60 protein-coding genes and 1 pseudogene (1 of these 61 only partly in view) are annotated in these 51,448 nt (G+C 72.1%); 21 read left to right on the plus strand and 40 right to left on the minus strand.

What is annotated here, in order from left to right; all coding sequences use genetic code 11:
• A protein-coding gene (locus E1212_RS08365) for a TetR/AcrR family transcriptional regulator (protein WP_131981225.1) crosses the window boundary here: on the minus strand, positions 1 to 379 show its 5' portion. The gene continues 239 nt to the left of window position 1, outside the view; only the first 379 of its 618 coding nucleotides appear in the window; its start codon is at positions 377 to 379; its stop codon lies off the left edge, out of view.
• Positions 380 to 443: 64 nt separating this feature from the next.
• Between E1212_RS08365 and E1212_RS08370 the strand changes: the two genes are divergently transcribed.
• The 4 genes from E1212_RS08370 to E1212_RS08385 all read left to right on the plus strand — a co-directional run bounded on the left by E1212_RS08370 (position 444) and on the right by E1212_RS08385 (position 4,543).
• Positions 444 to 791 (plus strand): VOC family protein, encoded by a 348-nt coding sequence (locus E1212_RS08370; protein WP_131981227.1) that lies wholly within the window; start codon positions 444 to 446, stop codon positions 789 to 791.
• 9 nt (positions 792 to 800) lie between these two features.
• The gene (locus E1212_RS08375) at positions 801 to 2,210 is read left to right on the plus strand and encodes an HAD-IG family 5'-nucleotidase (protein WP_131981229.1); all 1,410 of its coding nucleotides are present in this window, start codon (positions 801 to 803) and stop codon (positions 2,208 to 2,210) included.
• Positions 2,211 to 2,824: 614 nt separating this feature from the next.
• Positions 2,825 to 3,052 carry a cation:proton antiporter regulatory subunit gene (locus E1212_RS08380; protein WP_131981231.1) on the plus strand — a complete coding sequence of 76 codons (228 nt, stop codon included), beginning with the start codon at positions 2,825 to 2,827 and terminating at the stop codon, positions 3,050 to 3,052.
• Between the two features lie 6 nt (positions 3,053 to 3,058).
• Positions 3,059 to 4,543: a cation:proton antiporter domain-containing protein gene (locus tag E1212_RS08385; protein ID WP_131981233.1), complete on the plus strand. Its 1,485-nt coding sequence runs from the start codon at positions 3,059 to 3,061 to the stop codon at positions 4,541 to 4,543.
• A 1-nt stretch (position 4,544) separates the two neighbouring features.
• Here the strand turns inward: E1212_RS08385 and E1212_RS08390 are convergent, their stop codons facing one another.
• Both E1212_RS08390 and E1212_RS08395 read right to left on the minus strand, forming a co-directional pair.
• Entirely contained in the window at positions 4,545 to 5,069 is a 525-nt protein-coding gene (locus tag E1212_RS08390; RefSeq protein WP_131981235.1) for a GNAT family N-acetyltransferase, read from the minus strand.
• A gap of 10 nt (positions 5,070 to 5,079) precedes the next feature.
• Positions 5,080 to 5,724, minus strand: a complete 645-nt coding sequence (locus tag E1212_RS08395) for a LysE family transporter (protein WP_131981237.1) — start codon at positions 5,722 to 5,724, stop codon at positions 5,080 to 5,082.
• A gap of 107 nt (positions 5,725 to 5,831) precedes the next feature.
• On the opposite strand from E1212_RS08395, the gene E1212_RS08400 reads away from it, so the two are divergent.
• The gene (locus E1212_RS08400) at positions 5,832 to 6,461 is read left to right on the plus strand and encodes a pyridoxamine 5'-phosphate oxidase family protein (RefSeq protein WP_131981239.1); all 630 of its coding nucleotides are present in this window, start codon (positions 5,832 to 5,834) and stop codon (positions 6,459 to 6,461) included.
• Here E1212_RS08400 and E1212_RS08405 read toward each other — a convergent pair.
• The 4 genes from E1212_RS08405 to E1212_RS08420 are packed head-to-tail and all read right to left on the minus strand — an operon-like array spanning position 6,446 to position 8,169.
• Entirely contained in the window at positions 6,446 to 6,877 is a 432-nt protein-coding gene (locus E1212_RS08405) for a type II toxin-antitoxin system VapC family toxin (RefSeq protein WP_203416618.1), read from the minus strand. The genes E1212_RS08400 and E1212_RS08405 overlap by 16 nt on opposite strands.
• Entirely contained in the window at positions 6,874 to 7,116 is a 243-nt protein-coding gene (locus E1212_RS08410) for a FitA-like ribbon-helix-helix domain-containing protein (protein WP_131981241.1), read from the minus strand. Before E1212_RS08410 ends, E1212_RS08405 begins: the two co-directional genes overlap by 4 nt.
• Positions 7,117 to 7,144: 28 nt before the next feature.
• A complete protein-coding gene (locus E1212_RS08415) occupies positions 7,145 to 7,465 on the minus strand; it encodes an AzlD domain-containing protein (RefSeq protein WP_131981343.1) in 321 nt (106 codons plus the stop codon).
• A gap of 2 nt (positions 7,466 to 7,467) precedes the next feature.
• A complete protein-coding gene (locus tag E1212_RS08420; protein ID WP_131981243.1) occupies positions 7,468 to 8,169 on the minus strand; it encodes an AzlC family ABC transporter permease in 702 nt (233 codons plus the stop codon).
• A gap of 69 nt (positions 8,170 to 8,238) precedes the next feature.
• On the opposite strand from E1212_RS08420, the gene E1212_RS08425 reads away from it, so the two are divergent.
• The 3 genes from E1212_RS08425 (at position 8,239) to E1212_RS08435 (ending at position 10,505) form a co-directional block, all read left to right on the plus strand.
• Positions 8,239 to 8,796: a helix-turn-helix domain-containing protein gene (locus tag E1212_RS08425; protein ID WP_131981245.1), complete on the plus strand. Its 558-nt coding sequence runs from the start codon at positions 8,239 to 8,241 to the stop codon at positions 8,794 to 8,796.
• Positions 8,797 to 8,886: 90 nt separating this feature from the next.
• The gene (locus tag E1212_RS08430) at positions 8,887 to 9,243 is read left to right on the plus strand and encodes a YciI family protein (RefSeq protein WP_131981247.1); all 357 of its coding nucleotides are present in this window, start codon (positions 8,887 to 8,889) and stop codon (positions 9,241 to 9,243) included.
• Between the two features lie 47 nt (positions 9,244 to 9,290).
• Positions 9,291 to 10,505, plus strand: coding sequence for an RNA polymerase sigma factor (locus E1212_RS08435; RefSeq protein WP_131981249.1), 1,215 nt, complete (start codon positions 9,291 to 9,293; stop codon positions 10,503 to 10,505).
• Positions 10,506 to 10,625: 120 nt separating this feature from the next.
• Here E1212_RS08435 and E1212_RS08440 read toward each other — a convergent pair whose 3' ends face one another.
• From E1212_RS08440 to ku, 3 genes are all read right to left on the minus strand, one after another.
• Positions 10,626 to 11,408 (minus strand): pentapeptide repeat-containing protein, encoded by a 783-nt coding sequence (locus E1212_RS08440; RefSeq protein WP_238992279.1) that lies wholly within the window; start codon positions 11,406 to 11,408, stop codon positions 10,626 to 10,628.
• A gap of 84 nt (positions 11,409 to 11,492) precedes the next feature.
• On the minus strand, positions 11,493 to 12,143 hold the full coding sequence (locus E1212_RS08445) for a dihydrofolate reductase family protein (RefSeq protein ID WP_131981253.1): 651 nt from the start codon (positions 12,141 to 12,143) through the stop codon (positions 11,493 to 11,495).
• A 35-nt stretch (positions 12,144 to 12,178) separates the two neighbouring features.
• Positions 12,179 to 13,084, minus strand: a complete 906-nt coding sequence (gene ku, locus E1212_RS08450) for a non-homologous end joining protein Ku (protein WP_131981255.1) — start codon at positions 13,082 to 13,084, stop codon at positions 12,179 to 12,181.
• Between the two features lie 72 nt (positions 13,085 to 13,156).
• Between ku and E1212_RS08455 the strand changes: the two genes are divergently transcribed.
• Positions 13,157 to 13,759: a flavodoxin family protein gene (locus tag E1212_RS08455; RefSeq protein WP_131981257.1), complete on the plus strand. Its 603-nt coding sequence runs from the start codon at positions 13,157 to 13,159 to the stop codon at positions 13,757 to 13,759.
• 29 nt (positions 13,760 to 13,788) lie between these two features.
• Here E1212_RS08455 and E1212_RS08460 read toward each other — a convergent pair whose 3' ends face one another.
• The 15 genes and pseudogenes from E1212_RS08460 to E1212_RS08525 all read right to left on the minus strand — a co-directional run bounded on the left by E1212_RS08460 (position 13,789) and on the right by E1212_RS08525 (position 22,779).
• Entirely contained in the window at positions 13,789 to 14,082 is a 294-nt protein-coding gene (locus E1212_RS08460; RefSeq protein WP_131981345.1) for a gas vesicle protein K, read from the minus strand.
• A 17-nt stretch (positions 14,083 to 14,099) separates the two neighbouring features.
• Entirely contained in the window at positions 14,100 to 14,297 is a 198-nt protein-coding gene (locus tag E1212_RS08465) for a gas vesicle protein (protein WP_203416620.1), read from the minus strand.
• Positions 14,294 to 15,079, minus strand: a complete 786-nt coding sequence (locus tag E1212_RS08470; RefSeq protein ID WP_131981261.1) for a GvpL/GvpF family gas vesicle protein — start codon at positions 15,077 to 15,079, stop codon at positions 14,294 to 14,296. Before E1212_RS08470 ends, E1212_RS08465 begins: the two co-directional genes overlap by 4 nt.
• Complete coding sequence (locus E1212_RS30910) at positions 15,072 to 15,389, minus strand: gas vesicle protein (RefSeq protein ID WP_238992281.1); 318 nt, start codon at positions 15,387 to 15,389, stop codon at positions 15,072 to 15,074. The genes E1212_RS08470 and E1212_RS30910 overlap by 8 nt, the downstream gene beginning before the upstream one ends.
• 6 nt (positions 15,390 to 15,395) lie before the next feature.
• A complete protein-coding gene (locus E1212_RS08480) occupies positions 15,396 to 15,653 on the minus strand; it encodes a gas vesicle protein GvpO (RefSeq protein ID WP_131981263.1) in 258 nt (85 codons plus the stop codon).
• Positions 15,650 to 15,868, minus strand: a complete 219-nt coding sequence (locus E1212_RS08485; protein WP_131981265.1) for a gas vesicle protein GvpG — start codon at positions 15,866 to 15,868, stop codon at positions 15,650 to 15,652. Before E1212_RS08485 ends, E1212_RS08480 begins: the two co-directional genes overlap by 4 nt.
• Positions 15,856 to 16,659: a GvpL/GvpF family gas vesicle protein gene (locus E1212_RS08490; RefSeq protein WP_131981267.1), complete on the minus strand. Its 804-nt coding sequence runs from the start codon at positions 16,657 to 16,659 to the stop codon at positions 15,856 to 15,858. Before E1212_RS08490 ends, E1212_RS08485 begins: the two co-directional genes overlap by 13 nt.
• Entirely contained in the window at positions 16,656 to 17,084 is a 429-nt protein-coding gene (gene gvpJ, locus E1212_RS08495) for a gas vesicle protein GvpJ (RefSeq protein WP_131981269.1), read from the minus strand. Before gvpJ ends, E1212_RS08490 begins: the two co-directional genes overlap by 4 nt.
• A 39-nt stretch (positions 17,085 to 17,123) precedes the next feature.
• Positions 17,124 to 18,416 (minus strand): SRPBCC family protein, encoded by a 1,293-nt coding sequence (locus E1212_RS08500; protein WP_203416622.1) that lies wholly within the window; start codon positions 18,414 to 18,416, stop codon positions 17,124 to 17,126.
• A gap of 5 nt (positions 18,417 to 18,421) precedes the next feature.
• Positions 18,422 to 19,102, minus strand: coding sequence for a hypothetical protein (locus E1212_RS29935; protein WP_203416624.1), 681 nt, complete (start codon positions 19,100 to 19,102; stop codon positions 18,422 to 18,424).
• Between the two features lie 101 nt (positions 19,103 to 19,203).
• Positions 19,204 to 19,431: a hypothetical protein gene (locus E1212_RS08505; protein ID WP_131981271.1), complete on the minus strand. Its 228-nt coding sequence runs from the start codon at positions 19,429 to 19,431 to the stop codon at positions 19,204 to 19,206.
• Positions 19,432 to 19,535: 104 nt separating this feature from the next.
• Positions 19,536 to 20,414 (minus strand): annotated as a pseudogene (locus E1212_RS31050) (alpha/beta fold hydrolase).
• A gap of 74 nt (positions 20,415 to 20,488) precedes the next feature.
• Entirely contained in the window at positions 20,489 to 21,664 is a 1,176-nt protein-coding gene (locus tag E1212_RS08515) for an epoxide hydrolase family protein (RefSeq protein WP_131981273.1), read from the minus strand.
• 84 nt (positions 21,665 to 21,748) lie between these two features.
• Positions 21,749 to 22,189, minus strand: coding sequence for a VOC family protein (locus E1212_RS08520; protein ID WP_131981275.1), 441 nt, complete (start codon positions 22,187 to 22,189; stop codon positions 21,749 to 21,751).
• Positions 22,190 to 22,290: 101 nt separating this feature from the next.
• A complete protein-coding gene (locus E1212_RS08525) occupies positions 22,291 to 22,779 on the minus strand; it encodes a hypothetical protein (protein ID WP_131981277.1) in 489 nt (162 codons plus the stop codon).
• A gap of 252 nt (positions 22,780 to 23,031) precedes the next feature.
• On the opposite strand from E1212_RS08525, the gene E1212_RS08530 reads away from it, so the two are divergent.
• Positions 23,032 to 24,705: a purple acid phosphatase family protein gene (locus tag E1212_RS08530; RefSeq protein WP_131981279.1), complete on the plus strand. Its 1,674-nt coding sequence runs from the start codon at positions 23,032 to 23,034 to the stop codon at positions 24,703 to 24,705.
• A gap of 133 nt (positions 24,706 to 24,838) precedes the next feature.
• Here the strand turns inward: E1212_RS08530 and E1212_RS08535 are convergent, their stop codons facing one another.
• From E1212_RS08535 to E1212_RS08555, 5 genes are all read right to left on the minus strand, one after another.
• Positions 24,839 to 27,007 carry a Xaa-Pro dipeptidyl-peptidase gene (locus E1212_RS08535; protein ID WP_131981281.1) on the minus strand — a complete coding sequence of 723 codons (2,169 nt, stop codon included), beginning with the start codon at positions 27,005 to 27,007 and terminating at the stop codon, positions 24,839 to 24,841.
• Between the two features lie 128 nt (positions 27,008 to 27,135).
• A complete protein-coding gene (locus E1212_RS08540) occupies positions 27,136 to 28,755 on the minus strand; it encodes an alpha-amylase family protein (protein WP_131981283.1) in 1,620 nt (539 codons plus the stop codon).
• Positions 28,752 to 29,723 carry a TIGR03885 family FMN-dependent LLM class oxidoreductase gene (locus E1212_RS08545; RefSeq protein WP_131981285.1) on the minus strand — a complete coding sequence of 324 codons (972 nt, stop codon included), beginning with the start codon at positions 29,721 to 29,723 and terminating at the stop codon, positions 28,752 to 28,754. The genes E1212_RS08540 and E1212_RS08545 overlap by 4 nt, the downstream gene beginning before the upstream one ends.
• 62 nt (positions 29,724 to 29,785) lie before the next feature.
• Complete coding sequence (locus E1212_RS08550; RefSeq protein ID WP_203416628.1) at positions 29,786 to 31,243, minus strand: RNB domain-containing ribonuclease; 1,458 nt, start codon at positions 31,241 to 31,243, stop codon at positions 29,786 to 29,788.
• A gap of 219 nt (positions 31,244 to 31,462) precedes the next feature.
• Positions 31,463 to 32,437, minus strand: a complete 975-nt coding sequence (locus E1212_RS08555; RefSeq protein WP_131981287.1) for a helix-turn-helix transcriptional regulator — start codon at positions 32,435 to 32,437, stop codon at positions 31,463 to 31,465.
• Positions 32,438 to 32,501: 64 nt separating this feature from the next.
• Between E1212_RS08555 and E1212_RS08560 the strand changes: the two genes are divergently transcribed.
• A complete protein-coding gene (locus E1212_RS08560) occupies positions 32,502 to 33,641 on the plus strand; it encodes an epoxide hydrolase family protein (protein WP_131981289.1) in 1,140 nt (379 codons plus the stop codon).
• 4 nt (positions 33,642 to 33,645) lie between these two features.
• On the opposite strand, the gene E1212_RS08565 is transcribed toward E1212_RS08560, so the two are convergent.
• Complete coding sequence (locus E1212_RS08565) at positions 33,646 to 34,602, minus strand: LysR family transcriptional regulator (protein ID WP_131981291.1); 957 nt, start codon at positions 34,600 to 34,602, stop codon at positions 33,646 to 33,648.
• Positions 34,603 to 34,685: 83 nt separating this feature from the next.
• On the opposite strand from E1212_RS08565, the gene E1212_RS08570 reads away from it, so the two are divergent.
• From E1212_RS08570 to E1212_RS08575, 3 genes are read left to right on the plus strand one after another with little or no spacing between them, the layout of a single operon-like run.
• Entirely contained in the window at positions 34,686 to 35,615 is a 930-nt protein-coding gene (locus E1212_RS08570) for a DMT family transporter (protein ID WP_203416630.1), read from the plus strand.
• A gap of 13 nt (positions 35,616 to 35,628) precedes the next feature.
• Positions 35,629 to 35,802, plus strand: coding sequence for a hypothetical protein (locus E1212_RS29350; RefSeq protein WP_162605391.1), 174 nt, complete (start codon positions 35,629 to 35,631; stop codon positions 35,800 to 35,802).
• Positions 35,803 to 35,814: 12 nt separating this feature from the next.
• Positions 35,815 to 36,609, plus strand: coding sequence for an SDR family NAD(P)-dependent oxidoreductase (locus E1212_RS08575; protein WP_131981295.1), 795 nt, complete (start codon positions 35,815 to 35,817; stop codon positions 36,607 to 36,609).
• On the opposite strand, the gene E1212_RS08580 is transcribed toward E1212_RS08575, so the two are convergent.
• The 7 genes from E1212_RS08580 to E1212_RS08610 form a co-directional block, all read right to left on the minus strand.
• Positions 36,606 to 37,250 carry an erythromycin esterase family protein gene (locus E1212_RS08580; protein ID WP_162605392.1) on the minus strand — a complete coding sequence of 215 codons (645 nt, stop codon included), beginning with the start codon at positions 37,248 to 37,250 and terminating at the stop codon, positions 36,606 to 36,608. The two genes, E1212_RS08575 and E1212_RS08580, sit on opposite strands and share 4 nt — an antisense overlap.
• 100 nt (positions 37,251 to 37,350) lie before the next feature.
• Positions 37,351 to 38,316, minus strand: coding sequence for a hypothetical protein (locus E1212_RS08585; protein WP_131981299.1), 966 nt, complete (start codon positions 38,314 to 38,316; stop codon positions 37,351 to 37,353).
• Entirely contained in the window at positions 38,313 to 39,257 is a 945-nt protein-coding gene (locus E1212_RS08590) for a hypothetical protein (protein ID WP_131981301.1), read from the minus strand. Before E1212_RS08590 ends, E1212_RS08585 begins: the two co-directional genes overlap by 4 nt.
• Positions 39,254 to 40,183 (minus strand): hypothetical protein, encoded by a 930-nt coding sequence (locus E1212_RS08595; protein ID WP_131981303.1) that lies wholly within the window; start codon positions 40,181 to 40,183, stop codon positions 39,254 to 39,256. The genes E1212_RS08590 and E1212_RS08595 overlap by 4 nt, the downstream gene beginning before the upstream one ends.
• A 30-nt stretch (positions 40,184 to 40,213) precedes the next feature.
• Entirely contained in the window at positions 40,214 to 40,675 is a 462-nt protein-coding gene (locus E1212_RS08600; RefSeq protein ID WP_131981305.1) for an SRPBCC family protein, read from the minus strand.
• Entirely contained in the window at positions 40,675 to 41,172 is a 498-nt protein-coding gene (locus E1212_RS08605) for an SRPBCC domain-containing protein (RefSeq protein WP_131981307.1), read from the minus strand. The genes E1212_RS08600 and E1212_RS08605 overlap by 1 nt, the downstream gene beginning before the upstream one ends.
• Complete coding sequence (locus E1212_RS08610) at positions 41,159 to 41,500, minus strand: ArsR/SmtB family transcription factor (RefSeq protein ID WP_131981309.1); 342 nt, start codon at positions 41,498 to 41,500, stop codon at positions 41,159 to 41,161. Before E1212_RS08610 ends, E1212_RS08605 begins: the two co-directional genes overlap by 14 nt.
• 92 nt (positions 41,501 to 41,592) lie before the next feature.
• On the opposite strand from E1212_RS08610, the gene E1212_RS08615 reads away from it, so the two are divergent.
• Positions 41,593 to 42,483: a diacylglycerol/lipid kinase family protein gene (locus E1212_RS08615; protein ID WP_203416632.1), complete on the plus strand. Its 891-nt coding sequence runs from the start codon at positions 41,593 to 41,595 to the stop codon at positions 42,481 to 42,483.
• A 78-nt stretch (positions 42,484 to 42,561) separates the two neighbouring features.
• On the opposite strand, the gene E1212_RS08620 is transcribed toward E1212_RS08615, so the two are convergent.
• Positions 42,562 to 44,196: an alkaline phosphatase D family protein gene (locus E1212_RS08620; RefSeq protein WP_203416634.1), complete on the minus strand. Its 1,635-nt coding sequence runs from the start codon at positions 44,194 to 44,196 to the stop codon at positions 42,562 to 42,564.
• Between the two features lie 45 nt (positions 44,197 to 44,241).
• Here E1212_RS08620 and E1212_RS08625 point away from each other — a divergent pair, with 45 nt between their 5' ends.
• From E1212_RS08625 to E1212_RS08645, 5 genes are all read left to right on the plus strand, one after another.
• The gene (locus tag E1212_RS08625; protein WP_203416636.1) at positions 44,242 to 45,393 is read left to right on the plus strand and encodes a DUF4232 domain-containing protein; all 1,152 of its coding nucleotides are present in this window, start codon (positions 44,242 to 44,244) and stop codon (positions 45,391 to 45,393) included.
• 156 nt (positions 45,394 to 45,549) lie between these two features.
• Entirely contained in the window at positions 45,550 to 46,410 is an 861-nt protein-coding gene (locus tag E1212_RS08630; protein ID WP_131981317.1) for a helix-turn-helix domain-containing GNAT family N-acetyltransferase, read from the plus strand.
• A 93-nt stretch (positions 46,411 to 46,503) separates the two neighbouring features.
• Positions 46,504 to 47,133: a 5-oxoprolinase subunit B family protein gene (locus E1212_RS08635; protein ID WP_131981319.1), complete on the plus strand. Its 630-nt coding sequence runs from the start codon at positions 46,504 to 46,506 to the stop codon at positions 47,131 to 47,133.
• A gap of 50 nt (positions 47,134 to 47,183) precedes the next feature.
• A complete protein-coding gene (locus E1212_RS08640) occupies positions 47,184 to 47,888 on the plus strand; it encodes a LamB/YcsF family protein (RefSeq protein ID WP_420814361.1) in 705 nt (234 codons plus the stop codon).
• A complete protein-coding gene (locus E1212_RS08645) occupies positions 47,885 to 48,847 on the plus strand; it encodes a 5-oxoprolinase subunit C family protein (protein WP_131981323.1) in 963 nt (320 codons plus the stop codon). The genes E1212_RS08640 and E1212_RS08645 overlap by 4 nt, the downstream gene beginning before the upstream one ends.
• Here E1212_RS08645 and clpX read toward each other — a convergent pair.
• Entirely contained in the window at positions 48,753 to 50,015 is a 1,263-nt protein-coding gene (gene clpX, locus E1212_RS08650; protein WP_131981325.1) for an ATP-dependent Clp protease ATP-binding subunit ClpX, read from the minus strand. The genes E1212_RS08645 and clpX overlap by 95 nt on opposite strands.
• Positions 50,016 to 50,095: 80 nt before the next feature.
• On the opposite strand from clpX, the gene E1212_RS08655 reads away from it, so the two are divergent.
• Positions 50,096 to 51,100: a TetR/AcrR family transcriptional regulator gene (locus E1212_RS08655; RefSeq protein ID WP_131981327.1), complete on the plus strand. Its 1,005-nt coding sequence runs from the start codon at positions 50,096 to 50,098 to the stop codon at positions 51,098 to 51,100.
• Positions 51,101 to 51,448 lie beyond the last annotated feature (348 nt).

Genomic DNA, 51,448 nt, shown 5'->3' on the forward strand with positions numbered 1-51,448 from the left:
GCTCCGCCAGCCGGTCCGGCTCCAGCGGCCGCGACGGCGGCGGTGCGGCCAAGAGCTGCGCGAACCCCTCCCGGACCGCGAAGTCGAAGCCGGCCAGCAGCGCCGCCGTCACCGCGGCCGTCCGGTCCCCCACCGGCAGGGACGCCGCGACGGCGCCCTCCATGCGATCCAGCAGCCGACGTTCGACGTCCTCGCGCACGAACGCGTAGACCCCGAGTTTGCTGCCGAAGTGGTGGTAGAGCGCGCCGGTGGTGACCCGCGCCGCCGCGGCCAGCTCGCCGACCGTGACCTCCTCGAACGGCCGCGCCCCGAACGCCTCCACGGCGGCGCGCGCGAGCCGTCCCCTCGCCGAACTCGACACCGGAACCCACTCGCGCACGACACCATAATGCCGTTACGCTATGCTCAAATCCAATTACGGCACCGTCCCGAGGAGAACCGTCATGAAGCTCGAGTTCCTGTTCGTCCCGACCTCCGACCTCAAGGCGTCACTGGCCCTCTACCGCGACGGCCTCGGCTTCGACGAGGCCTGGCGCGAGGGCGATGCCACCGTCGCGCTGACCCTCCCGGGCACCGACGTCCAGCTGATGCTCGACTCCCACGATGCCGACGCGCCCGTCGGGCCGCTCTTCGTCGTCGAGAGCGTCAAGGCCTTCCACGCCGCGAAGCCCGACTCGCTCGGCGTCATCGAGGAGCCCAACGAGATCCCCGGCGGCTTCATGGCGACCTACCAGGACCCGGGCGGCGCGATCATCTACGTCATGGACCAGGCGAGCGACCCGAGCCTCTAGTCTCGGTCCATGACGTCTCCGGGCCCACTGGAACGCGGTGTCTACGCCAACCGCACGCTGAACCTGCGCTCCGTCCAGGCCATCGGCTACGACATGGACTACACGCTCATCCACTACCGGACCGAGGCGTGGGAACGCACGGCGTTCGAGCACGCCACGCGGGTGCTGGCGGCCGGCGACTACCCCGTCGCCGGTCTCGTGTTCGAGCCCGACCGCTACCTGCAGGGCCTGGTCATCGACCTCGACCTCGGCAACCTGGTGAAGGCGACCCGCTTCGGCTACGTCATCCAGGCCCAGCACGGCACCCGGCAGCTCTCGTTCGACGAGCTGCGCACCACGTACGCCGGTGTCACCGTCGACCTCAGCAACCCGCGCTTCCGGTTCATGAACACCCTGTTCACCATCTCGGAGTCCGCCCTCTACGCGCAGTTCGTCGACCGCCTCGACGACGGCACCATTCCCGGCCCGCTGGGCTACGACGAGCTGTACCGCATCGTGTCGGGGGCGCTCGACGAGTCGCACATGACCGGCGCGCTGAAGGCCGAGATCGTCGCCGACCCGGACCGGTTCTGCGACATCGACCCCGACACCGCGCCGACCCTCATCGACCAGCGACTGGCCGGCAAGCGGCTGCTGCTCATCACCAACAGCGAGTGGGCCTACACGAAGGCGATGATGAGCTACGCCTTCGACCGCCACGTCCCGTCGGGCTCCTGGCGCGACCTGTTCGACATCGTCGTCGTGGCCGCCGCCAAGCCCCGGTTCTTCGCCGAGGTCGAGCCGGCGTTCCGGGTGGTCGACCCCGAACGCGGGCTGTTGCAGCCGCACTGGGGCCCGTTCAAGACCGGCGAGGTGTACCACGGCGGCAATGCGCGCCGGGTCGAGCAGAGCCTGCAGCTCACCGGCGACGAGATCCTCTACGTCGGCGACCACCTGTTCGGCGACGTCCACGTCACGAAGTCGGCGCTGCGCTGGCGCACGGCGCTCATCATGCGCGAGCTCGAGGCCGAGATCGCCGCTGCCATCGCCTTCGCCGACGACGAGCGCGAGCTGCGCCGGCTCATGGGCGAGAAGGCCGACCTCGAGGACCGCCTCGCCCACGCCCGCATCGCCCAGCTGCGCCCCGGCGACGACGCGCCGCGCGAGACGGTCGAGGCGCTGCGCGAGGCCCTGCGCGCCCTCGACGAGCGGATCGTGCCGCTCGCCCGCGCCGCCGGCGAGCTCGGCAACGCCACCTGGGGCCCGATGATGCGGGCCGGCAACGACAAGAGCCTGTTCGCCCGCCAGGTCGAGAAGTACGCCGACATCTACACCTCGCGTGTGGCCAACCTCGGCCGCCGCACGCCGTTCGCGTTTCTCCGCGCCGCGCGCACCTCGCTGCCACACGACATCATGCCGCGCGAGATCGCCCCCGAATAGGGCGCCCCACCCAGGCCGGACAACCGGCGTCAATCACGACATTCGCCGCCGCCGAATTCGGGGCGACACAAGACCGTCCGCGCATGTCCGGGGAATCCCAGGACATACGCGGACGGGTGGTGGGGAGCCGCCAAGCGCCCACCGGATGGAGAAGGGCTTACCTGCCGGCGCCTCAGCCGAGGAGGCCGGTGACCGTCCCCAGCAGCTGGTTGACCAGCGCGACGATGGTGTCCAGGAGACCCGAAAGTGCGTCCATGATCTTTGACTCCTTCGTGGGAAAAGAACCTCTGTTGGCGAACCAGCAGGGTCAAGCTTTCGGTCCGGACGACCCCGTGTGTTCTTGACCGTGAGTCTAAACAGTCAAAGAAGTTGCGCAAGGAGAAACGCAGAAATCTTTCCCGCGTGTCGTCGCATTAACATTCCCCTCGTGCTGAATGTGCGGCGAAAACGGACATAGCTTCCTTGACTGACCCCTTCACAGGCTTGTCACAGCTTGTCGCGGCGGCGCCGCCTCGGCCGCGTACGAACGTGGAGACCCACCCTGGGGCGGGCCGACCCTAGACTCGGGTTCTGACCGCGCCGGAGACGATCCATCCAGATGAAGGGGCACCGACATGGGCCAGGGCGTGCACATGCAGGAGTTGCCGGGCATCGGCAAGCGGTACGACATCGACCTGGGCAGCGCGACGCAGCGGGTCTCGGTCGTCGTGCGCCGCGGCGACATCCGCGACCTCTACGTCTTCACCAGCAAGGGCGACGAGCCGACCGCCGTCCTCGAGCTGAGCCGCGAGCAGGCGCTGAAGCTGGGCGCGGTCCTCACTGGCACGTTCTTCGAGGGATAGGCGCACGTGCACGCTGATCTCATCGGGCTGGGCGCCATCGTCCTGCTCGCCGGTCTGGTCGCCCGCCTGGGCCGTCGGTACGGCTTTCCCACCGTCCCCTGCTACATGCTCATCGGCATCGTGTTCGGCCCCGGCACGCCCGGTCCCGTGCTGGTCGAGCATCCCGAGGACCTCACGCTGCTCGCGTCGCTGGGACTGGTCCTGCTGCTGTTCCATCTCGGCGTGGAGTTCCCGGCCGAGCAGGTGCTGGGCAGCGGCAAACGGCTGTTCATCGCGGCCGGCGTCTACATCGGTCTCAACGTCAGCGCGGGGCTCGGGCTCGGCTTCGCGCTGGGATGGGGGACGTCCGAGGCGCTGGTCATCGCGGGAGCGCTGGGCATCTCCTCGTCCGCCATCGCGACGAAGCTGCTCATCGAGCTGCGACGGCTGACCAACGCCGAGACGCCGATCATCCTCGGCGTCATCGTCATCGAGGACATCTTCCTCGCGTTCTACCTCGCGCTGCTGGCGCCCGTGCTCAACAACTCCGGCTCGACGCTGGACTTCATCGTCGACCTGCTGATCAGCTTCGGCTTCTTGGTGGCGCTGTTCGCGCTGGCCCGCTGGGGTGCGCGGGCCGTCGCGATGCTCCTCGACTCCCGCGAGGACGAGCTGCTGGCCATCCTCATGGTCGGGCTGGTGGTGCTGGTGGCCGGCGTGGCGCTCGAGGTCGGCGTCTCCGAGGCCATCGGCGCGCTGATGATCGGCCTGGTGGTGTCGCGGACGGCGTTGAAGGAGCGGGTCGAGCAGCTGGTACTGCCGCTGCGCGACGTGTTCGCGGCGGTGTTCTTCATCTCGTTCGGGCTCACCATCGACATCGGCGACCTGGGTGGTGTGGCGCTGCCGGTGGCCATCGCCGTCTGCGCGACGCTGGTGACGAACCTGACCGCCGGCGTGTTCACGGCCCGGCTGTTCGGGTTCAACCAGCGCGCGGCCACGAACATCGGCCTGACGGTGCTGGGCCGCGGCGAGTTCTCGCTGATCCTGGCGACGCTGGCCATCGCGGCCGGCCTGGACCAGCGCATGGGCCCGTTCGTCGCGCTGTACGTGCTGGTGCTGGCCATCGCGGCGCCGCTGCTGGCGTCGCAGTCGCGGCACTTCGCCCGGTTCGTGCCCGACCGGTTGCTGCGCTCGCGCTGGAAGTACGTGCAGTCCGAGACCATGAGCACGGCCTGCATCCACCAGGATCAGATGGAGGTCACCGAGACCGGCATCGACGTCTGCCAGCAGTGCGTCGACGACGGCGGCACCTGGGTGCAGCTGCGACTGTGCATGAAGTGCGGGCTCGTGGCCTGCTGCGACGACTCGCCGGCCCGGCACGCGCGCGCGCACTACGAGGACGAGCACCACCCCGTCATCCAGTCGCTGCAGCCTGGTGCGGACTGGCAGTACTGCTACGTCGACGAGATCCTGGTGCGCGAGCCGCTGGGCCAGGCCCGCACCGGGGGCTGAGTCATGTCGTGACGTAGATCCACTCGAGGCCGTCGAAGCCGAGCCCGTCGAGGTGCTCGGCCCTGGTCAGCCCGGCCCGGACGGCGACCCGCTGGGAGGCGTGGTTGTCCGGCCGGATCCGGGCGACCACGGGCACGCCCGGCAGGTGCTTCGCGCTCCAGCCGACGGCAGCTCGCGCGGCCTCGGCGGCGAGGCCGTTCCCCCACCAGGCGGGGTCGAACCCGTAGAACAGGTTCGCGACCTGGTCGTCGCGGAACCACATGTACTTGAGGCCGCAGAACCCGACCGGGCGGTGGGACTGGTGCCGCAGCACCGTCCAGTAGCCGAACCCCTCGACCCGCCAGTGCTCGTCCCAGCTGCGGTACAGGCTCTCGGCGCCGTCGCGGTCGCGCAGCAAGTTGGACGGGTTGTGCTGGCACGAGCGCGGGTCGCGGTAGACGTGGAAGATCACGTCGACGTCCTCGGGGACCGGGCGCCGCAGCAGCAGCCGGTCGGTCACAAGCGTGGTGTGCCCGGCATCCGTCACGTTCCGGACGTTACTCGCCGCCGATGACGATCATGCGAACGGCCAGCACCACGATGACGGCACTGGAGACGAACGCCGTCGTCAGCCGTCCGCGCGGGCTCGTCACGAACCGCCCGAGCAGCGCTCCCCCGCCGGCCAGTAGCAGTTGCCAGCTGGCCGACGCGGCGAACGCGGCGGCGACGAACACCGCCGCCTCGGCGCCGGCGGCGAGCTCGGCGCCGCTGCCGATGACCAGCGCGGCGAAGTACACCACCGTCATCGGGTTGATCGCCGTGATGCCGAGGAACGTGACGTAGGAACGCAGCGGGGTCTCCCGGCGCGGCTCCGCGGCCGGCCCGACGGTGTCGAGCCCCGGTCCCGCGCGGTGCCGGCGGTAGGCCGCGACGGCGCCGGCGGCGGCCATGACCAGCAGGACGGCCGCCGAGGAATAGCGCAGCGGCTGCGCGTACGGCTCGATGGCGCCGGCCAGCGCGGCCCCGCCCAGCACGGCGGCGACGGCGTAGCCGCCGTCGACGGTCGCGATGCCCAGGGCGGCCGCACCGCCCACTCGCAGTGAGGTGCGCGCCGTCAGTGCGACGAGGTAGGCGCCCACGGCACCGACCGGGATCGCGATGCCATAGCCGGCCAGCAACCCCGCGACGATGGCCGCGCTCATGGCGTGGGCAGGATCGACCTCGCGTCCGGGCGCGTCTGCTGCTGCGTCTTCGCCGGGCGGGCGGCGGCGGTCAGCGGGCGGGGTCCGGGAGTCGAGATCATGGAGGGATGATGGCAAACGACGGCGCCGGGCTCAACGGAGTTTCCGGCCACCCGCTGCGGCTGCTGGCGGACTGGGTGGCCGCGGCGGGGGGCGGGAGCGCCGCCCGCTGCTTCACCTTCACGACGGCGTCGCCCGACGGCGCCCCGCACGCGCGGACGGTGCTCGCCACGGCCATCGACGACGCCGCCGTGCGGTTCCACACCTCCCGCCCGTCCGTGAAGACGACGGACGTGGTCGCGAACCCGCGGGCCGCGGGCGTGTTCTTCTGGCCTTCGCCGGCCCGGCAGGTGACGCTGCACGGCCGGGCGGCCGTGCTGACGCCGTCGCCGTCCGAGGCGCGATCCTGGTACGCGGCGCTGTCGCCGCGCCTGCGGGCGCTGGCCTGGACCCACGACGAGGTCGCCGACGCGTCCGGCGGCGTCGAGGGTGCGCCAGTCGACCCGGCCGTGGTGCGGGCGGTGTTCGAGCGGTACATCGCGGCCGACCCGCCGCAGCCGCCGCCGTCGTGGACCCCCCTCGCGCTGGTCCCCGACCGCGTCGACGTCTGGTGGATGCCCGAGGGCAGCGGCATCGCCACTCGCGCCCGCTTCATCCGCCACGACGGCGGCTGGTCACACCGCTACGTGCTGCCCTGACCCACGAACGGATCGAGCACGACGATGCCGGTCTCCTCGAAATCGCGCACGTTCCGGGTGGCCAGCGGCACGTCCTGGCTCGCGCAGATGGCCGCGATCTGCGCGTCGGGGACGGAGATGGGCCGCCCGATCGACTCGCGGTGCGCGACGATCCGGGCGTACTCGGCGGCCGCCGCGTCGTCGAACGGCAGCACGGCGGAGGGTGTGTGCGCCGCGAACGTCTCGCGGATGACCACCTCGAACCGCCGCCGGCGTCGGCCCTCGGGCAGCTTCTCGATGCCGTAGAGGATCTCGGCCTTCGTCACCGCCGTGATCACCGTCTCGCCGAGGTGGGCACGCCGCCAGGCGACGACGTCGGGGTGTGGCACGGGCGTGAACAGCTCTGAGAGGACATTGGTGTCGAGGGCGATGATCACTCGAAGGTCACCGGGCGCTGCGTCTCGGTTCGGGCTGGGAGCTCGAGGTCGACTCCGCCCACCGCCGCGGCCGCGTCGACCAGCGCGTCGACCAAGGACTTCTGCCGCCGCGCGGGCGCCACGGCTTCGATGAGAATCTGCCGGACCTCGGTTTCGAGCGGACGGCCGCGCTGGGCCGCACGAACCCGGAGACGCTCTTTCACGTCGTCGGGCAGCTCACGTACCAGGATCTGGGCCATGCCGATCACCTCGCTGATATCAATGCTATCAGGGGACGCCGACGAGGCGCAGCAGTGCCGCCGTCGCGGCGGCGGCCAGCACGACCAGGACGAACGGGGCCCGCCGCCACGCGAGCAGCGCCCCGACGGCCACGCCGGCGGGCTTGGCGACCCCGGCGAACTCGCGGCCGTCGAGGACGGCGGAGGTCGCGACGAGGGCCGCGAGCAGGACGATCGCCGACACCCCCAGCAGCTGCTCCACCCGCGGCGAGAGCGTGACCCGGTCGCGCAGCATGGGACCGGCATACCGGAACGCGAACGTCCCGGCGCCCAGCACGAACACGGCCGCCACGAGCGCCGTCGCCGACATCGTCACGCGGCCACCTCCTCCGACGACGGGTGCGCCGGCCGCGCCAGCGCCACGACGACACCGGCCAGTGCGAGCAGCACCGGCAGCCCGGCCTGCAGAAACGGCGCCGTCGCCAGTGCGATCGCCACCCCGACGACGCAGGCCAGCGCCGTCGTCCGGTCGCGCAGCGCCGGCAGCACCAGCGCCAGCAGCACGGCCGGGAAGGCGGCGTCGAGACCGAGCGCCGCCGGATCGCTGACCGCCGACCCTGCCGAGGCGCCCACGACCACGCCGATGTTCCAGCACGTGAACAGCGCGACGCCGCACGCCCAGTAGGCCGCCCGCCGGCGCGTCGCGTCGGGCTGGGCCAGCGCGAACGCCACCGTCTCGTCGACCATGACGTGGCTGCCGACGACACGCCGCCAGCCACGGCCGACGACGTCGCCGACGGTGAAGCCGAATACGACGTGCCGCACGTTCACCAGCAGCCCGGCCAGCACCGCCGCCACTGGGTTGCCGCCCGACGCGACCAGGCCGACGAACATGAACTGCGCCGCGCCGGCGAACACCACGACCGACAGCAGCATGGGAGCCCACACCGGCAGCCCCTCGCTCACCGCGATGGCGCCGAAGGACAGGCCGACCACCGCGTCGGCGACACACACGAGCGCGATATCTCGCGTCAGCGCCCGGTCGGCGCGTAGTGTTCGGTAGATCGAACGCATGACCACTACACTGAACGACGCATGACCGTTCGTCAAGACGAACGACCGACCGATGGAGCGAACATCGTCATGAGCCAGCCGAAGGCGCCGCTCGCCGTCATCGCCGCGTCCCTGCAGCGCGAGCGCCGGCGCACAGGGCTCTCGCTCGCGGAGGTCGCCCGCCGCGCCGGCATCGCGAAGTCGACGCTGTCGCAGCTCGAGTCCGGCGGCGGCAACCCGAGCGTCGAGACACTGTGGGCGCTGAGCGTCGCACTGGACGTGCCGTTCGCCCAGCTCTTCGAACCGGCCAGGCCGCGCGTGCAGGTGATCCGCAAGGGCGAGGGGCCGGCGGTGGCGTCGGAGCGGTCCGACTACGTCGCCACCGTACTGTCCGCCAGCCCGCCGAACGCCCGCCGCGACATCTACCTCATCAGCGCCCAGCCGGGCGAGCCGCGCGCGTCCGAGCCGCACATGCCCGGCGTCGTCGAGCACGTGGTGCTGAGCGCCGGCCGGGCCGAGGTCGGGCTCACCGGCGACCCCGTCGAGCTGGCGCCCGGCGACTACGTCGCGTACCCGGGTGACCTGCCGCATGTGTTCCGCGCGCTCGAACCGGACACCGTCGCCGTCCTGGTCTCCGAACACGTCTGAAGAATTCTTCTCGGGGCTGTCGATCCGGTCGCCGGTCGCGTGTCGAGAGGATGTAGACAGCTGTTCCACCGACACCACCGAGGAGTTCTGATGGCTCAGTACGCGATTCTGATCTACGAGCGTGAGGCGGAGGGCGGCCAGGCGCCGGACCTGCCGCCGGAGATCCTCGAGGCGCACGGCGCGCTGCCCGGCCGCATCCGCGACAGGGGCGGCAAGGAGCTCGGCGGCATCGCGCTGGAGCCCAGCGCGACGGCCACGACCATCCGCGGCGATCTCGTCACCGACGGCCCGTTCATCGAGACCAAGGAGGCGCTGGCCGGCGTCTTCGTCATCGAGGCACGCGACCTCGACCACGCCATCGAGCTGGCCCGCATGACACCGATCGTCAGTGGCGGCGTCGAGGTCCGGCCGCTGCTCGGGCTCGACTTCTCCGGGCTCACGTCCTGACGGTCGAACAGGCGGTCGCCGACGCGCACCGTCGCGAGTGGGCCTTCGTGCTCGCCGCGACGGTGCGGGTCACGCGCGACCTCGACGCCGCCGAGGAGGCCGTTCAGGACGCGTACGTCCAGGCGCTCACCCGGTGGCAGCGCGACGGCGTCCCCGCCAAGCCGGGCGCGTGGCTGACGACGGTGGCCCGGCGGACGGCGCTCAACGTCATCCGGCGCCAGCGCACCCTGCAGGCCAAGCTCCCGCTGCTGCTCATGGACGCCGACGACCACGGCGCCACGGTCGAGACGGAGGTGGAGACCAGGATGATCGCCGACGACGTGGCGCCGATCCCCGACGACCGGCTCCGCCTGATCTTCACCTGCTGCCACCCTGCGCTGGCCCAGGAGGCGCAGGTCGCGCTGACGCTGCGGCTGGTCTGCGGTGTCGGCACCCCGGACATCGCGCACGCGTTCCTCGTCGCCGAGCCCACCATGGCCGCCCGCATCACCCGGGCGAAGAAGAAGATCGCGTCTGCCCGCATCCCGTACGCGGTCCCGGCCGCGAGCGACCTGCCCGTGCGCATCGACGCCGTCCTCACGGTGATTCACCTGCTGTACGCGACCGGCCACACCGCCCACTCCGGTGAGAACCTCGTCCGCGACGAGCTGACCGGCCGCGCCCTCGACCTCGCCCGCATGCTTCGCCCGCTGCTGCCGTCGGAGCCCGAGACCGCCGGGCTGCTGGCGCTGCTGCTGGTGCACCAGGCCCGCCGCGCCACCCGCACCGACGCCGACGGCCGGTTGCTGCGACTGGAGGAGCAGGACCGGTCGCGGTGGGACCGTTCGCTCATCGCCGAGGCCGACCGGCTGGTCGTGGGCGCGCTGCGGTCCGGGTCGCCCGGCCGGTTCACGCTGCAGGCCGCGATCGCCGCGCTGCACGCCCAGGCGCCCAGCTATGCCGAGACCGACTGGCCGCAGATCCTCACCCTGTACGACGAGTTGCTGCGCCGCTGGCCGTCCCCGGTCGTCGCCCTGAATCGCGCCGTGGCGGTGTCGATGGTCGACGGCCCGGGGCCGGCGCTCGCCGTCGTGACCGCCCTCGAGGACGACGGCCGGCTGGCCGGCTATCGCTATCTCCCCGCGACGAAGGCCGACCTGCTCTCGCGACTCGGCCGGCACGCCGAGGCGGCGCAGGCGTACCGGGCCGCGCTGGCGCTGAGCGACAACGCAGCCGAGCAGGAGTTCCTGCAGGACCGGCTCAGCCGTACGCTGCCGCCATGACCCGCCCCACCGGGCAGGCCCACCCAGGTGATCGTGGACAACGGCGTGATTGCAGGCGAGATATCCGACGGACGGCGCCGTTGCCACGATCGAGTTCGGGGGGACGGGACGCGCGGCGCTCTAGTCCCAGTGCGGCGGGCGGTCCGCTCCCGGCGGAAGGCGGGTCGCGGCGTCGCCGTTGGCGGCGTTCACCTGCGGCTGGGTGAGATACAGCGTCGTCGACAGGTTCGCGCCGCGCACGTCGGCGCCGCGGAAGTCTGCCCCGATGACGTCCGCCCGGTCGAGGTCCGCCCCGCGCAGGTCCGCCCCGATCACGTACGCGCCGCCGAGATCGGCCCCGCGCAGCGAGGCGCCGCGTAGGCGCTTCCCCATGAGGTCGGCCCCACGCAGGTCGCGCGCGGGCGTGCCCGCCCGGGCCAGCCGCGACGCCTCGCGCAGCAGTGGACCCGCCGCGGACCGCACCTCCCCCACGTCGACCGCGGCGAGCACTGCCGGCGATCCGGCCACCAACGCCGTCACCTGCACGATCTGCTCCGTCAGCGCCGGCCGGACCGGCGCCGCCGCCTCCAGCCGCTGCGCGAACTCCAGGTGCCACAGCACCTCGTGCAGCGGCCGCAGGACGCCGAACGCGGCGAACATGTCGTCTCGAACGGCAGGCGACAGCGTCCCGCCGAAGGTCACCTGGACCACCTGCTGTCCCGCGCCGAAGCAGTCGTACACCGTGCAGCCGGGGAAGCCCGACGAGCGCAAGCGGGAGTGGATGCCGCAGCGGAAGTCGTCGCGCAGGTTGGGGCACGGCTCCCCTGCCGGCTTGTCGAGGGCGAAGTCGGCTGTTCGTGTCAGCGCCGGGATGACGCAGCACAGACCTGCGCAGCGAGCGCAGTCGGCTCGCAGTTCGACCACGCTCGTAGCATACGAGCGCACGCCGTCGAGGCCGCCCTCGCCTCCGCGCTGCCGGAGCCGACGCCGTAGGTGACGCAGTGGGTCTCAGGCTCGCTCGAACCGCGCGTGCACGGCCTTCTCACCGGCAGTGAAGCCCGCGCACCGGTATCCGCGGAAGCCGGCGCCGTCGTCGAACAACCGCTCACCGCCACCGAGCAGCACCGGCGAGATGGCGATGTCCATCTCGTCGATCAGCCCGGCGTCCAGGTACTGGCGGATCGTGGCCGCGCCGCCGGCGACGAGGGCGTCCTTGCCGTCGGCGGCCGCGAGCGCCTGCTCGCGGGCCGACGCGATGCCGTCGGTGACGAAGTGGAAGGTGGTGCCGCCCGCCATCTCGACGGACGGGCGCGCGTGGTGGGTCAGCACGAACACGGGGTGGTGGTACGGCGGGTTCGGGCCCCACCAGCCGGTCCAGTTCTCGTCCGGCCAGTCGCCGCGGACCGGGCCGAACATGTTGCGACCCATGATCGTGGCGCCGATGTTGCGCCAGTTGCGCTGGACGTACTCGTCGTCGACCCCGACGGGCGCGGCCGCGGTGGGATCGGCGGCGTTGAAGGTCGGGGTGACGACGGCCCAGTCGTGCAGGCTCTCGCCGCCGATGCCGAGCGGATTCTCGATGCTCTGGTCGGGTCCGGCGCCGTAGCCGTCGACGGACACGGAGAACATGTGGACGCGGAGCTTCTGTGTGGTCGTCATGTCCATAGGTCGGAGTCGGGGACGGGACTTCTACATCATGCCGCCGACCTCTTTTTCGCGGACGTCTTCTTGGCCGCCGACTTCTTCGCCGCCGACTTCTTCGCGGGCGTCTTCTTCTTCGCCGACTTCTTCGCGGGCGCCTGCTTCCTCGCCCCGCCGGCGCGGCCCTTCTTCGCCGCGGCGACGCTGTCCTGCAGCGCGGTGAGCAGGTCGGTGACGCCGGTGGCGGCCGGCGCGCTCTCGGTGACGACCTCCTCGCCCTTGCGCTTGGCCTCGACCAGCTCCTCGACCCGTTCGGTGTAGGTGTCGTGGTACTGCTTCGGCTTCCACTCCTCGGTCATCGCCTCGATGAGGTCGACGGCCATGTCCAGCTGCTTGCCCTTGGACGCCGCCTTCGGCAGGTCGCCGAGCTCCTTGCCCGGGTCGCGGATCTCGTCGGCGAAGTACATCGTCTCGAGCACGAGCACCTGCCCGGAGGCGCGCACGCAGGCGAGGTACTCCTTGCTGCGCATGACGAACTTCGCGACGGCTGCGCGGTCGGTCTTCTGCAGCGCCGTGCGCAGCAGCGCGTACGACGTGTCGTTGTCGTCGCCGCCCGGGCCCAGGTAGTAGCTCTTCTGGAAGTGGATGGGGTCGATCTCGGCGAGCTCGACGAACTGCTCGATCTCGAGCGCCCGCGACCGGCCCGGCGCGATCTCCTCGAGCTCGTCCTTCTCGACGATGACGTATTCGCCGCCGGTGACCTCGTGGCCCTTGACGATGTCGTCGTACTCGACCTCGTCGCCGGTGCGCTCGTTGATCCGCTTGTAGCGGATGCGGTCCGACGTCCCGCGCTCGAACTGATGGAAGTCGACCTCGTGCTCCTGGGTGGCCGAGTACAGCCGCACCGGGATCGAGACCAGCCCGAAACTGAGGAACCCACTCCAGATCGACCGTGCCATGCCCGGCTCGTACCCGCCCGCGCCATGCGGCATGCGCGCATGACCCACCGCCACCCGGGTACGCGGCCCGCCATGAGAGCCGTTGTACTCAACTGCACCCTCAAGCCGTCCCCCCAGCCCTCGAACACCGGCGCATTGGCCGACGTCGTCGCCGGGTCCCTGCGCGGCGCGGGAGTCGAGGTCACCTCGTACCGGCTGGCCGACCTGAACCTCCCGCCCGGCGTCGAGACCGACATGGGCGACGGCGACGACTGGCCGACGGTGCACGACGCGATCCTCGCCGCCGAGATCCTCGTCGTCGCGAGCCCCACCTGGGTGGGCCGGCCGTCGTCATTGGCGCAGCGGGCGCTGGAGCGGCTGGACGCGATGATGTCGGAGACCGGCGCCGACGGCCGCCCGGTCGCGTACGACAAGGTCGCCGGCGTCGTCGTCACCGGCAACGAGGACGGCGCCCACCACGTCATCTCCGAGATCTGCGGCGGACTGGTCGACTTCGGGTTCACCATTCCGGGGCAGTCGTGGACGTACTGGCACCTCGGCCCCGGCCCGGGACCGGACTACCTCGACGAGACCAAGGGCCACGAGTGGGCGCACTCGACCGGCCGGACCATGGCGGCCAACCTGGTCGCGGCCGCCACGGCGCTGGCCGCGTCGCCGCTGCCCAAGCCGAGCTGACGCGGTCGGGGCCCGGCCCGTCGGCGCTCTCACTCCCCCAGCAGCGGGCCGAGCGGGCCCAGGTCGAGGTTCAGGTCCTGGACCGTCAGCCCGTACCGGCCGCGCAGGTCCGTCATCGCCTGGTCCAGTCGCATCAGCGCCTGCCCGAGCGCCTCGACCTGGTCGTCGTCGAGGTCGCCCTCGTCGACCCGGCGCAGCGCCTGCCGCTCCATGAGCTGGCGGACCAGCTCGACGACGGTGAGGACGAGCTTGAACAGGTCGCGCTCGACGGAGTCGGCGTCGGCGTCGATCCGGCTCGGCAGCACGTGGCGCGGGGCCGTCACCGCGCTTGCCGGCGCGGTCACCGTCGTTCCTCCGCCCGGATCGAGCGGATCAGCGCGTGCAACCGGACCTCCACCAGGTCGACGCCGGCGAGGGAGATGACGATGTCACCGGAGAGCACGACGCCCGCGCCGAGGAGCCGGTCGAGCAGGTCGACCAGCGCGATCTGCGCGACCGGCCCGGGCCGCGCGGGCGCCGCCGGTGGAGCCGACGTCACGACTGCTCCACCGTGACGAACGAGTACGCCGGCCACGGGCCGGCCACCTCGATGCGACAGTCCGTGTACCGGGCCCGCAGCGCCTCGACCGCGGCCTCGAACCCGCCGGAGTCGTCGATGGGCACCAGGTAGGCGCCGTTGAGGCTCATCGGGGTGGCGCCGCCGGTCAGCCGCTGGTCCTGCCCGGCGAGCCGGCGGGCGCCGACGGCGTGCGCGGCCAGTTCGGCGTGCACGTCTTCGGCGACCTCCGTCGCCCGGGCCAGCGCGTCGTCGCGGGCGGTTGCGGCGGCCTTGCGGCGGATCAGGTAGGCGGCGCCCGAGCCCGGCGTGCCGGCCGCGGGCGCCGGCTCGGCATCCACGCCCGGCCCACGTGAACTGGGCGCGAACACCTTCACGCTCCACTCGGCCCGGCCCGTCACCTCGTCCAGGGCGCGGCGGAAGCCGTCATGCCACCGCTCGAGCCGATCGCGGACGCCGTCGTCGTCGGCGCAGATGGTGGCCAGCCGCAGCGGCGCCGCGGGGACCGCGCGGGCGACCCCGTCGACGACGGCGTGATGGGCTCGCGCCGCGTGCTCCAGCCAGCCGAGGTCGTTGAGGTTGCGGGCCAGTGCCTCCTCGCCGAACGCGCCGGTCGCGCCCACGTCGACGGTCCCGACGACGGCGACCAGGTCGCGGTGGCGGACGGCGCGCACGGGCTCTCCCGCCACCCCGCGCAGCCCGCCGAGGACGCCGTCGTCGACCGGTGCCGCGATGGCGTACAGGTAGCAGCCGGACTCACTCATCCTTGCTCTCCACGGCCTTCCGCTCGTCGTTCCCGTTCGCGTTTCCGTCACCGTCGCCGGACAGCATCGGGTCGCGGCGCCACCAGTCGATGCCCATCTCCTGGGCCTTGTCGACCGACGCCACCAGCAGCCGGATCTTGATCGTCAGCAGCTCGATGTCGAGCAGGTTCACCCGGATGTCACCGGCGATGACGATCCCCTTGTCCAGCACCCGCTCGAGGATGTCGGCCAGGTTCGCCGGTTGCGGCGGCGCCGCCAACGACGAGCCGTACGGCCGGGTGAGCGGCGCGCGCTCTCTGGCGTCGGTCATGGGCGTTCAGTCCTCCTCCTTCGACGAGCCGCGCGTGTACCTGCGCACCCGCCGATAGCTCGTGAGGTCGCCCTCTTCGTCGAGGTCGACGGCGTACTCGGCCAGCACGTCGGTCGAGTGCGGGATGCGTTCGAGCTCGAGCACCTCGACCCGCACCCGCCAGCCGTCGTCGGTCTTCTCCAGACCGGTGACCGCCTCCGCGACCCGCCCGCTCAGCATCGCCAGTTGCTCGACCGCGCGTGCGGCCGCCTCCGTCGCCTTCACAAGAGCCGTCCGATCAGCTCGTCCTCCATGGCCGCGGCCTCCCCTTCCGACAGCAGGCCGGCGGCGCGGTCGCGGTCGACCTGCTCCAGGGCACGCTGGATGGCGACGGGGTCGCGGTACTGCCGCTCCGCCTCGTCGGCGATGAGCCGCGCCACCGCGACCACGCCGCGCACCGGCGCCAAGGGCAAGGCGACCAGCCCGGTCAGGAGGCCCATGTGTCGTCGCCCGGCACGAAGTCGTACGGCGCGGTCGGGCCGACCAGCCGGACCCGGCCACGTCCGGCCAGGTTGCGCGCCGCCTGCTCGGCGGCCTGCTCGAACTCGTCGAGTCGCTCGTCGGCCACCAGGAACGCGACGTCGACCAGGTGGTCGACCTCGCCGGCGGCGCGGATGTTCCAGCCCTCGGCGTGCGGCGTGAGCAGGTCGAGCAGGTCGCCGCTGTCGACGTCGCGCTTGACCTCGAGAGCGCGGGCGACCAGCTCGCCGAGCCTGATGCGCTCATTCCAGCTCTCCTCGACCGGCTGGTCGCGGGTGTCGTTGCGCAGGGTGGCGATCTCGGGGTGCTCCTTGACGATCTCGGCCAGGACGGCCTCCTCGTCGTAGCGCGCCCGGACGACGAACTGACGGTGACCGGCCAGCTCATCGAGCACGGACGCGAAGAAGTCCGAGTTGGGCCCGAGCAGCTCGGCGACCACGTCGCCGGTGTCGGCCAGCACGGCCCCGAACCGCACCGGGATGACAGCGCAGTGCTGAGCCAGCGTGTCGGTGACCCGGCTGTGCGCGAGCAGGTCTTCGCGCCGGCCGAAGGGGCGATCGGTGACCACCTTGCCGATGACGGCGGCGATGCGGTCGTGCGCGACCACCTCCACACCGCCGTCGTCCATACCCGTGAGGTCGTCCGGGACCGTCGTGCCGGCCGGCACGATGGCGTACACGTACTGGGCCGTCAGCCCGGCCGGTCCGGTCGTCGGCTCGTCCATCGTCGCCCCCGGTTCCGTGAGCGTCATTCGCTCTCGCTCCTCTGCCGGCGGCGGGAGGTCGTCTTCTTCGCCGGCCGGCGCCGTTCCTCGTCCTCGTCGTCGTCGTCACCGCCGCTGAAGGCCCCTTTGATGCCCTCGAGGGCCCCCTGGGTCTTCCCCTTGGCGGCCTGGTGGACGCCGTTGCCCATCAGCTCCGTGAGGTCCTTGCCACCGTGCTCGTACAGGTCGAGCCGGTTGGTCGCCTCCGCGAACCGCAGATAGGTGTCGACGCTGGCGACGACGATGCGGGCGTCGATGGTCAGCAACTCGATGCCGACCAGCGAGACGCGCACGTAGGCGTCGATCACCAGGCCCTTGTCCAGGATGATGTCGATGACGTCGGCAAGCCCGCTGGACGACGGGCGCTGGAGCTGGCCGCCGCCTCCGGAGCGTCGCTGGTTCACCACGGTCATGTGCTCACCTTTCGATCTCTTCCGGTGCCGCGACCCTCGTCAGGTCCGGCTGCGGCGCCGACGCCGGGGCTTGGGCTCTTCGTCGGCCGGCTCCTCTTCCTCGGCCGGCTCCTCCTCGGCGAGCGCCTCGTCCTCCTCGTCCTCCTCCTCGGCGGGCTCGTCCTCGTCCTCTTCGGCCTCGTCCTCGGCGGCGGGCTCGTCCTCGTCCTCGGCAAGCTCCTCGTCCTCGGCGAGGTCGTCCTCGTCCTCTTCGGCGAGGTCCTCCTCGCCCTCCTCGGCAGCCTCGTCCTCGTCCTCGTACTCGTCGGCCTCGTCGTCGGCGAGGTCCTCCTCGCCCTCCTCGGCGGGCTCGTCCTCGTACTCGTCGCCTTCGGCCTCGTCGCCTTCGGCCTCGTCGCCTTCGGCCTCGTCGCCTTCGGCCTCGTCGCCCTCGGCGTAGTCCTCGTCCTCGTTCTCGGCTTCTTCGGCCTCGCGCTCGCGGGCCTCCTCGTCGGTCACCTCGACCTGGCTGTCGTGGATCTCGCCGCGCCAGCCCTCGACCTGGTCCGGGTCCTGGAGGAGGTTCATCATCACGTGCCGGCGGAAGTGCTTGAGCTCCAGCCGGGCGCGGCGGCCCTGTGCGCGCCAGATGTTGCCGGTGCGCTCGAACAGCCCCTGCGGGTAGTACTCGAGTACGACGACGACGCGGGTCAGCCGCGGCGCCAGCTCGTGGAACGTCACCGCGCCGTCGACGTGGCCCTTCGGCCCCGACGAGCGCCAGACGATCTGCTGGTCGGGGACCTGATCGATGATCGTCGCCGACCACGTGCGGTGCGACCAGAAGATCTGTGCCTTGAAGTCCACCTTCTCGTCGGCCTTCTGCTCCACGCTCTCGACCTTCTTCATGAAGTTCGAGAAGTCCTGGAACTGGGTCCACTGGTTGTAGACCACATCGATGGGCGCACCGATGTCGATCTGTTCGATGATGTTCGTCGCCTTGGTCGCCTTGTCGCCCTTGCCGTCGCCGCCCTTCGAGCCGCCGCCGAAGGCGCCGACGACCTTGTCCTTCACCCCGCTCACCGCGCCCTTGAAAGCGCCGGGAATGCCACCCTTCGCCGCCCCGGTGAGGACGGAACCCCCGATGGACCCGCCTGACGCGACGTCGTCGAGCTTGCTGGTCGCCTTGCTGATGCGGTCGCCGGCGGACTGCACCGCCCACGTGCCGAGCGACGACAGGCCGTGCTTCGCCTCGTCCTTGAGCCGATCCAGCGGCAGCTCGTCGAGCATGCCGCGCATGCCACCTTGGTCCGGACGGACGTCGGTGTCTGTGTCGTTGTCGGTACGCGTAGCCATTCAGGTCACCCCCTGGTCCCGGAACGGGACCGCCCGGACGACGCGGACTTCTTCGCCGCCGTCTTCTTCGCTGTCTTCTTGGCGGGCGCACGCTTGCGCGCGGCGTCGCCCTCACTGGCGGCGCTCTTCTTCGCCGGTGCCTTCTTCGCAGTGCTCTTGCGCGGCCGGTCCTGCTCCTCCGAGGACTCCTCCGCGGAGTCGCGGCGGCCGCGCCGCGGCTTCCGGGCGGGCGCCGCGTCGCTCTCGTTCTTCCGCGGCGGCTCCTCCTGCTGAGGCTCCTCCTGCTGAGGCTCCTCCTGCTGAGGCTCCTCCTGCTGATCGTCCTCCGCCCGGTCGTCCTCCGCGCCCGACTGATCCAGCGGGACCTTGTCGGTGACCGCACCGGTCAGCCGGTCGGAACGGTCGCGGATGGAGTCGCTGACCGCATTGATGCGACTGCTGACGACGCCCACCGCGGCGCCGCGCGCCGCCGTGAACAGCGTGGTGCGGACCTGGTCGGAGATCTCCGCCAGCTCGGGGCGGCTCTCGATGAGCTCGTTGGCCTGCCGCAGCATGCCCCGCGGATCGGTGGCCAGCCGCTTGCCGGCCAGCATGCTGCCGACGGCGATCGCCAGCTTGAGTTTCTTCCTGCGGCCCAGCACGTAGCCGGTGGCCGCCGCTGCGGCGACTCGGGTGGCCGTGTTCATGACACACTCCCTTTGTGGGGGCTTGTACCGATTGAGGGGTATTGCTGCGGCGTACCCCACGAGGTCTGCGACAAACGATCACCCGTCGCGCCCGAAGGCGCTCAGGCGGCGAGGCGCAGGACCCGCTGGATCATCGGGATGCTCGGATAGAAGTCTTCGTCGATGTGCGCGACGAGGATCGCCGCGTAGTCCGCGATGTCGTCCTCGGTGAGGAGCGACTCGATCTGGTCGAGCATCGTCGACGACGGGTAGAGGTCGGCCTCCACTTTGCGCATCAGCGAATCGAGGAGGATTCTCCGGACGACCTCGTTGGGCTGGTGCTTCGGCATGGACCCTCCAGGGCCGGGTCGGGAACTCGACTCTGATCGGGTACCACCTGAGCGAGACGCCAAACGGGGCGATCCGGACCTAACGGACTGTTCTCATCGAGCTCTCAGGGATGCACGCGGCCGAGGAAGTCGCGGGTGAGCGCGACCAGCTCGCCCAGGTGCGTCTCGATGAGCCAGTGGCCGGCGTCGTTCACCACGTGCAGCTCCGCGTCCGGCAGGTCGTCGAGGTACGCCGCGCCCGCCTCGACCGGCAGATAGCCGTCGTGCGGGCCCCACACGATCAGCGCCGGCGGACGGTGTTCGCGCAGGTGGGCCTGGAAGTCCGGGAAGGCCGCGACGCTGTCGCGGATGCGGCCCATCAGCTCGACCATGATCGCCTGGTTGCCCGGCTCGCGCATCCGGGCCCAGGCCAGCCGCCACAGCTCGGGCGAGATGCGCTCGCGCACGTGCTCCGGCACCTCGCCGAGCACCTCCTCGCGCAAACCCCTGCTCGGTGCCGGCCTCCTCGAGCCGGCGGCGCAGCTCCGGCCGCGGGTCTGCCCAGTACTCCTTCAGACCGGCGTACTTGGGGCCCATGGTGTGCTCGTAGGCGTCGCCGTTCTGGATGATCAGACCGGCGACGCGCTCCGGGTGGCGCATGGACAGACGCAGGCCGATCCCGGTGCCGTAGTCGAACAGATACACCGCGAACCGGCCGACGCCGAGCTTGGTCAGCAACTCGTCCAGGATGTCGGCGTAGCTGTCGAAGGAGTAGGTGAACTCGGCCGGGTCGGGCTGGCCACTGTGGCCGAAGGCCGGGTAGTCGGGGCGATCAGCCGCCACCGGTCGCCCAGTGCCGCCATCAGCCCCCGGTACTGGAACGACGACGACGGGTATCCGTGCGGCAGGAGTACGACGGGGCCGTCGGGCGGGCCGGCCGCGCGGTAGAAGATCTCGATGCCGGCGATCTCGATGGTCCGGTGGAACTCCGGCGCCAGGGCCACGGACACTGGACGTCACCTCCGCTGGTCGCTCCTGGTGACGTTCCCCGCGCCCCTCGTGCCAAACGATGAGGGGTTCAGCCCGGCGCCGCCCGGAACGGGCGGAAGAACGCGCGCAGCTCCTCGGCGTAGAGCTCGGGCTCCTCGAACGGCGCGAAGTGCCCGCCCCGCGGCGGCTCGGTGGCCCGGACGAGGTTCGTCGAGCGCTCGAGCCAGGCCCGCGGCGGCCGGACGACGTCGCCCTGGAAGATCGAGAAGCCCGACGGCACCTCGACCCGCCGGGCCAGTTGCGCGGGCGGTATGGCGGCGTTGGCGGCGTACATGCGCATGGCTGAGCCGATGGTCCCGGTGAGCCAGTAGATCGTCAGGTTGGTGAGGATCTCGTCCTTGGTGAAGCTCCGCTCGACGTCGCCGCCCGAGTCGCTCCACGACCGCAGCTTCTCGACGATCCACGCGGCCAGCCCGGCCGGCGAGTCGGTCAGACCTGCCGCGACGGTCTGCGGCTTCGTGCGCTGGATCGCCGCGTAGCCGCCCTCCGTGGCGCCCCACGCCATCGCGCTCTGGATCCAGTCGCGTTCCTCGGGCGAGAGCTCGGCCGGGTCGCCGCCGAACACCGGCAGACCGGCGTCCATGCGGTGCACGGCGACGACGCGGCCGGGATGGTCGAGCGCGAGGTAGCGGCTCACGTGGCTGCCGAGGTCGCCGCCCGCGGCGCCGAACCGCTCGTACCCGAGCGCCGTCATCAGCTCGGCCCAGAGCCCGGCGGCAGCGATGGAGTCGAGCGGCTGCGGCGGCGGGTCGGAGTACCCGTACCCCGGCAGGTCCGGCACGACCACGTCGAACGCGTCAGCCGGGTCGCCGCCGTGGGCACCGGGGTCGGTGAGCAGCGGAACGACCTTCGTGTAGCGCCAGAAGGAGTCGGGCCAGCCGTGCGTGAGGATCAAGGGCATCGCCGGCTCGACCGTTCCAGTGGCGGCGCGGGCGTGGACGACGTGGATGCGCAGGCCGCCGACGCCGACGCGGTAGCGGGGCAGCCGGGCCAGCGCCTCCTCCTGCGCCCGCCAGTCGAAGCCGTCGGCCCAGTACTCGACCAGCTCGCGCAGGTAGCCGACATCGGTGCCGAGCGACCAGCCCGCATGCTCCGGCGCGTCGGGCCAGCGGGTGGCCCGCAACCTCGCCCGCAGGTCCTGGATCTCCGCGTCCGTGGCGCGCGGGTCGAACGGCTCGGGCTGCGCGGCGGCGGTGTCGGTCATGCGATCACCCTACGAGCCGGTACCGACAGCCCGGAGGCACTCACCACCCGGGCGGCGACCGCCGTCGCGGCGCCGGCCTGCTCGTCAGCCGATCCGCTCACTCAGGGACACGACGATGCCCTCCGGCCCGCGCACCTGGGCCATGCGCCAGCTGTTCTCGTGCCGGCCGATGCCGCCGACCAGTCCGTAGCCATCGGCGGCCAGGCGCTCGACGGCGCCCGCGAGGTCGTCGACCTCGAAGCACACGCTGCGGATTCCCAGCTCGGTCGCCATGGCGGCGGGCGATCCGGGCTCGTGGTCCGGCCTGACGAAGGCCGCGAGCTCGAGCCCGGTGCCGCCGCCGGGAGACCGCAGCATGACGATCTCCGTCCGCGAGTCGGGGATGCCGATGACCGTGTCGACGAAGTCGCCCTCCAGGAATGTACGGCCCTCGACCTCGAGGCCCAGAGCGACGAAGAACGCCGTCACCTCGTCGAGGTCGGCGACGGTGATCCCGACATGGTCGAACTGCTTGATGTGGCTCATGACTGTGATCCTCCAGTGTGGCGTCCGGTCTGTGGTGCGGGGACGTAGTCGTCGCCGCATTCTCGACATGCCCGCAGCCGCACATCGCGGCGATCGCCGCGCTAGTCCCCCACGACGGCGGCGGGGAGGACGGAGTCCTCGAGCCGGCCCTCGGGGTCGTAGACCGCGCACATGATGGCGCGGTCGCCGTCGGCCCAGGTCTCGGCCGTCGGGAGGATCGGGTAGTAGTCCAGGCCGGACTCGTCCTGGCTGGTCCACTGCTGCTCGAAGCCCTTGCCGCACTCGTCCCAGCCGATCTGCGCGACGGCGTCGCGGTCCCAGGCGGCATCGGGGGCGTGGACGAACATGTACGACTGGTTGTCGGCGCCGTCGACACAGGGGGTGTAGACGACGACGTCCTCGCCGGCGTAGTCGGAGTACTCGGGGTCGGAGAAGCACTCCGTGACCTCGATGTCGAGCAGGCCCGTGACGCCGGCGTCGATGAAGGTGTCGTCCTTGTGGACGGAGCCGCCGCACCCGGACGCCGTCAGCGCGATGACGGCGAGACCGGCGGCGGCGAGCAGCCGGCGACCGGCGGCGGGGCGTGGCACGGCCGGATCGTAGGCATCCCCGGATGAACGACGGCTGTCCGGGAGATGCCCCGGAGCCCTCCCGATGATGGCCGTTGGCCGTCGTGACCTGCGACGGGGTCGCAACAAGAGAATCGTTTTCAGCTGTTCATCGCCGGGTCGACCTGCCGTGAACTCGCGGCCCTCGGCAGGACCGGCAGATCTGGATGAATCAGGCAGACTGCCGCGCGACCTGTGCGGCAGCGTTCGGAGTGTCCTGGGAGGAGACTCAACGTGAGTGACGTGAGGAAGCGCGGGCCGCTCGGCTCCCGCCGTGCGGCCGGTGCCGCCGTCGGTGCCGCGCTGCTCGGGGGCGGCCTGATCGCCGTCCCGGCCGCTGTCGGTGCCGACAGCGAGCCCCCGGTCAAGGTTCCGGCGGCGGAGATCTACGAGCCGTCGGCCGTGCCGGACCGCATCATCCTGGTCCCGACCTCGACCCCTGCGACGTCGCAGAAGGTGTCGTGGCGGTCCGAGGTCGGCGGCGAGTACGCGCAGGCCCAGATCGTCGAGGCGCCCGTCGCGCTCGGCCAGGTCGCCCCGTCCGCCTCGCTGCGGACGGTGAACGCCAGCTCGACCAACCCGGTCAACACCACCCTCGGCTATGCGTCGGTCTACCACCAGGTGGAGTTCACCGGCCTGCAGCCGAACACCCGCTACACCTACCGGGTGGGCGACGGCGTCAACTGGAGCGAGTGGATCGACTTCACCACCGCAGCGGCGGAGTTCGAGCCCTTCTCGTTCATCTACTACGGCGACATGCAGAACTACATCGACACCGCCGGCCCGCGCGTCTACCGCCAGGCCTTCGCCGACCGCCCGGAGGCGAAGGTCGTCGTCAACGCCGGTGACCTCATCGACTCGGCGAACAGCGAAGAGCAGTGGGGCCAGTGGCACGCCGCCGACGGCTTCATCAACAGCCAGATCAACAACATCTCGATCACCGGCAACCACGAGTACAGCGGTGGTCAGCTGTCGACGTTCTGGCAGCCGCAGTTCCCGTTCCCCACGAACGGCCCGGACTTCGGTGACGACGCCACGAACGCCGCCCTGCGCAACACCATCTACTCGGTGGACTACCAGGGCGTGCGCTTCATCGGTCTGAACAGCAACGTGCAGAGCCTCGCCCCGATCATGGCCGCGCAGACCGCGTGGCTGGAGGAGCAGCTCTCCACCAACCCGAACAAGTGGACCGTCGTCACGTTCCACCACCCGGTCTACTCGGTCGCGTCGGGCCGCAACAACCCGACCGTCCGTGCTCAGTGGGGCCCGCTGTTCGAGGAGTACGGCGTGGACCTGGTCCTGCAGGGCCACGACCACACCTACGGCCGCGGCTCCACCACGGCCTCGCGCAAGTCCGTCACCGTGCACGACAGCACCGTCTATGCGACCTCGGTGTCGGGCGGCAAGATGTACGACGCCGTTGACACCAACTGGGTCGCCAACGGCGCGGACCAGATGTCCGTCGGCGAGGACATGCAGCTCTACCAGATGATCGACGTCACCGAGGACAGCATCACCTACGAGGCGCGCTACGCCAACGGTGAGCACCACGACGGCGTCACCATCCGCAAGAACGACGCGGGTGAGCGCACCGTCCAGGAGATCCGCACGCCGGAGAACACCGTCGGCGAGCAGGTCGCGGTCGACACCCTGACCGTGGACTTCAAGGGCACCGTCAACGCCTCCGCGTGGGGCTACGACCCGGGCGAGAAGGTCGACGTCTACGTCCGCAACGTCGAGCGCGGCCAGGACGTCCTGGTCGGCGAGGCCACGGCCGACGAGCTCGGCCGCATCCTCGAGCTCCCGGTCCGTCTCCCGTCGTCGGCGAAGAGGCTCAGCGAGCAGATCGTCTACCTCGAGAGCGTGAACCAGCAGATCACCAGCCCGGTGATCACCGTCAACAGGTAGCCGAAGTACGTACCTCAGCTGAGGCTCAAGAGGCCGCTGACGATCGACTGAAACACCACGTACAGAGGCGGGCCGCCCCGATCAGGGGCGGCCCGCCGCTTCTGTTGCGTGCGGGTGCGACGACGGCGTCAGCTCACCCGACGTCGGACTGCGCGGCCACCCGGACGAGGGCGCCGCGGTCACGGCCGGTGATCAGACCGGCGGCGGCGAGCTGGTCGGCCAGCTGCGTCGTGTGCCGGACGAAGGCGCCGTGGCTCGGCCAGTCCTCATCGTCGAGGACGTGGTCGTTGACGGTGCAGGTGCCGGCCAGGCCGGCGTTCGGGACGCCGGTGTCGACGCCGTCGATGACGACGGTCTCGCGGGTGTCCTCCGGGCCGCAGATCGGCAGCGCCAGCGGGCCGCCGACGACGGGGAGCGCCACCGTCGTGCCGGCCAGGTCGACGGACAGCTCGGTGCCCGGCTGCGGGCGCAGCGTGAACTCCGGGTCGGTCGACCAGATCATCAGCCCGATCTGCGAGCCGGCCGGGATGACCTGGTCGTCCGGCTGCAGCGGCACGGTCACGTCGACGAACTCACCGGGCGTGATCGGCTTCTCGTCGGTGAGCGAGTCGCGGTTCAGCGGGTCGGCCCAGCCGCGGGTGATGATGCTGGTGGTCGAGCCGCGGGTCGACGACGTGCAGCCCGACGCGCTGGTCCACGGCAGCTTCACCAGGGCGACGGACAGGTTCGCCCGTGCCTTCGAGGCCGCCATGCGCACCGTCACCTCCGTCACGCCGGACAGGTGCACGTTCTCGGTCAGCGTCGGCGTCGTGTAGAGCAGCCGGTTCTCCGACGGCACCGTCGCCAGCACACCCGCGTTGCAGGCGGTGTTGCCGGCGTCGACGAGCGTCTCGGTGGCGTCGTCGCCCAGCGCCAGCGAGGTGAAGCCGCCCGCCGTCGCGCCGCCGGCCTGCAGGTTCAGCGTCGCCGTCGTCGCGGCCGGGTTCGGGTAGTCGGCGTACGGGGTCAGCGTGCTGCCGCCGAGCTCGTTGCGGACGACGAACGCGGTGTTCGTGTCGTCCTCGATGCCGTTGTCCTGTCCGTAGAGGTACTGCGAGAACCAGCGGTTCATCATGTCCAGCGGCGGGTTGCCGCCGTGGCCGCCCTGGTGGAAGTACTCGTGGACGGTGATGCCCTTGGCCTCGAGCGCCTCGGAGATGCGGACGCTGTGCTCGGGCACCACGTTCCAGTCGTTGAACGCGTGCGCCATGAGAACGGCCGCACGCACGTCGTCGAGCTGGTTGAGGTAGTCGCGGCCGGCCCAGAAGTCGTTGTAGTCGCCGGTGACGCGGTCGTGCTCGGCCTGCATCAGGTCACGGACGGTGTCGCGGCAGTACTGCCGCTTCTCCAGGTCACCGCTGTTGATGTAGTCGAACAGGTAGTCGATGTCCTCGCCGACCCAGCCGCCCGGGTTCCGCACCAGGCCGTTGGACCGGTAGTAGTGGTAGTACGACGTGTTCGGCGCTACCGGGATGATCACCTCGAGGCCCTCGACGCCGGTCGTCGCGGCGGCCAGCGGCAGCGTGCCGTTGTAGGAGGTGCCGGTCATGCCGACCTTGCCGGTCGACCAGGTCGCCAGTACCTGCTCGTCGCCGTCGGCGCTGGTGAACCCGCGAGCGCGGCCGTTCAGCCAGTCGACGACGGCCTTCGGCGCCAGCGACTCGTTCGGGGCGCCCACCGTAGGGCAACCTTCGGAGAGGCCGCTGCCGGGCGACTCGGAGTGCACGACGGCGTACCCGCGCGGCACCCACGTGTTGATCAGGCTGGTCGAGATGACGGGACTGGTGCTGCCGGGAGCACGCGGGCCCTCATTGGTGGGGACCTCCGGCTGCAGCTTCTCCGGCGAGAGCCGCTGCGGCGGCACGGCGCCCAGCTCATGGTTGACGTTCCAGAAGAACCGCGAGTTGGTGCTCGCCGTGCCGGAGTAGTACGGGCTGGACTCGTACACGACCGGCACCTTCAGGCCGTCGGAGTCGGTCTCGGCCGGCCGGGTGACGTCGACGTGCATGCGGTCCAGCTCGCCGTCGCCGTCGGTGTCGAACTCCGTCTCGACCCAGAGCTCCTGCTGGATGAACGGTCCGGTGAAGACCGGCTGTGCGAGCCCGTCGACGAACGTCGGCACGGCGGGTGCGGGGACGGGCGCCGGAGCCGGGGCAGGGGCGGCGTTGGCCGCCGCCCCGTGGGCGGTGAGCAGGGCGGCGGTACAGACGCCGGCGGCGGCGAGGGCCGCGCCGGCTCTGGTCCGGGTTCCGCGCAGGGCCATGAGCGGTCCTTCCTCGAAGGGCGGGGATGCTCGGAACCTAGTAGTGGGTCAGTGCAATGTCATCCGACAGCTGTCGCATGACAGCCGGAGTCAACGCGACATAGCGTGGACGCCCGTCGCCGCGCAGGTCAGCTCGCGCGGAACCAGCGGTACCCGTACGGCTCCAGCTCGAGCTCGTCGCCGGGCGCGTGGTCGTCGGCGTCGATGAGGTCGGTCAGCCGCTCCCAGCCGCCGTCGCCTGGCAGCCGCACGGACGCCTTCGTGCCAGAGAAGTTGTGGACGGCGACCACGGTGCGGTCCTGCCAGTCGCACCGGTGCGCCAGCACGGGGCCGGGCGACTCGATCAGCTCGAGCCGGCCCCAGCCGAGCTCGGGGCATTCCTTGCGGCGGCGGATCAGCCGTTCCATCCAGTTCAGCAACGAGTCCGGTTCGCGCCGCTGGCCCTCCACCGTCGCCTCGTGATCGGCCGGCAGCGGGCGGCAGAGCCGGGCGCCCGCAGGCGCCGGGGAGAAGCCGGCGTGCCGCTCCGCCGACCATTGCATGGGCGAGCGCACGCTGAGCCGTCCCTCGATGTCGAGGTTCTCGGTCATCCCGATCTCCTCGCCGTAGAACAGCGCGGGTGTGCCGGGCAGCGAGAACATCAGCGAGTACACCATCCGGATCCGCTGCTCGTCGCCGTCGAGCATGCTCGGCAGGCGTCGCCGCAGCCCCCGGCCGTACAGCTGCATGTCCGGCTCCGGGCCGAGCGCTGCGAACACCTCGGCGCGCTCGTCGTCGGTGAGCTGGTCCAGGGACAGCTCGTCGTGGTTGCGGACGAAGTTCACCCGCTGGCAGTCGTCGGGCAGTTCCGGCGCCGCCTTCAGGACCTTCGCCAGCGGCCCGGCGTCCTCGCGCACCAGCGACAGGTACAGCGCCTGGTTCACGGTGAAGTCGAACGCCATGGTCAGCTCGTCACCGGTCTCGCCGTAGTACTCCAGTGCCTTCTCAGGCGGCAGGTTGACCTCACCGAGGAGAACGGCGTCGCCGCGGCGGCGGGTGAGGTAGGCGCGCAGGTCGCGGATCAGCTCGTGCGGCTCCTGCGAGCCGGCCGTCGCCCGGTCGGACTCCTCCATGAGGAACGGCACGGCGTCGACGCGGAAGCCGGCCAGACCGAGCGCCAGCCAGAACCCGGCGATCTGCGCGATCTCGTCGCGGACCGCCGGGTTGGCGGTGTTCAGGTCGGGCTGCTCGGTGTAGAACCGGTGGTGGTACCACTGCCGCGCCTGATCGTCCCAGGCCCAGGCCGACCGCTCCTCGCCGGGGAAGACGACGTCCTTCGGTTCGTCGTCGGGCTTCTCGTCGCTCCACACGTAGAAGTCGTGGAACGGTGCGTCGCGGCCCTTGCGCGCGGACTGGAACCACGGGTGGTGGTGCGACGTGTGGTTGACGACGAAGTCGACGATGACCCGGATGCCGCGGTCCTGCGCCGTCCGGACCATCTCGACGAACGCGCCCAACGTGCCGAGCCGTTCGTCGACGCCGTAGAAGTCGACGATGTCGTAGCCGTCGTCGCGTTCCGGCGACGGGTAGAACGGCATCAGCCACAGGCAGGTGACGCCGAGGCCGTCGAGGTAGTCGATCCGCTCGGTCAGCCCGGCGAGGTCGCCGCAGCCGTCGCCGTCTGAGTCGAGGAAGGTCTGCACGTCGAGGCAGTAGATGACGGCGTTCTTCCACCACAGGTCGCCGGCCGCGCGGCGCCGGCGGCTCACGCCGTCACCGCCGTCATCGCCGGGAGGACGTGTTCGCCGAAGGCGTCGATGAACCTCGATTGGTCCTTGCCGACGTGGTGGACGTAGACGGTGCCGAAGCCGAGCTCGCCGAGCTCGTGCAGGTGCTGGGCGTGGCGGGCGAGGTCGGCGCTCACGAGGACGTTGGCACGCAGGTCCTCGGGGCGGACGTACTTCGCCGCCTCGTCGAACTCCTCGACCGTCGCCAGGTCCCAGCACAACGGTGGCGAGTAGACATTCGTGCGCCACTGGTCGTGGGCGATTGAGAGCGCCTCGTCCTGGTCCGGCGCCCAGCTGACGTGGATCTGGACGGCGAGAGGCTTGCCGTCGCCGCCGTTGCTCCGGAAGGCGTCGACGACCTGGCGGAGGGCGTCGGGCGCCTGGCCGACGGTGACCAGGCCGTCGGCCCATTCCGCGGCCCAGCCTGCTGTCTGCGGGCTGACGGCGGTGGCGTAGAGCGGCGGCGGCTGTGGTGGGCGGGTCCAGAGCCGGGCGCGGTCGACCGTCACCAGCCCGCGGTGGGTGACCTCGTCGCCGTCGAGCAACGCGCGAATGACGTCCACGCACTCGCGCAGCCGGGCGTTGCGGGTCGCCTTGTCCGGCCAGCGCTCGCCGGTGACGTGCTCGTTGACGTTCTCACCGCTGCCCAGCGCGACGGCGAACCGGCCGGGGAACATCTCCTCGAGCGTGGCGACCGCCTGCGCCGCGACGGCCGGGTGGTAGCGCTGGCCCGGAGCGCAGACCACGCCGAACGGCAGCGCCGTGGTCGCCATGGCCGCGCCCAGCCAGGCGAAGGAGAAGCCGGACTCGCCCTGCCGGGCGCTCCACGGCGCGAAATGGTCCGATGACCACACCGCTCCGAAGCCGGCCTGTTCCGCGTGCCGGACGTCGGCCAGGAGGCGGCTCGGCGGGATCTGCTCGTGCGACGCGTGCCAGCCGACGACGGGCATGCTCGGTCCCCTTCCGGGTGGGTGGCGGCGGTGTCACGTCGCTTACCCGGCAGGGCCGCGTTCTACGCCAGTTCGAACCGGATGGTGCGGGTCTGCGGGTCGGCGGCGGTGAGGCGGGCCCGGACGTCGGTGCCGAGCGGGAGGTCCCGGTCGTCACGGATGGGCGCCTCGACGGCGGGCTCGCGGATCGTGACGTCGCCCTTGCGCTGGTCGCGGTCGTCGACCTCGACGACGACGCCGTCGAAGGTCTCGCCGACGTAGTCGCGCAGCACCGCCGCCTCGACGAGGTCGAGCACGGCCCGCTCGTATTGGTTCGCTCGCCGTGTCGAGCCCCGCATGGTCGTCGGCAGCTCGCCGAACCGGTCGACGACCCAGCCCGGGACCTCGTGGCCGGCGCTGAGCGCGACGCTGATCTCGAGCGCGTACCGGTCGACCAGCCGGCGCAGCGGCGCGGTGACGTGCGCGTAGTCGGCGGCGATGGCCGAGTGGCCGGTGTGCTCGGGCAGCTCGCCGGCGAACCCGACGTAGCCGGAGCCGCGCAGCAGCCGCGTGCAGGCGACCAGCATGGCGGCGTGGCTCGGCGTGGCGGGTTCGAGGGAGCGGACGAAGTCGGGGTAGCTCTGGTTCTCGGGCCAGTCGATGCGCAGGGCGCGGGCCGTGCGGCGCAGCCGCTTCACGTCGCGCGGGTCGGCCGGGGCGAGAGTGCGGAGCAGCCCGGTCCGGGCGTTGACCATGAGTGTCGCCGCCGTCATCCCGGTCAACAGCGAGATCTGGGCGTTCCACTGCTCGACCGGGTGCTGCTGCCGGAACGCCAGCGACCAGTGGGCGCCGTCGGCGCGCACCTCCTGCTCGGGGAGCGGGAGGGAGACGCCGCCGCGCTCGGCCTCTATACGGAGTCGTCGCTCGCCGACCTCTTGGAGGAGCGTGAACACCGGGTCGGCGGTGCCGGCGTCGAGCTGTTCCTGCACGTCGGTGTAGGAGAGCTTGGCCCGGCTGCGCACCAGCGCCCGCTCCACGCGGCCCGCCACGGTGCCGCCGTCGCCGTCGAGCTCGATGGTCCACAGCAGTGCCGGGCGCACCTGGTCGGCCAGCAGTGAGGCGGCATCCTCGGAGAGCGCCTTGGGGTAGAGGGGGACCTTCGAGTCGGCGCCGTAGAGCGTCTCGCCGCGCTTGTGCGCCTCCTCGTCGAGAGGGTCGCCCGGCTGGACGAACGCAGCGACGTCGGCGATGGCGTAGTAGACGGTGTAGCCGTCCTGGTGGCCGGCCGCGCTGCGTTCGATGTGCAACGCCTGGTCGAGGTCCTGCGCCGTCGCCGGGTCGATGGTGACGAACGGCAGGTCGGTGCGGTCGAGCTCCGGGAGGCGCGGGTTCTTGGCGGCCTCTTGTGCCGCGTGCTCCACCTCGGGCGGGAAGGCCGGAGTGACCTGGAGCTCGGCCTGGATGGCCGCGATGCCCGCCCGCAGCGTCTCGCCGTCGGCGGACAGCACCTCCTCGCGCAGCCGCACCACACGTCTGGGCACTGCCGATCCCCTCCCCTGAGTCGCTGGCTCCGACAGCCTCTCACGCCGCTGTCACGAACCGCCCGCGGAATCCACCCACAGGAGGTGTGGGCGCCGGCTGGCCTGTCGACGAGTCGATCCGCACGGATGACGGCGTCTACGTCCTGGCCGCGGCGGCGCTCCACCGCGCCGACCGCGAGTCCGTCCGCGCGCTCGACTGCACCCAGGTCGGCGCGTTCATCACCCGGAGTCAGCCGGGATCGCGCGGCGGTACCGCTCGCCGAGGACCCGCAGGTGCTCCACCAGTCCCGGCGGCTCGGTGACCCGGAAGTCCAGCCCGAGCATGCCGATGTAGACGGCGATGATCTCGAGGCTGTCGGCGCCGGTCACCAGCACGCAGGTCGACTCGTCGACCGACTCGACCACGCCGACCGTCGGGTTGATGCGGGCCAGCACCTCCTCCGCCGGCGCGCACACCCTGATGCGGGCGTGCACCGACCAGCCCGCCGAGGCGACCTCGCGCAGCACGAACGCCGTGTAGTCCTCGCCCGGCAGCGGCGCCGGCGGGAACCGCCGGCCGGTCGCCATGCGCAGCTCGATCCAGTCGACCCGGTACGGGTGCCAGTCGCCCGTGACCGGGTCGCGGCCGACCAGGTACCAGTGCCGCTGCCAGCTGACCAGCCGGTACGGCTCGACCACCAGCGGTGGCCCGTCGGCGGTCCCCGGATAGTCGAAGCGCACCCACTCGTGGTCGCGGATGGCTGCGGCCAGCGCCGTCAGCACCGCGGCGTCGACGACCGGGTCCTCGACGTTGCTGCTGGTGTTCTCGGGGCCGCGCGACATGGCGTCGTGGATGGCGGCGACCTGCCGGCGCAGGCGGTGCGGCAGCACCTGCTCGAGCTTGGCCAGCGCCCGCGTGCTGCTGTCCTCGATGCCGGCGACGCCGCTGCCGGCCCGCAGCCCGATGGCGACGGCGACCGCTTCCTCGTCGTCGAGCAGCAGCGGCGGCAGCCGGGCGCCCGCGCCGAGCCGGTAGTGCCCGGCCGGGCCGCGCGCGGCGTCGACCGGATAGCCGAGGTCGCGCAGGCGGTCGACGTCGTTGCGGATGGTGCGCGGACTGACGCCGAGGCGTTCTGCCAGCTCAGCACCGGTCCAGGCGGGTCGCGACTGCATCAGCGACAGTAGCGCGAGCATACGAGCGGAGGTCTCTCTCATGGTCTGCGTCCTGCCCGGCTGAATAGGAACGTACCGTGCCTATAAGGGTTCTAGCGTAGCTGTCATGACGAACACCACCGCATCCCTCCGCCCCTTCCGCATCGAGATCAGCCAGGCCGACGTCGAGGACCTGCAGGATCGCCTGTCGCGCACCCGGCTGCCGCAGCCGGCGCCCGGCGACGACTGGGACTACGGCACCCCGAACCACTACCTGCGTGAGATGGCCGACCACTGGCGCGACGGCTTCGACTGGCGCGAGCAGGAGGCCCGGATGAACGCGTTTGCGCACTACCTCACCGAGATCGACGGCCAGACCATCCATTTCATCCATGTGCCGTCGGCCGTGCCGGGTGCGACGCCGCTGCTGCTGCTGCACTCCTACCCCGGCTCGTTCGCCGAGTTCCTCGATATGATCGGCCCGCTCACCGACCCGGTCGCACACGGCGGCAGGGCCGAGGACGCGTTCTCCGTCGTCGTGCCCTCGATGCCCGGCTTCGGCTTCAGCACCCCGGTCCAGGACCGGGGCTGGACGATGGCGCGGGTCGCCCGCACCTACGACACGCTGATGCGCAGCCTCGGGTACGAGTCCTACGGCTCGCACGGCAGCGACGGCGGCGCCATGGTGTCGCGTGAGCTCGGCCTGCTGAACCCGCCCGGATTCCTCGGCCTGCACGTCCTGCAGCTGTTCTCGTTCCCGTCCGGCGACCCGGCCGAGTTCGAGAACCTGTCGCCCGCCGACTACGCCGGCCTGCAACACCTCGAGTGGTTCCAGTCCGTCGGCGGCTACAACGCGATCAACGGCTCGCGTCCCCAGACGGTGGCCGTGGGCATCTCCGACTCCCCCGTCGGCCAGCTGGCCTGGAACGAGCTGTTCAACTCGTTCGGCAACGGCACCAGCCTGGTCACACGGGACCAGATCCTCACCCAGGTGTCGCTGTACTGGTTCACCAACACCTCGGCATCGGCAGGCCGGTACCACTTCGAGGAGGCCCGCTCCGGCGCCGAGCCGGCCGTGAACCACGCACCGACCGGCGTCGCGGTCTTCGCCGACGACTTCCGCACCATCAGGGCGTTCGCCGACCGCGACAACGACAACATCGTCCACTACAACGAGTTCCCCGAGGGCGGGCACTACGCCATGCTGGAGCGGCCGGACGTGCTGGTGGAGGACCTGCGGGACTTCTTCGCCGGCCTGAAGGGCTGAACGCTCAGCCGCGCTCCGCGCCGCCGACCGCACCCTTGAGGAGGTCGACGGCGCGAAGCGCTGCCGGGTGCTGGGCGGCGGACTTGCGGACGGCGACGAAGATGCGCCGCACCGGCTCGGGCGCGACGATGCGCACCGTCGTGACGCCCGGCGGGAGCTCGCGGATGCCCAGCTCGGGGACCACGGTGAGGCCGATGCCCGTCGCGACGAACGGGATGGCCGTGTGGTAATCGTGCGTCTCGACGGCGAACTCCGGCGCGAAGCCGGCCTCGGCACAGGCCTGCAGCAGCACTCGGCGGCAGGCGCCGTCGCCGCGGTCGTTGTCGATCCAGCGCCGCCCGGCCAGCTCCACGAGCGCCACCTCACCCCGCCCGGCCAGCGGGTCGTCGATGCGCACGACGGCGCGATAGGGGTCGTCGACGAGGTGGTGCACCTCGGCGCCCGCCGGCGGCGTCCACCCGGGCCGCTGGACGAAGATGTCGACGTCGGGCTCGTAGCTGTCCGGCATCTCCGCATTCCCTGGTGGGACTTGCCGCGGATCAGGAGCTCGCGGTCGGCGTTCGGCCGGCTTCACCTCCGTCATGCGCAGGTCCAGCCGCAGCTCCGGGAACTGCGCATGCAGCGCCGCGACGACGGGCGGCAGCCAGGCCGCGCCCGCGGAGGCGAAGTAGCCGATGGACAGGCTGCCGACCCGGCCGGCCCGCAGGTCGCCGACCAGGCCCTCGATGCGGCTGACCGCCTCGAACAGGGGCTCGGACTCGGCCGCCAGCGTGCGCCCGGCGGCGGTCGGCTCGATGCCGCGGCCGGCCCGGTCGAACAGGCGCAGCCCGGTCTCGCGCTGCAGCGCGGCCAGCTGCTGGCTGACGGCGGACGGTGTGTAGCCGAGCGCCTCGGCGCCGGCCCGGATGGAGCCGGTGGCGACGACGGCGCGCAGCAGGCGGAGGCGGGGCAGGTCCAGCATGATTCTGATCGTACAGCTGTCCTTAACGAACCTACAGTAATATGTGCTTGTGCTGTCGAATCGATCGGCCGCATCATGACGGGGTGACGCAGACCCTCCCGGCCTCCTCCGCGCCGTCGCCGGCCGCGCCTCCCCGGCTCACCGAGAGCCGCAAGGCCGCCGTCGCCGCCGCCATCACCGTCGTCCTCTGGGCCTCGGCGTTCGTCGCCATCCGCGACGTCGGCCACACCATCTCCGCCGCGCCGCTCGCGCTGATCCGCCTCGCCGTGGCCGCCCTGGCGCTGACCGTGCTGGTGGTCGCGACCCGCGGCCGGCGGGTGATCCCGGTGCGACTCTCGCGGCGCACGTTCGGACTGATCGCGGCCTGCGGCGTGCTCTGGCTGGCCGGCTACACCGTCGCGCTGAACGCCGGCGAGCAGCACGTGGACGCGGGGACCGCGGCGCTGCTGGTCAACGTGGCGCCGCTGCTCATCGCGTTCGGCGCCGGCCTCGTCCTCGGCGAGGGGTTCCCGCGGGCGCTGATCGCCGGCTCGCTGGTGGCTCTGGGCGGTGTCGCGGTCATCTCGCTCGGCTCCACCGGCGACCGCGACTGGCTGGGCGTGGCGTTGTGCCTGCTGGCAGCGGTGCTCTACACGGCCGGCGTGCTCATCCAGAAGGTCGTGCTCCGCTACACCGACGGGCTGACGACCACCTGGCTGGCCTGTGTCGTCGGCACCGCGGTGCTGCTGCCCTGGACGCCGCAGCTGGTGTCCGAGCTGGCCGAGGCGTCGCTCGGGGCCGTGCTCGCGGCGGTCTACCTCGGCCTCTTCCCGACGGCGATCGGTTTCAGCACGTGGGCCTACGCGCTGCAGCGCATGGACGCCGGCCGGCTCAGCGCCAGCACCTACGTCGTCCCGACGGTGTCCGTGCTGATGTCGTGGGCCCTGCTCAGCGAGGTCCCGACGGTGTTCGGCCTCATCGGCGGCGCCATCAGCCTCGTCGGCGTCGCCATCTCCCGCCGCCGCCGAAGGTGACCCACGACTCCCCATGAGCTCGGACCTGTTCGTGCGCTCCGAGGGCGTCGAGGAGATCGCCGACCCGGCGGCGGCCGCGGCCCCAGTCGGTGATCGCCCGGAGTTCGTGCGTCGTGACCTCCAGCCGCGTGTCCGACGGCACACGGCCACACTCTCCACCCGCGTGCCCGGCGCCGTCCACGGTTGAGAGGATCGAGGGATGCAGCTGGATCTGAGCGGGCGGACCGCCCTCGTCACCGGATCGACGCAGGGCATCGGACGGGCCATCGCGGCCGGGCTGGCGCGGTCGGGGGCGCGGGTGGGGGTCAACGGCCGCAGCGCGGACACCGTCGGCGAGGCCGTCGAGCGGCTCCGGTCGGAGGTCGCCGGCGCGGACGTCGTCGCCGTCCCGGCCGATGTCGCCACCGGCGACGGCGCCGCCGCGGTCCTCGACGTCCTGCCCGACGTCGACGTCCTGGTGAACAACCTCGGGATCTTCGGCGCGACGCCGGCGCTGGAGATCACCGACGAGCAGTGGCGGCGCTACTTCGAGGTCAACGTGCTGGCGGCGGTGCGGCTGACCCGCGCGTACCTGCCGGGCATGCGCAGCCGCGGCTGGGGCCGCGTGCAGTACATCGCCAGCGACTCCGCCGTCGTCATCCCGGCCGAGATGATCCACTACGGCATGACGAAGACGGCGCTGCTGGCGGTGTCACGCGGCTTCGCCAAGGAGGCCGCCGGCAGCGGCGTCACCGTCAACAGCGTCATCGCCGGCCCGACCCACACCGGCGGCGTCGAGGAGTTCGTCCACCAACTGGTCGACGAGAGCCTGCCGTGGGACGAGGCGCAGCGCGAGTTCATGCGGCTGCACCGCCCGCAGTCGCTGCTGCAGCGCCTGATCGAGCCCGAGGAGATCGCCAACCTGGTCGTCTACCTCAGTTCGGCGCAGGCCTCGGCGACCACGGGCGCCGCCGTCAGGGTCGACGGCGGCTACGTCGACTCGATCCTCCCCTAGACGGTGGCATGGACGATCCGGTGCCCGGTCCGGTCCTGCCAGTGGGTGACGATGTCGGCGGCGTATCGCTCGCGCAGCTCGTCGCCGCCGGCCGCGGACCTGGACTCGTAGAACCCGAGCAGCGCGAACGCGTGCAGGACCGCGTCGCCGGGGTCGACGGTGGACCGGCCCCTGCGGGCGGCACGGGTCGAGGCGACGTCGCGCACCAGCGCGTCCAGCTCCCGAGCGGCGGCGACGAGCGCCCGCCGATCCCGCGGGCCGCCGCGCATCGCCAGCGTCGCCAGCAGCTCACGCGTGCGCGGCAGCCGCGCCGGCGCGACGTCGGCGGCGAAGCGCTCCAGCTCGGCGTACTGCAGCGCCCGCGGCTCGAGCACGTCGGCGCCCAGGAAGCGCACCTGGTCCCAGCCGGGCCGGCCGCGGTTGAACTCGCGCATCCACCGGACGAGGTCGAGCATCGCCTGGCTGCGCAGCCCGGCCCGTGCCTGGCCGACGGCGGAACGCGCGCTGGTCCCGTCACCACGCACATAGCGGTCGAGGACGACGCCGCTCCCCCAGCTCTCCGCGCACACGATCGTGCGGAAGTCCAACTCCTCGACGAGCTGGCGGACCGGGCGGTTCGGCGCGGCGCGGTCGATGCTCATGGCGCTCATCGTGGGCGCGGCGCGGGGTCGCGCTCGTCCGCTCAGCCGCTGATTCGCCGCGTACGACCCCTGACGTACGCCGTCGACGACGCGCGCGGGCTCAGCCGCAGACCCGTCCGGCGAGCCGGACCAGTTCGACCATGGTCGACGTGTCCAGGGGAGAGAACTCCGGCACCTCCCGGGAGCCGGACGTCACAGTGAACTCGATCATCCCGTCGTCGCCGGCCATGGACGTCGCCGCCGCACAGTCCTCGACCGTCCAGGTCAGCTCGATCTGCGCCGTGGCGTGCCCCACCAGCCGGATCGGCAGCTCGGGCTGCGTCGCCGCCAAGCCGGGCGCCATGGGCACCAGGCGCGTGATCTGGACCGACCGGCCGGAGTAGTTCAGCAGCGGCAGCGTGACCGTGAGGCTGGACTCGCCGACCGTCGTGGCGATGACCGGGCCGACGAACTGGACGTAGCCGGCGTTGAACTCGCACTGATCGGTCCACAGCATGCCGATGCTGCCGTAGTCGCTGTTCTGGTCCGCGTCGACGGTGCGCTCGTCGCCCTCGGCGTCGCGGATGCGCACTTGGACCGCATCGGGCGCGTCGTTCGCGGAACAGTCGGCGACCAGTCCCGTCTGCTGGACGACGACCCACTCGCCGACCGGCGCCTCGACCTGCTCGAACGGTTCGGCGTCTGGAGTGATCTCGAACCCGTCGGCCGCGATGCCGAGGATCTCGACCGGCCGCGATCCGATGTTCACCAGCTGCAGGTCGACCGAGGCCGCGGCCGAGCCCCCTTCGTCGAGCATCCAGTTCGCGGGACCGCTGATGATGGCGACGTCGGCCAGCTCGGCCGCGTCGTGCCGGGCGTCGACGATGACCGCGCCGAGCAGCCCGCCGGCGGCCAGGCCCGCCGCCAGCAGCGCCCAGCGCCGCCAGGCGTGCGACGACCCGCGCGCGCCGTCGCCCGCGTGCTGGTCGCCGTCGTGGCCGTCGACGCCGATGACGCCGCGGCCCCCCGCCGGTCCGACGACGCCGAGATCGAACGGTGCGTCGTCGGACCCGTCCCCCATGGTCACTCTTGGATTGTCGCTGGACAGGCCTGCCCGGACAAGCGGGCCAGCGAGGTGAACGCGTGGTCCGGCAGCACCACGACCTGCTCGGCCTCGCTGTCGCCGGTGAGAGTGCGGACCGCGAGCGACCCGCCGGTCGCACGGAGTGCGGTGTCGCAGTCGCGCACGGTCCACGTGGTGACGACGGTGAGGCTCTGGCCGGCCGGGACGGACCGGTCGGCGGCGTCGACCGTGAGCGTGAAGCCCGGCGCCCGCGACGCGATGGCGCCGAGCCGGAGGTCGTCGAGGCCGTCGTTGACCAGCTCGATGCCGAGCACGACGCCGTCGGCGCCGGTCTCGATGAGGCTGGTCTTCCCGACCCGCAACCCGGACGGGCCGAGCTGACACTCGGTGTACCAGAAGCCGCGCAGGCTTTCGTGGTCGTCGGGCGGCTCGACGTCGACCAGCCGCTCCTCGCCGGACTCCGTGCGGACGCGCATGCGCATGGCCTGCGGCAGCTCGCCGGAGCAGTCGACCACGAGGTCGCGCTGGACGTAGGTCACCCAGCTGCCGGCCCCGACGGCGACGGGCTCGGGCGGCTCGGCGCCGTCGGCGAGCGTGACGCCGTCGATCTCGACGCCGAGGATCTCGACGGGGCGCTCCCCGGCGTTGAGCACGGCGACGGTCAGCTCGCCCTTCGGCCGCCCGGGGAAGATGATCATCTGCTCCGGGCCGCCGAACAGCTCGATGCGGGCGTACCCGGCCGCGTCGTCGCGCGCCTCGGCGACGGCCAACCCCCCGGCGGCGCCGACGACGACCGCCGCGGCCAGCACGCCCCACCGCCGCCACCCGGACCGCCCGCGCGGCGTCGCCGGGCCGTCGCCGCCGTCCGGACCCGGGTCCGGATCGGGCGCCGGCCCGATCACACCCAGGTCGAACGGCTCACCGGGGTCGTCGCGCGAGGTCATCCCTCACTCTCGCACGCGCGGTCGACGAGGCGCACCAGCTCGGCGCGGGCGGGACCCATCACCGGATACATGTTCATCGGGTTGTCCCGTGGATCTGCTCCCTCGGTGAGGGTCGAGGTCAGATAGACGTCGAAGAACTGCCGCGCGTCGGCGCAGGCACTGACGGTCCATGTCACCGCGAGCGTGACGCGATCGCCCGGAGACACGGTGACGGGGAGGCCGGCCGGCTGCGCTCGGAGTCCGGGGCTGTCGGCGCCCAGCTCGTGCACCGTGGCCGGCTCACGGCCGTCGTTCATGATGGTGACGTCCATGACGATGCTGGTCGCGTCAGTCGTGACGACCTCGGGCTCGTCGATGAAGAGCTGCTCACCGTACCGGCAGCTCGACCAGAGCGTGGCGATCAGTCCGTACTCCGGCAGATCCCCGGCCCGGACGACACGCTCCTCACCGGCCGCATCGAGAAACCGCACGTTCAGGTACTCCGGAGGGTCGGCCGCGCAGTCCGGCACCAGGCCCTGCTGCTCGACGACGACCCACTCGCCCGGCGGCGCGGGGACGGGCTCCGGGTCGGGCGAGCCGGGCTCGATGCTCAACCCGTCAGCACCGAACCCGAGGATCTCGATCTCGCGCTCCCCCACGTTGAGCAGCTGCATGCCGGCCGACGCGGGTTCCCCTTGGCTGGCCATGCCCGTCCACCCCGTCAGCCCGCCGACGACCACGCCGACGTCGTTGAGCTCGGCGGCGTCGTGCCGGGCGCCGGACACCACCACCCCCAGCAGGGCGCCGACGGCGACGGCGGCGGCCAGCGCGACCCAGCGCCACCGGCCGCCGCTCGCAGCCGGCGACGACGACGGCGACTCACCCGCGTCGCCGTCGCCGTCGCCCACGACGCCCAGGTCGAACGGTGGCTCGTCAGCCTGCCTCATCGATGGATTGTCGCTGAGTAACAACACCGATCACAAGACGGCGGCGAGCTTGTCCAGCGTCTGCTCCAGCCCGAGCCGCGACAGCCGCACGGTGTCCGCCGTCGCGTAGCCGCGCTCGGTCACCGTCAGCTCGGTTCCGGGCCCCGACGGCGTCAGCGTCACCTCGTGCGGGACCCCGGTCTCGGGGATGTCCGCGGGCAGGCCGAGCGAGGACGGCGGCACGGACCGGCCGTCGGCGTCGCAGAAGCCCAGGACGTACTCGAGCCGGCGCGGCGCGTCGACCACGGTGTAGGTCCAGGTGTTGTGCAGCTCGAAGCCCTCGGGCGAGCGCATGGTGATAAGCGACGCGCCGCCGGGGCGGACGTCCATGCGCGCGAGCGGGCAGCTGAAGCCGTCGGGCCCCCACCACCGCTTGACCAGCTCGGACTCCGTCAGCGCCGCCCACACCCGCTCCGGCGGCGCGCCGTAGGTGCGGGTCACGGTGAGGTCCATCAGCGCGTCACCCCGATCAGCGCGTCGAGGAGGTCGTGCGACTCGCGGATGCCGCTCTCCATGCCGGTCGGGATCCAGCCGTCGCGGTCCTCGATCGACTGGAAGAGCGAGACGTTGGTGTAGCGAGTGCCGCCGTCGCCGGCGGGCTCGAACGTGTCGGTGACCAGCTGCAGCCGCCCGGGGCCGCCCATCTCGAACTGCAGCGTCGAGACGATGAGCGACCCCGGCACGACGTCGTGGTAGACGCCCCAGAAGGCGTACGGCGTCGGCGGCTGCCCGGCAGCCGGCTCGCGGTGGCGGGCGACGAAGCGCCAGAGGCCGCCCCGGCGGACGTCCATCCGCTCAACGGTGGTCTCGAAGCGGCGCGAGCCCCACCAGCGCGGGATCAGCGCCGGATCGGTCATGGCCGCGAACACCACGTCCGGCGGCGCGCCGAAGTCTCTGGTGACGACGATGTCCTGCCGTCCCGGCTCGAAGAGCACCTCAGTCGTGCGCATGGTCCTGCCTCCCCTGGATCCGGACGATCTCCTGCTCGAGGCGGCCCAGGGAGTCCTCCCAGACCGCGCGGTACTGCTCGATCCAGCCGCTCGCGTGGTCGAGTGGCGCGACCTCGAGCCGGCACGGGCGCCACTGGCCCTGCCGGCTCCGGCTGATCAGCCCGGCCCGCTCCAGCACCTTGAGGTGCTTGGAGATCGCCTGGGCGCTCATGTCGAACGGCCGGCCGAGCTCGGTGACCGGCGCCTCACCCTCGGCCAGCCGGGCGAGGATGGCGCGCCGGGTCGGGTCGGCGAGCGCGCCGAAGACCAGGCTCAGGGCGTCGTCCACGCGGCACCTCCGATATACAACCGACTGGTTGATAAACCGATGGGTTGATTATCTCTCACCGAGTTCTCATGTCAACCGGGCAGAATCGAGGGGTGACGAGGCTGCTGGTCATCGCCAACACCCATGCCGGAAGCGCGCGCGAGGAGGCGGTCGACACCGCGATCGGCGTGCTGCGCGACGGCGGTGGCGACGTCGAGGTGGCCGACCTCGACCCCGACGCCCTGCCCGACGTGCTCAAGCAGCACTCGGACCACCGGCCCGTCGTCATGGGTGGCGACGGCTCCGTTCATCTGCTGGTGGCGACGGCGCACCGCCTCGGCCTGCTCGACGGGGGGCCGTTCGAGGTCGGGCTGGTGCCGCTGGGCACCGGCAACGACCTCGCCCGCACGCTCGGCCTGCCCCTCGACCCGGCGCAGGCCGCCGAGATCGCGTTGAGCGGTCGGCCCCGCGACCTGGACATCCTGGTCGACGACGTCGGCGGCATCGTGGTCAACGCCGTCCACCTGGGCGTGGGCGCCGAGGCCGGCCGGCGCGCCGTCCCGCTGAAGCCGCGCCTGGGCAAGCTCGCCTACCCGGTGGGCAGCGCGGTCGCCGGCGCCTCCGCCGCCGGGTGGAAGCTGCGGGTCGCGGTCGACGGGACCGTGCTGGCCGGCGGCGACCGGCGCGCGCTCATGGTCGCGCTGGGCAACGGCGTCACCATCGGCGGTGGCGCCCCCGTCGCCCCGTCCGCCCGTCCCGACGACGGCCACGTCGACGTCGTGGTCTCGTTCTCGACCGGCTGGCGGGCCCGGCTCGCCTTCGCCGTCGCCCTGGCCCGCGGACGGCACCCCGAACGCCACGACGTCGTGTCGGCCCGCGGCCATGCGGTGACGGTGTCCGGCGGGCCGGTCCCCCTCAACGCCGACGGCGAGCTGTCCGAACTGACCGGGGCCCGGACCTGGACGGTGCTGCCGCACGCCCTGCGCATCCCCGTCGGGGACTGAGCTCGCCGCGAGCGAGACCATGGTTGACGGATCACTGCCGTCCTGGCGACACCAATCCCTCAACCACCGCGCAGGAGCTCACAGGTCGGCCGACAGCACCTCGGACATGGTCGCGGTGTCGCCGTCGACGCGGCCGGTCTCCCAGCGGACCCGGGCGGTGCCGTCGGTCAGCTCCAAGGTCGCCAGCGCGTTGTCGAACCGCGGGCCGGCGGCGATCCGCCAGTCGATCGACGGCTTGGGGATGCGGGCCAGCCGGGCCAGGCCCGAGCCCACCACCCGGGCGACCCCGAAGGCGGCGGCGCCCTGGACGTAGCGCATCGTCCTGCTCAGCGGGTTGCGCACGGGCGAGCAGACCAGCTGGTGCACGCGGCTGGTCCGCGGCGTCTGGCCCGGATACCGCATCCGCGCCGCATACGAGTGGTGCACGTCGCCCGAGAGGAAGCTGATGGTCTGCGGCCGCCGCCCGTCGGGACCGGTCGCCACGGACGTCACCAGCTCGGCCATCGCCGAGAACGACCGGCCGAACGCGGCCCAGTGCTCGAGGTCGACGGCCTGGCGCAGCTTCTCCGCCCTCGACGCGAACCGCCGTCCCCACGCACCCGCCGCCGTCGCCTCGTTCCAGGCCTCGAGGTCGTGCACGCCGCGCGGCAGCAGGTACGGCAGCGACGTGCCGAGGAACAGGTGCTCCACGTGCTCGGTGTCGCGGACCTGCTCGACGATCCAGTCCCACTCGTCGTCGTCGACGATCGTCCGCCGCGACGGGTCGAGCACGCGGCCGCAGCGCGAGTCGATCATCACCAGGCGGGCCGGGCCGATGTCGCGGGCGAAGCTCCAGCGGTAGGACGCCGGGTCCTGGTCGGCCTGCCAGGCGTACTCGTCGAGCACCTCGCCGGCATCGCCGCCGCCGGACCCCGCGGCCAGCACGGCCTTCAGCACCGGGTCGGCCGCCCGCTCCGACGGCGACAGGTTGCCGACGTGCTGGTAGATCCAGTACGCCGCGATGCCGCCGGTGATCCGCCGGCGCCACCACTGTTCCCGCGCCATCTGCTCGCGCCAGGTCTGCGAGGTGTTCCAGTCGTCGCGGATGTCGTGGTCGTCGAAGATCATGGCGGCCGGAACGGTGGAGAGCAGCCAGCGCACGGCCGGGTCGCTCCAGGCCAGCCGGTAGAGATGCGCGTACTCCTCGAAGTCCGAGACCTCCCACCCGGGCGCCTCGGCCGGGTCGCGGCGCGCCGCGATGAACTCGCGCATCGCCTCGGAGGTCTCGTCGGCGTACACCTGGTCGCCCAGCAGCATCAGCCCGTCGGGCCGCTCGGACTCGTCGGCTGCGGCGAGTCGCAGCGCCAGGGCGCGCAGCGCGTCGGTGCCGTAGATGCGATCGTGCCGGTCGTCGTGCGGCACGCTCATGCGGCACGACCCGAACGTCAGCCGCACCCGGCCGTCGCCGCGGGTGCGGATGACCGGCGGAGGGAACGGGCCCCCCGGCTCCGGCCACACCTGCTCGCCGTCGATCTCGACGGTGTACGGCGTCGACGTGGCGGGCTCGAGGTCGTCGACGGCGACCAGCGCGTAGTGGTGCCCGTGGACGGGGAACGTGTCAGTGGACGCATCGAGGACCCGGACGGTCGCTGGGCCGGCCGTCTCGACCCAGATCAGGGCCGACGTCCGGTCGACGTGTCGCAGCAGCGGTCCCAGGAGGAGCGTGTCCGGCACCTGACCTCCCGGAGGATCGTGAGTGGCAACGTAGGGTGAGCCCCCATGCTGTCCGTTTCGTCCGCGTCTGGTCGTACCCCCATCGTCCTGCTGCTCACACTCGTCCTGGCCGCCTGCGGATCGTCGACGGCCCTGACCGGCAGCGACGCGCCCGCATCGAGTGTCATGGACGGTACGGACCCGATCGTCGCCGACGCCCGCGCGCTCCCGGGCGTCGACGACGTCACCTTCCACTATCGCGACCCGGACGGCAACGAGCATCCCGAGCCGCCCGGCACACCGGCCGATCGCGAGGGCTGGACGCTGCGTCTGGACATCGTGCACGGCGCCGAGTACGGCGCGGGCTGGGCCGCCGAGGCGATCGACGAGCTGCTCGAGGGCCGGCCGGAGCCCACGACGCCGGCTCTGGAGATCTGGCTGCACCCGGTCACGCCGACGGCGTCGGAGATCGCCGTCCGCGCCTACCCGCGGACCGACGACGGCTCCCAGGTCCGCGACGCGTTCCTGCTCGCCGCCACACCGGGGGTCGTGCGGGCGGTGTTCGACGGCGAGACGGCGGACGTGCGGGTGGCCGACGCCGCGGACCTCGCGAAGGTCGCCGACGTCGCGGCCGTCCAGGGCACCGGCGTCGACGTCATCCGGGTCCTCGGCGACGACTCCGCCGAGGTCCGCGTCGCCGACGTGCCGCCGCGCCCGCCGTACGTGCCGAGCACGGACCGACCCGCGCAGCGGCCCGCGGACCCGGCGGCGCCGGACTGCGACCCGGCCTCCCTGCGGCTGGAGCTCACCGGCACCGACGCCGCGCTGGGCTCGCGGTACCTGTTCCTCGGCGCGACGAACACCGGCGCCGCACCGTGCGCGCTGCGGGGCCGGCCCGAGCTGACCTTCCGCACGCTCGCCGAGGAGCCGCTCGCCGTCGCCGTCACCCCGTCGACGACCCCGCCGGACCCGCCGCGGCTGGTCGTCCCGCCCGGCGCCCGCGCCGTGGCCATGCTCGACTGGAACGCGATGCCGACGGCGAACGACCCGAACCTGACCTACGAGGTCCTCCTCGCCGCGGGCGACGGCGCGCCTGCCACGGAGCTGCCGCTCACCTCGCTCGTCATCGACGGCGCCGGCCCGCAGACCTCCCTCGACATCGTCGACGGCGGCGAGGTCGCCGTCACCGCGTGGCAGCCCGACGGCACCGGGTTCTGACGCGGTGATCTCGGGATCGCTGGGTATTGCCGACCCATGACATCGCAGCGGGGGGCGGCCGGCGGCCGGCAGTTCCAGCCCTGTTCGGACCGAGGAAACCTCGGCGATACGCAAACCTCACGCGGGCATCGATCGGGCTCAATAGGCTCGGCTGACATGACCGCCGTCGACCTCCCCCCGACCGACCTCCTTCCCCACGACGACGTGGTCCGCTTCGCCGACTCCTTCGCCTGTCTGGCCGATCCGACCCGTGTCCGCCTGCTGCATGCCGTCGCGACGGCGCCGGGCGGCCGAACCGTGGGCGAGCTGACCGAGCGCCTCGGCATCAGCCAGTCGACCTGCTCCCACCATGTCCGCAAGCTCTCCGACGTCGGCTTCGTGCAGGTCGACCGGCAGGGCCCGTTCAGCCGCGTCACCGTCAACGAGGCCTGCATCATCGGGCTGCCGCACATGGCCGACGTCGTCATGGGCGCGCTGGCCACCCGCCCCCGGCACCCCGAGGACGTCCCGGGCGGCGTCACCGTCCGCGAGCTGCGCCTCGACGACTGGCCGGCCGTGCGCCGCATCTACCAGGAGGGCCTCGACACCGGCATCGCGACGTTCGACACCACCGTCCCGCCGAGCACCCGGCTGTCCGCGCGCTGGCTGCCCGGGCACCGCTGGGTCGCCGAGGTCGACGGCGTCGTCGTCGGCTGGACGGCGGTCGCCCAGGCGTCGTCGCGCGACTGCTTCCGCGGCGTCGGCGAGACGTCGGTGTACGTCGACCGCGCCCACCGTGGCCGAGGTGTCGGCAAGGCGCTGCTGTTCACGCAGGTCACGGCGGCCGACCGGGCCGGCCTCTGGACCCTGCAGACGTCGGTGTTCAGCGTGAACCGGGCCGGGCTGTCGCTGCACCACCAGGCCGGCTACCGCACCGTCGGCGTGCGCGAGAAGCTCGCCCAGCGCGACGGCGTCTGGCACGACTGCATCCTCCTGGAGCGCCGCGCGTCCGCATCGGCGGGCAACGCCTTGACATGATCGGTTTGCCCTCAATTCAATGGCGGTGAGACGCTCGGAGGTGCGCGGTTCACGGGCACGTGACGGGCGTCGAACCGTGTGGAGGGCGAGGCCATGCGTACCAGCGAGCTGCACGTGCTCCCGTGCGGAGACCGCGCTGTCCTGGTCGAGCTCGGCGACCTCGAGGACGTCCTGGCCCTGCACGCCGCGGTGCGCGACCACGCGCCGGCCGGACTGGTCGACGTCGTCCCGGCGGCCGAGACGCTGCTCATCGTCTTCGACCCCGGGGTGACGACGGCGCAGCGGCTGGCCGGCGACCTCGCACAGCTGCCCGCCGAGCGCCCGGCCGCGGACGAGCAGCCGCTGGTCGAGATCCCGGTCCGCTACGACGGCCCCGACCTCGTCGCCGTCGCCGAGGCGACCGGACTGTCCGTCGCCGAGGTGGTCCGGCGGCATGCGGCGCCCACGTACACCGTCGCGTTCACCGGGTTCGCTCCCGGCTTCGCCTACCTCACCGGGCTCGACCCGGAGCTGGTGCTCCCCCGCCGCGAGGAGCCGCGGGTTCGGGTGCCGGCCGGGTCGGTCGCCATCGCCGACCGCTACTCCGGCGTCTATCCGCGCCCCGGGCCGGGCGGCTGGCACCTGCTCGGCCGCACCGGCGCCGTCCTGTGGGACCTCGACCGGACCCCGCCCGCGGCCCTGCTGCCGGGCACCCGGGTGCGGTTCACGGCGGGCCGCGCGTGACGACGGTCGACCTCAACTGCGACCTCGGCGAGGGCTTCGGTGCCTGGACCATGGGCGACGACGCCGGCCTGCTGGGCGTCGTGAGCAGCGCGAACGTCGCCTGCGGGTTCCACGGCGGCGACCCGACCATCATGCGCGGCATCTGCGAGACGGCGGCCGCCCGCGGCATCACCGTCGGCGCGCACGTCGGCTACCGCGACCTCGCCGGCTTCGGCCGCCGCGAGATCGCCGTGCCGGCCACGCAGCTGGCCGACGACGTGCTCTACCAGCTGGCGGCGCTCGACGGCATCGCCCGCGTCGCGGGGACCCGGGTCCGCTACGTCAAGCCGCACGGCGCGCTCTACAACACCATCGTCCACGACGCCGAGCAGGCCGCCGCCGTCGTCGACGCCGCCCGCTCCTACGACCCCACGCTGACGATCCTCGGGCTGCCGGGCTCGGAGGTGCTGCGCATCGCGACGGTGCACGGCCTGTCGACGGTGCCCGAGGCGTTCGGCGACCGCGCCTACCACACCGACGGCCGCCTCGTGTCGCGCCGCCGGCCGGGCGCCGTCATCACCGACCCCGGCGCCGTCGCCGCCCGCTGCCTGGAACTGGCCACCACCGGCACGGTGACCAGCATCGAGGGCGAGCCGGTCGCCGTCCGGGCCCGCTCACTGTGCGTCCACGGCGACACCCCGGGCGCCGTCGGCCTGCTGCGCCGGGTCCGCGAGGTGCTGACCGAACACGGCATCACGATCGCCGCGTTCGCATGATCGAGGTGCTCGACCCCGGACCGCTGGCGCTCGTCGAGGACCTGGGCCGGCCGGGCCTGGGCGCCATGGGCGTCGGGTGTTCGGGGGCGGCCGACGGCGACAGCTTCCGGCTGGCCAACCGGCTGGTCGGCAACCACGAGGGCGCGGCCGCCGTCGAGTTCCTGCTGGGCGGGCTGGCGGTGCGGTTCCGGCGCACGGCGACGGTGGCGCTGACGGGGGCGCCTGCGGACGCGCGGGTGGGCGGCGGCGCCGGCGGCGAGGGCCGCGGCCGCGGCGCCGCGTTCAACGCGCCGTTCTCCGTCCGGGCCGGCGAGTCGCTCCGGGTCGGCCGCCCAGCGAGCGGGCTGCGGTCGTACCTGGCGGTGCGCGGCGGCATCGGCGTGCCGCCGGTGCTGGGCTCGCGGTCGTGGGACTCGCTGGCCCGCATCGGCCCGCCCCCGCTGCGCGCCGGCGACCTGCTGCCGATCGGGTCCGGCCACGACGGCGAGCCGGTCGTCGACGTCGCCCCGGTCGCCGAGCCCGCGGGCGGCGTGGCCACGCTGCGGGTGCTACCCGGACCGCGTTCGGAATGGTTCGCGCCGGACGCGCTGGACACCCTGTTCGCGACGCCGTACGAGGTGACGGCCGAGAGCGACCGGGTCGGGCTGCGACTCGCCGGTGCCCCGCTGGCGGCGGCCGCACCGGGAGCGGCCGAGCTGGCGCCCGAGGGGATGGTCACCGGGGCGCTGCAGGTGCCCCCGAGCGGCCGGCCCGTGCTGTTCCTGGCCGACCACCCGGTCACCGGCGGCTACCCCGTCGTCGGCGTGGTGCTGACGGCGGACCTGCCGCTGGCCGCGCAGCTGCGGCCCGGGGACGAGCTGCGATTCAGGCCGACTTCTCACCCCGCTGCCGCCGGCCCGCCGGGCGGCCCCGTGGCAGCAGCGTCGGCAGCACGTTGGCGTCGACCACGTCGCGGGTGATGACCACCCGGGCGACGTCCTCGCGCGACGGGACCTCGTACATGACGTGCAACAGCACCTCTTCGAGGATCGCCCGCAGCCCGCGCGCGCCGGTGCCGCGCAGCAGCGCCAGGTCGGCGACCGCCTCGGTGGCGTCGTCGGTGAACTCCAGCTCGACGTGGTCGAGCTCGAACAGCCGCTGGTACTGCTTCACCAGCGCGTTGCGCGGCTCGGACAGGATCCGGATCAACGCCGCCCGGTCCAGCGGCGACACCGTCGTGATGACCGGAAGCCGGCCGATGAACTCCGGGATCAGCCCGAACTTCAGCAGATCCTCCGGCATGACCTCGGCGAGCGGGTCGGCGGCGGGGGCCGGGCCGGCAGCGGCCGCGGCTGGACCCGGGCCGGGCACATCGGCGGCGAAGCCGAGGCCGCGGCGGCCGGTACGGGAACGAATGACGTCGTCGAGTCCGGCGAACGCGCCACCCACGATGAACAGCACGTTGGTGGTGTCGATCTGGATGAACTCCTGGCCCGGGTGTTTCCGCCCGCCCTGGGGCGGCACCGACGCCGTCGTGCCCTCGAGGATCTTCAGCAGCGCCTGCTGCACCCCCTCGCCGGACACGTCGCGGGTGATCGACGGATTCTCGCTCTTGCGGGCGATCTTGTCGACCTCGTCGATGTAGATGATGCCGGTCTCGGCCTTCTTCACGTCGTAGTCCGCCGCCTGGATCAGCTTCAGCAGGACGTTCTCGACATCCTCACCGACGTAACCGGCCTCGGTCAGCGCGGTGGCGTCGGCGATGGCGAACGGCACGTTCAGCATCTTCGCCAGCGTCTGCGCCAGGTACGTCTTGCCACACCCCGTCGGGCCGACGAGCAGGATGTTCGACTTCGCCACCGTGATGTCGGAGGCCTGCGCGCGGACCCGCTTGTAGTGGTTGTAGACGGCGACCGCGAGCGACTTCTTCGCGCTGTCCTGGCCGATGACGTAGCGGTCGAGGAACTCATGGATCTCCCGCGGCTTGGGCGGATCGACCATGCCGGCGGCGGCGTCCTCGATGTCCTCGGCCATTAGCTCGTTGCAGAGCCCGACGCACTCGTCGCAGATGCAGATGCGGCCGGGGCCGGCGATCAGCCTCGTCACCTGCTTCTGGGTCTTTCCGCAGAAGGCGCACGTCATCAACATTCAGCCCACATTTCAGATGTTCTGACCATCTGGATGGTGACGGTATCTTGGTTCTCGAACGGGGGCAATCGGAGGCGCTGATGGTACGGCTCACGCGGGCCCAGACCCGGGAGCGGACCCGGACCGGCGTGTTGGCCGCGGCCCGGGCGGAGTTCGCCGCCCACGGCTACCGCGACGCCACGATCGACGCCATCGCCGACCGCGCCGGCCTCACGCGCGGCGCCGTGTACTCGAACTTCGCCGGCAAGCGGGCGCTCTACCTCTCGGTGCTGGCGGCCGGCGCGGAGGCGGCGTCCTCAGGCGCCCGGGTCGCGGAGGTGAGGTCGCCCCGGGAGGCGCTGGGCGCGATCGCCCGGACCTGGACCGGGAGCGGCCTCGCGGCCGACGTTCTCGACGACGAGCCGGCGCGGACGGCGTACGCGCAGTTGCTCGCGCTGGAGTCATTGGTGCTGGGCCTCGCGCTGGAGCGGCTGGGCCGGCCGGGCCGCGGCGTGCGGGCCGCGGCGACGGCGCTCACGCTGCTGGCCGGCGCGCACCACCTCGGTGCGGCGGCGCCCGGATTCCCGGACCCGTTCGACGTGGTCGCGGCGTGCGAGCTGCTCGCCGACCTGCCGCCCGACCACGGCTGGCCGCCCCTGTACGTCGAGTACGTCTCCCCCGCCCTGCCGGCCGACGATCCCTGGCCGGCCGAGCTCCCGCCCGCAGGCGGCCACGGCGTCGTCCACGTGCTCGGGCTGCGCCGGCTCGAGGCGGCCGAGGAGTCGGCCCGCGCCGCCACCGGAAGCGAGGTCACGATCGCGATCGTCACCGGCGACCCTGAGGAGCTGCAGCCGCTCGCCCGGCTCGTCCTGGCCCGGCTGCACGGCACCCTGGCCCGCGCGATCCCCGAGCCGGCCCGGCCGCCGCTGCGCCTGCTCCTCGGCCACGATGCCGACGCCCTCGTCGCGGCCGCCGGCCTCACCACCGCCGGCGACGACACCGAGGCGGCCGTGCGCATTGCCGGCGGCCGGATCGTCGCCCGCGCGACCGGTCGCGGCGCCGGTCACGCCGCCTCCCACGCGCCGGCTGTCGGCGCGCCGAGGTGACCGGTTCAGCCGGAGCTCTCGCGTTTGGCGTCGGGCGGGGCCTCGAATGACCACGTTCACCACCCGAATCCCTGCTCCACCAGGCATGCAGCCCTCGTGATGCACGAGAACCCCTCGTGACGTATGCCGGCAACCGCTGACCCGTCGCCCGCGACGGCCGTCACGAGGATGACCTGACCATCACCAGGCCTACAGGCCTAGTGCCACACGGGATTGCATGGTGAACGACGCTCCTATGTGGTCAAGGCGGCGAGGTCTGCGGTGAGGATGGGGTGGAGTTCGCGGGCGATGTAGCGCTTGAGGCAGCGGCGGATGTCGCGGGGTGTGAGGCCTTCGGTGGTGCGGCGT

The organism is Jiangella ureilytica, from assembly GCF_004348545.1.
Lineage (GTDB): Bacteria > Actinomycetota > Actinomycetes > Jiangellales > Jiangellaceae > Jiangella > Jiangella ureilytica.

Coding starts and splice junctions, on each gene's coding strand:
- E1212_RS08370 (WP_131981227.1), top strand. CDS start 444: ATGAAGCTCGAGTTCCTGTTCGTCCCGACCTCCGACCTCAAGGCGTCA.
- E1212_RS08375 (WP_131981229.1), top strand. CDS start 801: ATGACGTCTCCGGGCCCACTGGAACGCGGTGTCTACGCCAACCGCACG.
- E1212_RS08380 (WP_131981231.1), top strand. CDS start 2,825: ATGGGCCAGGGCGTGCACATGCAGGAGTTGCCGGGCATCGGCAAGCGG.
- E1212_RS08395 (WP_131981237.1), bottom strand. CDS start 5,724: ATGAGCGCGGCCATCGTCGCGGGGTTGCTGGCCGGCTATGGCATCGCG.
- E1212_RS08400 (WP_131981239.1), top strand. CDS start 5,832: ATGATGGCAAACGACGGCGCCGGGCTCAACGGAGTTTCCGGCCACCCG.
- E1212_RS08410 (WP_131981241.1), bottom strand. CDS start 7,116: ATGGCCCAGATCCTGGTACGTGAGCTGCCCGACGACGTGAAAGAGCGT.
- E1212_RS08415 (WP_131981343.1), bottom strand. CDS start 7,465: ATGTCGGCGACGGCGCTCGTGGCGGCCGTGTTCGTGCTGGGCGCCGGG.
- E1212_RS08420 (WP_131981243.1), bottom strand. CDS start 8,169: ATGCGTTCGATCTACCGAACACTACGCGCCGACCGGGCGCTGACGCGA.
- E1212_RS08425 (WP_131981245.1), top strand. CDS start 8,239: ATGAGCCAGCCGAAGGCGCCGCTCGCCGTCATCGCCGCGTCCCTGCAG.
- E1212_RS08430 (WP_131981247.1), top strand. CDS start 8,887: ATGGCTCAGTACGCGATTCTGATCTACGAGCGTGAGGCGGAGGGCGGC.
- E1212_RS08445 (WP_131981253.1), bottom strand. CDS start 12,143: ATGACGACCACACAGAAGCTCCGCGTCCACATGTTCTCCGTGTCCGTC.
- ku (WP_131981255.1), bottom strand. CDS start 13,084: ATGGCACGGTCGATCTGGAGTGGGTTCCTCAGTTTCGGGCTGGTCTCG.
- E1212_RS08455 (WP_131981257.1), top strand. CDS start 13,157: ATGAGAGCCGTTGTACTCAACTGCACCCTCAAGCCGTCCCCCCAGCCC.
- E1212_RS08470 (WP_131981261.1), bottom strand. CDS start 15,079: ATGAGTGAGTCCGGCTGCTACCTGTACGCCATCGCGGCACCGGTCGAC.
- E1212_RS30910 (WP_238992281.1), bottom strand. CDS start 15,389: ATGACCGACGCCAGAGAGCGCGCGCCGCTCACCCGGCCGTACGGCTCG.
- E1212_RS08485 (WP_131981265.1), bottom strand. CDS start 15,868: ATGGGCCTCCTGACCGGGCTGGTCGCCTTGCCCTTGGCGCCGGTGCGC.
- E1212_RS08490 (WP_131981267.1), bottom strand. CDS start 16,659: ATGACGCTCACGGAACCGGGGGCGACGATGGACGAGCCGACGACCGGA.
- gvpJ (WP_131981269.1), bottom strand. CDS start 17,084: ATGACCGTGGTGAACCAGCGACGCTCCGGAGGCGGCGGCCAGCTCCAG.
- E1212_RS08500 (WP_203416622.1), bottom strand. CDS start 18,416: ATGGCTACGCGTACCGACAACGACACAGACACCGACGTCCGTCCGGAC.
- E1212_RS29935 (WP_203416624.1), bottom strand. CDS start 19,102: ATGAACACGGCCACCCGAGTCGCCGCAGCGGCGGCCACCGGCTACGTG.
- E1212_RS08505 (WP_131981271.1), bottom strand. CDS start 19,431: ATGCCGAAGCACCAGCCCAACGAGGTCGTCCGGAGAATCCTCCTCGAT.
- E1212_RS08515 (WP_131981273.1), bottom strand. CDS start 21,664: ATGACCGACACCGCCGCCGCGCAGCCCGAGCCGTTCGACCCGCGCGCC.
- E1212_RS08520 (WP_131981275.1), bottom strand. CDS start 22,189: ATGAGCCACATCAAGCAGTTCGACCATGTCGGGATCACCGTCGCCGAC.
- E1212_RS08535 (WP_131981281.1), bottom strand. CDS start 27,007: ATGGCCCTGCGCGGAACCCGGACCAGAGCCGGCGCGGCCCTCGCCGCC.
- E1212_RS08545 (WP_131981285.1), bottom strand. CDS start 29,723: ATGCCCGTCGTCGGCTGGCACGCGTCGCACGAGCAGATCCCGCCGAGC.
- E1212_RS08555 (WP_131981287.1), bottom strand. CDS start 32,437: ATGAGAGAGACCTCCGCTCGTATGCTCGCGCTACTGTCGCTGATGCAG.
- E1212_RS08560 (WP_131981289.1), top strand. CDS start 32,502: ATGACGAACACCACCGCATCCCTCCGCCCCTTCCGCATCGAGATCAGC.
- E1212_RS08565 (WP_131981291.1), bottom strand. CDS start 34,602: ATGCTGGACCTGCCCCGCCTCCGCCTGCTGCGCGCCGTCGTCGCCACC.
- E1212_RS29350 (WP_162605391.1), top strand. CDS start 35,629: ATGAGCTCGGACCTGTTCGTGCGCTCCGAGGGCGTCGAGGAGATCGCC.
- E1212_RS08575 (WP_131981295.1), top strand. CDS start 35,815: ATGCAGCTGGATCTGAGCGGGCGGACCGCCCTCGTCACCGGATCGACG.
- E1212_RS08580 (WP_162605392.1), bottom strand. CDS start 37,250: ATGAGCATCGACCGCGCCGCGCCGAACCGCCCGGTCCGCCAGCTCGTC.
- E1212_RS08590 (WP_131981301.1), bottom strand. CDS start 39,257: ATGACCTCGCGCGACGACCCCGGTGAGCCGTTCGACCTGGGTGTGATC.
- E1212_RS08595 (WP_131981303.1), bottom strand. CDS start 40,183: ATGAGGCAGGCTGACGAGCCACCGTTCGACCTGGGCGTCGTGGGCGAC.
- E1212_RS08600 (WP_131981305.1), bottom strand. CDS start 40,675: ATGGACCTCACCGTGACCCGCACCTACGGCGCGCCGCCGGAGCGGGTG.
- E1212_RS08605 (WP_131981307.1), bottom strand. CDS start 41,172: ATGCGCACGACTGAGGTGCTCTTCGAGCCGGGACGGCAGGACATCGTC.
- E1212_RS08625 (WP_203416636.1), top strand. CDS start 44,242: ATGCTGTCCGTTTCGTCCGCGTCTGGTCGTACCCCCATCGTCCTGCTG.
- E1212_RS08630 (WP_131981317.1), top strand. CDS start 45,550: ATGACCGCCGTCGACCTCCCCCCGACCGACCTCCTTCCCCACGACGAC.
- E1212_RS08635 (WP_131981319.1), top strand. CDS start 46,504: ATGCGTACCAGCGAGCTGCACGTGCTCCCGTGCGGAGACCGCGCTGTC.
- E1212_RS08640 (WP_420814361.1), top strand. CDS start 47,184: ATGGGCGACGACGCCGGCCTGCTGGGCGTCGTGAGCAGCGCGAACGTC.
- E1212_RS08645 (WP_131981323.1), top strand. CDS start 47,885: ATGATCGAGGTGCTCGACCCCGGACCGCTGGCGCTCGTCGAGGACCTG.
- clpX (WP_131981325.1), bottom strand. CDS start 50,015: ATGTTGATGACGTGCGCCTTCTGCGGAAAGACCCAGAAGCAGGTGACG.
- E1212_RS08655 (WP_131981327.1), top strand. CDS start 50,096: ATGGTACGGCTCACGCGGGCCCAGACCCGGGAGCGGACCCGGACCGGC.